At 62.6% G+C, this 53,968-nt stretch carries 66 protein-coding genes and 1 pseudogene (2 of these 67 only partly in view); 36 read left to right on the forward strand and 31 right to left on the reverse strand.

Features of this window, described 5'->3' with window-relative positions:
- The 5 genes from WA070_RS04580 to WA070_RS04600 all read left to right on the forward strand — a co-directional run.
- Positions 1-66, forward strand: the final stretch of a protein-coding gene (locus WA070_RS04580; protein ID WP_422632974.1) for a RidA family protein. It extends 315 nt beyond the left edge of the window; 66 of the gene's 381 nt are visible here — the last part of the coding sequence; the start codon falls outside the window, past its left edge; the stop codon is at positions 64-66.
- 18 nt (positions 67-84) lie between these two features.
- The gene (locus WA070_RS04585) at positions 85-441 is read left to right on the forward strand and encodes an ArsC family reductase (RefSeq protein ID WP_422632975.1); all 357 of its coding nucleotides are present in this window, start codon (positions 85-87) and stop codon (positions 439-441) included.
- Positions 442-506: 65 nt separating this feature from the next.
- Entirely contained in the window at positions 507-1,508 is a 1,002-nt protein-coding gene (locus WA070_RS04590; RefSeq protein ID WP_422632976.1) for a glycerophosphodiester phosphodiesterase, read from the forward strand.
- A 61-nt stretch (positions 1,509-1,569) separates the two neighbouring features.
- A complete protein-coding gene (locus tag WA070_RS04595; protein ID WP_422632977.1) occupies positions 1,570-1,995 on the forward strand; it encodes an RrF2 family transcriptional regulator in 426 nt (141 codons plus the stop codon).
- A 54-nt stretch (positions 1,996-2,049) separates the two neighbouring features.
- A complete protein-coding gene (locus WA070_RS04600; RefSeq protein WP_422632978.1) occupies positions 2,050-2,706 on the forward strand; it encodes an MBL fold metallo-hydrolase in 657 nt (218 codons plus the stop codon).
- 9 nt (positions 2,707-2,715) lie between these two features.
- Here WA070_RS04600 and WA070_RS04605 read toward each other — a convergent pair whose 3' ends face one another.
- Positions 2,716-3,147, reverse strand: coding sequence for an MAPEG family protein (locus WA070_RS04605; protein ID WP_422633062.1), 432 nt, complete (start codon positions 3,145-3,147; stop codon positions 2,716-2,718).
- A 204-nt stretch (positions 3,148-3,351) separates the two neighbouring features.
- On the opposite strand from WA070_RS04605, the gene rpmF reads away from it, so the two are divergent.
- The 4 genes from rpmF to WA070_RS04625 all read left to right on the forward strand — a co-directional run bounded on the left by rpmF (position 3,352) and on the right by WA070_RS04625 (position 5,986).
- Positions 3,352-3,531 (forward strand): 50S ribosomal protein L32, encoded by a 180-nt coding sequence (rpmF, locus tag WA070_RS04610; RefSeq protein WP_422632979.1) that lies wholly within the window; start codon positions 3,352-3,354, stop codon positions 3,529-3,531.
- Positions 3,532-3,600: 69 nt separating this feature from the next.
- Positions 3,601-4,626 (forward strand): phosphate acyltransferase PlsX, encoded by a 1,026-nt coding sequence (gene plsX, locus WA070_RS04615; protein WP_422633063.1) that lies wholly within the window; start codon positions 3,601-3,603, stop codon positions 4,624-4,626.
- The gene (locus tag WA070_RS04620) at positions 4,623-5,591 is read left to right on the forward strand and encodes a beta-ketoacyl-ACP synthase III (protein ID WP_422632980.1); all 969 of its coding nucleotides are present in this window, start codon (positions 4,623-4,625) and stop codon (positions 5,589-5,591) included. The genes plsX and WA070_RS04620 overlap by 4 nt, the downstream gene beginning before the upstream one ends.
- A gap of 98 nt (positions 5,592-5,689) precedes the next feature.
- Entirely contained in the window at positions 5,690-5,986 is a 297-nt protein-coding gene (locus WA070_RS04625) for an integration host factor subunit alpha (protein WP_422632981.1), read from the forward strand.
- Between the two features lie 84 nt (positions 5,987-6,070).
- Here WA070_RS04625 and WA070_RS04630 read toward each other — a convergent pair whose 3' ends face one another.
- Together WA070_RS04630 and WA070_RS04635 are read right to left on the reverse strand one after the other, a co-directional pair.
- Positions 6,071-6,535, reverse strand: coding sequence for a low molecular weight protein-tyrosine-phosphatase (locus tag WA070_RS04630; protein WP_422632982.1), 465 nt, complete (start codon positions 6,533-6,535; stop codon positions 6,071-6,073).
- A complete protein-coding gene (locus tag WA070_RS04635) occupies positions 6,535-7,983 on the reverse strand; it encodes a helicase HerA domain-containing protein (RefSeq protein WP_422632983.1) in 1,449 nt (482 codons plus the stop codon). The genes WA070_RS04630 and WA070_RS04635 overlap by 1 nt, the downstream gene beginning before the upstream one ends.
- A 111-nt stretch (positions 7,984-8,094) precedes the next feature.
- Between WA070_RS04635 and ppc the strand changes: the two genes are divergently transcribed.
- Positions 8,095-10,797 (forward strand): phosphoenolpyruvate carboxylase, encoded by a 2,703-nt coding sequence (gene ppc / locus WA070_RS04640; protein WP_422632984.1) that lies wholly within the window; start codon positions 8,095-8,097, stop codon positions 10,795-10,797.
- A 74-nt stretch (positions 10,798-10,871) separates the two neighbouring features.
- Positions 10,872-11,170: pseudogene (locus WA070_RS04645) on the forward strand (GIY-YIG nuclease family protein).
- 60 nt (positions 11,171-11,230) lie between these two features.
- On the opposite strand, the gene WA070_RS04650 reads toward WA070_RS04645, so the two are convergent.
- Together WA070_RS04650 and mgtE are read right to left on the reverse strand one after the other, a co-directional pair.
- The gene (locus tag WA070_RS04650; RefSeq protein ID WP_422633064.1) at positions 11,231-11,629 is read right to left on the reverse strand and encodes a DUF1489 family protein; all 399 of its coding nucleotides are present in this window, start codon (positions 11,627-11,629) and stop codon (positions 11,231-11,233) included.
- A 31-nt stretch (positions 11,630-11,660) separates the two neighbouring features.
- A complete protein-coding gene (mgtE, locus tag WA070_RS04655) occupies positions 11,661-13,094 on the reverse strand; it encodes a magnesium transporter (RefSeq protein WP_422632985.1) in 1,434 nt (477 codons plus the stop codon).
- A 168-nt stretch (positions 13,095-13,262) separates the two neighbouring features.
- Here mgtE and WA070_RS04660 point away from each other — a divergent pair, with 168 nt between their 5' ends.
- On the forward strand, positions 13,263-13,715 hold the full coding sequence (locus WA070_RS04660) for a peptidylprolyl isomerase (RefSeq protein ID WP_422632986.1): 453 nt from the start codon (positions 13,263-13,265) through the stop codon (positions 13,713-13,715).
- Between the two features lie 159 nt (positions 13,716-13,874).
- Here WA070_RS04660 and WA070_RS04665 read toward each other — a convergent pair whose 3' ends face one another.
- Together WA070_RS04665 and WA070_RS04670 are read right to left on the reverse strand one after the other, a co-directional pair.
- Positions 13,875-14,579 carry a hypothetical protein gene (locus WA070_RS04665; protein ID WP_422632987.1) on the reverse strand — a complete coding sequence of 235 codons (705 nt, stop codon included), beginning with the start codon at positions 14,577-14,579 and terminating at the stop codon, positions 13,875-13,877.
- On the reverse strand, positions 14,579-15,292 hold the full coding sequence (locus WA070_RS04670) for a peptidase (RefSeq protein ID WP_422632988.1): 714 nt from the start codon (positions 15,290-15,292) through the stop codon (positions 14,579-14,581). The genes WA070_RS04665 and WA070_RS04670 overlap by 1 nt, the downstream gene beginning before the upstream one ends.
- Positions 15,293-15,607: 315 nt before the next feature.
- Between WA070_RS04670 and WA070_RS04675 the strand changes: the two genes are divergently transcribed.
- Positions 15,608-16,159 (forward strand): outer membrane protein, encoded by a 552-nt coding sequence (locus WA070_RS04675; protein WP_422632989.1) that lies wholly within the window; start codon positions 15,608-15,610, stop codon positions 16,157-16,159.
- A gap of 111 nt (positions 16,160-16,270) precedes the next feature.
- On the opposite strand, the gene WA070_RS04680 is transcribed toward WA070_RS04675, so the two are convergent.
- From WA070_RS04680 to WA070_RS04700, 5 genes are all read right to left on the reverse strand, one after another.
- Positions 16,271-17,680 (reverse strand): UdgX family uracil-DNA binding protein, encoded by a 1,410-nt coding sequence (locus WA070_RS04680; protein ID WP_422632990.1) that lies wholly within the window; start codon positions 17,678-17,680, stop codon positions 16,271-16,273.
- Positions 17,681-17,689: 9 nt separating this feature from the next.
- The gene (locus WA070_RS04685) at positions 17,690-18,151 is read right to left on the reverse strand and encodes a hemerythrin domain-containing protein (protein WP_422632991.1); all 462 of its coding nucleotides are present in this window, start codon (positions 18,149-18,151) and stop codon (positions 17,690-17,692) included.
- A gap of 60 nt (positions 18,152-18,211) precedes the next feature.
- Complete coding sequence (locus tag WA070_RS04690; protein WP_422632992.1) at positions 18,212-18,565, reverse strand: hypothetical protein; 354 nt, start codon at positions 18,563-18,565, stop codon at positions 18,212-18,214.
- A gap of 86 nt (positions 18,566-18,651) precedes the next feature.
- Complete coding sequence (locus tag WA070_RS04695) at positions 18,652-19,896, reverse strand: putative DNA modification/repair radical SAM protein (RefSeq protein WP_422632993.1); 1,245 nt, start codon at positions 19,894-19,896, stop codon at positions 18,652-18,654.
- A 147-nt stretch (positions 19,897-20,043) separates the two neighbouring features.
- Complete coding sequence (locus WA070_RS04700) at positions 20,044-20,802, reverse strand: class II aldolase/adducin family protein (protein ID WP_422632994.1); 759 nt, start codon at positions 20,800-20,802, stop codon at positions 20,044-20,046.
- Positions 20,803-21,027: 225 nt separating this feature from the next.
- On the opposite strand from WA070_RS04700, the gene rpsU reads away from it, so the two are divergent.
- Entirely contained in the window at positions 21,028-21,234 is a 207-nt protein-coding gene (gene rpsU, locus WA070_RS04705; protein WP_006957190.1) for a 30S ribosomal protein S21, read from the forward strand.
- 73 nt (positions 21,235-21,307) lie between these two features.
- Entirely contained in the window at positions 21,308-21,895 is a 588-nt protein-coding gene (locus WA070_RS04710; RefSeq protein WP_422632995.1) for an FKBP-type peptidyl-prolyl cis-trans isomerase, read from the forward strand.
- Between the two features lie 55 nt (positions 21,896-21,950).
- Here the strand turns inward: WA070_RS04710 and WA070_RS04715 are convergent, their stop codons facing one another.
- The 5 genes from WA070_RS04715 to pyrE all read right to left on the reverse strand — a co-directional run bounded on the left by WA070_RS04715 (position 21,951) and on the right by pyrE (position 25,859).
- Positions 21,951-22,994 (reverse strand): AI-2E family transporter, encoded by a 1,044-nt coding sequence (locus WA070_RS04715; protein WP_422633065.1) that lies wholly within the window; start codon positions 22,992-22,994, stop codon positions 21,951-21,953.
- Positions 22,995-23,068: 74 nt separating this feature from the next.
- The gene (lepB, locus tag WA070_RS04720; RefSeq protein WP_422632996.1) at positions 23,069-23,956 is read right to left on the reverse strand and encodes a signal peptidase I; all 888 of its coding nucleotides are present in this window, start codon (positions 23,954-23,956) and stop codon (positions 23,069-23,071) included.
- A 38-nt stretch (positions 23,957-23,994) separates the two neighbouring features.
- Positions 23,995-24,396, reverse strand: coding sequence for a holo-ACP synthase (gene acpS / locus WA070_RS04725; RefSeq protein ID WP_422632997.1), 402 nt, complete (start codon positions 24,394-24,396; stop codon positions 23,995-23,997).
- Positions 24,397-24,538: 142 nt separating this feature from the next.
- Entirely contained in the window at positions 24,539-25,276 is a 738-nt protein-coding gene (locus tag WA070_RS04730; protein WP_422632998.1) for a pyridoxine 5'-phosphate synthase, read from the reverse strand.
- 4 nt (positions 25,277-25,280) lie between these two features.
- Positions 25,281-25,859, reverse strand: coding sequence for an orotate phosphoribosyltransferase (gene pyrE / locus WA070_RS04735; protein ID WP_422632999.1), 579 nt, complete (start codon positions 25,857-25,859; stop codon positions 25,281-25,283).
- 261 nt (positions 25,860-26,120) lie between these two features.
- Between pyrE and coxB the strand changes: the two genes are divergently transcribed.
- The 9 genes from coxB (at position 26,121) to WA070_RS04780 (ending at position 34,595) form a co-directional block, all read left to right on the forward strand.
- Positions 26,121-27,137, forward strand: coding sequence for a cytochrome c oxidase subunit II (gene coxB / locus WA070_RS04740; RefSeq protein WP_422633000.1), 1,017 nt, complete (start codon positions 26,121-26,123; stop codon positions 27,135-27,137).
- An 18-nt stretch (positions 27,138-27,155) separates the two neighbouring features.
- Complete coding sequence (gene ctaD / locus WA070_RS04745) at positions 27,156-28,850, forward strand: cytochrome c oxidase subunit I (RefSeq protein WP_422633001.1); 1,695 nt, start codon at positions 27,156-27,158, stop codon at positions 28,848-28,850.
- A gap of 115 nt (positions 28,851-28,965) precedes the next feature.
- Positions 28,966-29,862 carry a heme o synthase gene (locus WA070_RS04750; RefSeq protein ID WP_422633002.1) on the forward strand — a complete coding sequence of 299 codons (897 nt, stop codon included), beginning with the start codon at positions 28,966-28,968 and terminating at the stop codon, positions 29,860-29,862.
- On the forward strand, positions 29,859-29,996 hold the full coding sequence (locus WA070_RS04755) for a hypothetical protein (RefSeq protein WP_422633003.1): 138 nt from the start codon (positions 29,859-29,861) through the stop codon (positions 29,994-29,996). Before WA070_RS04750 ends, WA070_RS04755 begins: the two co-directional genes overlap by 4 nt.
- The gene (locus tag WA070_RS04760; RefSeq protein ID WP_422633004.1) at positions 29,996-30,571 is read left to right on the forward strand and encodes a cytochrome c oxidase assembly protein; all 576 of its coding nucleotides are present in this window, start codon (positions 29,996-29,998) and stop codon (positions 30,569-30,571) included. Before WA070_RS04755 ends, WA070_RS04760 begins: the two co-directional genes overlap by 1 nt.
- Before the next feature lie 36 nt (positions 30,572-30,607).
- Positions 30,608-31,435 carry a cytochrome c oxidase subunit 3 gene (locus WA070_RS04765; protein ID WP_422633005.1) on the forward strand — a complete coding sequence of 276 codons (828 nt, stop codon included), beginning with the start codon at positions 30,608-30,610 and terminating at the stop codon, positions 31,433-31,435.
- An 84-nt stretch (positions 31,436-31,519) separates the two neighbouring features.
- Positions 31,520-32,185: an SURF1 family protein gene (locus WA070_RS04770; protein WP_422633006.1), complete on the forward strand. Its 666-nt coding sequence runs from the start codon at positions 31,520-31,522 to the stop codon at positions 32,183-32,185.
- Positions 32,186-32,240: 55 nt separating this feature from the next.
- Positions 32,241-33,641 (forward strand): threonine synthase, encoded by a 1,401-nt coding sequence (gene thrC / locus WA070_RS04775; protein ID WP_422633007.1) that lies wholly within the window; start codon positions 32,241-32,243, stop codon positions 33,639-33,641.
- A gap of 84 nt (positions 33,642-33,725) precedes the next feature.
- The gene (locus WA070_RS04780; RefSeq protein ID WP_422633008.1) at positions 33,726-34,595 is read left to right on the forward strand and encodes a class I SAM-dependent methyltransferase; all 870 of its coding nucleotides are present in this window, start codon (positions 33,726-33,728) and stop codon (positions 34,593-34,595) included.
- Positions 34,596-34,614: 19 nt separating this feature from the next.
- On the opposite strand, the gene WA070_RS04785 is transcribed toward WA070_RS04780, so the two are convergent.
- Entirely contained in the window at positions 34,615-35,340 is a 726-nt protein-coding gene (locus WA070_RS04785; protein WP_422633066.1) for a glutaminyl-peptide cyclotransferase, read from the reverse strand.
- 35 nt (positions 35,341-35,375) lie between these two features.
- Positions 35,376-36,113 carry a YgfZ/GcvT domain-containing protein gene (locus WA070_RS04790; protein WP_422633009.1) on the reverse strand — a complete coding sequence of 246 codons (738 nt, stop codon included), beginning with the start codon at positions 36,111-36,113 and terminating at the stop codon, positions 35,376-35,378.
- 77 nt (positions 36,114-36,190) lie between these two features.
- On the opposite strand from WA070_RS04790, the gene WA070_RS04795 reads away from it, so the two are divergent.
- Positions 36,191-37,522: a dihydroorotase gene (locus WA070_RS04795; RefSeq protein WP_422633010.1), complete on the forward strand. Its 1,332-nt coding sequence runs from the start codon at positions 36,191-36,193 to the stop codon at positions 37,520-37,522.
- Here the strand turns inward: WA070_RS04795 and rarD are convergent.
- Entirely contained in the window at positions 37,519-38,400 is an 882-nt protein-coding gene (gene rarD, locus WA070_RS04800; protein ID WP_422633011.1) for an EamA family transporter RarD, read from the reverse strand. The two genes, WA070_RS04795 and rarD, sit on opposite strands and share 4 nt — an antisense overlap.
- Positions 38,401-38,429: 29 nt before the next feature.
- The gene (locus WA070_RS04805; protein WP_422633012.1) at positions 38,430-38,651 is read right to left on the reverse strand and encodes a hypothetical protein; all 222 of its coding nucleotides are present in this window, start codon (positions 38,649-38,651) and stop codon (positions 38,430-38,432) included.
- 158 nt (positions 38,652-38,809) lie between these two features.
- Here WA070_RS04805 and WA070_RS04810 point away from each other — a divergent pair, with 158 nt between their 5' ends.
- From WA070_RS04810 to WA070_RS04840, 7 genes are all read left to right on the forward strand, one after another.
- Complete coding sequence (locus WA070_RS04810; RefSeq protein WP_422633013.1) at positions 38,810-39,565, forward strand: hypothetical protein; 756 nt, start codon at positions 38,810-38,812, stop codon at positions 39,563-39,565.
- Positions 39,566-39,641: 76 nt separating this feature from the next.
- Positions 39,642-40,028: a fluoride efflux transporter CrcB gene (gene crcB, locus WA070_RS04815; RefSeq protein ID WP_422633014.1), complete on the forward strand. Its 387-nt coding sequence runs from the start codon at positions 39,642-39,644 to the stop codon at positions 40,026-40,028.
- On the forward strand, positions 40,025-41,473 hold the full coding sequence (locus WA070_RS04820) for an RluA family pseudouridine synthase (protein ID WP_422633015.1): 1,449 nt from the start codon (positions 40,025-40,027) through the stop codon (positions 41,471-41,473). The genes crcB and WA070_RS04820 overlap by 4 nt, the downstream gene beginning before the upstream one ends.
- A 13-nt stretch (positions 41,474-41,486) precedes the next feature.
- Positions 41,487-42,146 carry an HAD-IA family hydrolase gene (locus WA070_RS04825; protein WP_422633016.1) on the forward strand — a complete coding sequence of 220 codons (660 nt, stop codon included), beginning with the start codon at positions 41,487-41,489 and terminating at the stop codon, positions 42,144-42,146.
- Positions 42,143-42,409: a hypothetical protein gene (locus WA070_RS04830; protein ID WP_422633017.1), complete on the forward strand. Its 267-nt coding sequence runs from the start codon at positions 42,143-42,145 to the stop codon at positions 42,407-42,409. Before WA070_RS04825 ends, WA070_RS04830 begins: the two co-directional genes overlap by 4 nt.
- Positions 42,406-43,101, forward strand: coding sequence for an ATP12 family chaperone protein (locus tag WA070_RS04835; RefSeq protein ID WP_422633018.1), 696 nt, complete (start codon positions 42,406-42,408; stop codon positions 43,099-43,101). The genes WA070_RS04830 and WA070_RS04835 overlap by 4 nt, the downstream gene beginning before the upstream one ends.
- 94 nt (positions 43,102-43,195) lie before the next feature.
- Positions 43,196-43,939: a hypothetical protein gene (locus tag WA070_RS04840; RefSeq protein WP_422633067.1), complete on the forward strand. Its 744-nt coding sequence runs from the start codon at positions 43,196-43,198 to the stop codon at positions 43,937-43,939.
- Positions 43,940-43,985: 46 nt separating this feature from the next.
- On the opposite strand, the gene WA070_RS04845 is transcribed toward WA070_RS04840, so the two are convergent.
- The 3 genes from WA070_RS04845 to WA070_RS04855 are packed head-to-tail and all read right to left on the reverse strand — an operon-like array spanning position 43,986 to position 46,491.
- On the reverse strand, positions 43,986-44,660 hold the full coding sequence (locus tag WA070_RS04845) for a murein L,D-transpeptidase catalytic domain family protein (protein ID WP_422633019.1): 675 nt from the start codon (positions 44,658-44,660) through the stop codon (positions 43,986-43,988).
- Positions 44,661-44,712: 52 nt separating this feature from the next.
- Positions 44,713-45,039 carry a hypothetical protein gene (locus WA070_RS04850; protein WP_422633020.1) on the reverse strand — a complete coding sequence of 109 codons (327 nt, stop codon included), beginning with the start codon at positions 45,037-45,039 and terminating at the stop codon, positions 44,713-44,715.
- Positions 45,040-45,045: 6 nt separating this feature from the next.
- Positions 45,046-46,491, reverse strand: coding sequence for a L,D-transpeptidase family protein (locus tag WA070_RS04855; RefSeq protein ID WP_422633021.1), 1,446 nt, complete (start codon positions 46,489-46,491; stop codon positions 45,046-45,048).
- Between the two features lie 56 nt (positions 46,492-46,547).
- Here WA070_RS04855 and WA070_RS04860 point away from each other — a divergent pair, with 56 nt between their 5' ends.
- Positions 46,548-47,447 carry a histone deacetylase gene (locus WA070_RS04860; RefSeq protein ID WP_422633022.1) on the forward strand — a complete coding sequence of 300 codons (900 nt, stop codon included), beginning with the start codon at positions 46,548-46,550 and terminating at the stop codon, positions 47,445-47,447.
- A 92-nt stretch (positions 47,448-47,539) separates the two neighbouring features.
- Here WA070_RS04860 and WA070_RS04865 read toward each other — a convergent pair whose 3' ends face one another.
- The 7 genes from WA070_RS04865 to hisB all read right to left on the reverse strand — a co-directional run bounded on the left by WA070_RS04865 (position 47,540) and on the right by hisB (position 51,763).
- Entirely contained in the window at positions 47,540-47,998 is a 459-nt protein-coding gene (locus WA070_RS04865; protein WP_422633023.1) for a DUF6869 domain-containing protein, read from the reverse strand.
- A gap of 143 nt (positions 47,999-48,141) precedes the next feature.
- The gene (locus WA070_RS04870; RefSeq protein WP_422633024.1) at positions 48,142-48,462 is read right to left on the reverse strand and encodes a phosphoribosyl-ATP diphosphatase; all 321 of its coding nucleotides are present in this window, start codon (positions 48,460-48,462) and stop codon (positions 48,142-48,144) included.
- Between the two features lie 43 nt (positions 48,463-48,505).
- The gene (locus WA070_RS04875) at positions 48,506-48,772 is read right to left on the reverse strand and encodes a PEP-CTERM sorting domain-containing protein (protein WP_422633025.1); all 267 of its coding nucleotides are present in this window, start codon (positions 48,770-48,772) and stop codon (positions 48,506-48,508) included.
- A 148-nt stretch (positions 48,773-48,920) separates the two neighbouring features.
- Positions 48,921-49,697: an imidazole glycerol phosphate synthase subunit HisF gene (gene hisF / locus WA070_RS04880; protein ID WP_422633026.1), complete on the reverse strand. Its 777-nt coding sequence runs from the start codon at positions 49,695-49,697 to the stop codon at positions 48,921-48,923.
- A complete protein-coding gene (gene hisA / locus WA070_RS04885; protein ID WP_422633027.1) occupies positions 49,694-50,431 on the reverse strand; it encodes a 1-(5-phosphoribosyl)-5-[(5-phosphoribosylamino)methylideneamino]imidazole-4-carboxamide isomerase in 738 nt (245 codons plus the stop codon). Before hisA ends, hisF begins: the two co-directional genes overlap by 4 nt.
- On the reverse strand, positions 50,428-51,054 hold the full coding sequence (gene hisH, locus WA070_RS04890; protein WP_422633028.1) for an imidazole glycerol phosphate synthase subunit HisH: 627 nt from the start codon (positions 51,052-51,054) through the stop codon (positions 50,428-50,430). Before hisH ends, hisA begins: the two co-directional genes overlap by 4 nt.
- Before the next feature lie 121 nt (positions 51,055-51,175).
- Positions 51,176-51,763, reverse strand: coding sequence for an imidazoleglycerol-phosphate dehydratase HisB (hisB, locus tag WA070_RS04895; RefSeq protein ID WP_422633068.1), 588 nt, complete (start codon positions 51,761-51,763; stop codon positions 51,176-51,178).
- Between the two features lie 85 nt (positions 51,764-51,848).
- Here hisB and WA070_RS04900 point away from each other — a divergent pair, with 85 nt between their 5' ends.
- The 3 genes from WA070_RS04900 to fumC form a co-directional block, all read left to right on the forward strand.
- The gene (locus WA070_RS04900) at positions 51,849-52,325 is read left to right on the forward strand and encodes an SspB family protein (protein WP_422633029.1); all 477 of its coding nucleotides are present in this window, start codon (positions 51,849-51,851) and stop codon (positions 52,323-52,325) included.
- Positions 52,326-52,480: 155 nt separating this feature from the next.
- Entirely contained in the window at positions 52,481-53,287 is an 807-nt protein-coding gene (locus WA070_RS04905) for a DUF1206 domain-containing protein (protein WP_422633030.1), read from the forward strand.
- A 154-nt stretch (positions 53,288-53,441) separates the two neighbouring features.
- Positions 53,442-53,968: the start of a class II fumarate hydratase gene (gene fumC, locus WA070_RS04910; protein WP_422633031.1), read on the forward strand. Its footprint extends 859 nt past the window's final position; the window shows 527 of its 1,386 coding nt (coding positions 1-527); its start codon is at positions 53,442-53,444; the stop codon falls past the right edge of the window.

The following is a 53,968-nucleotide window of genomic DNA, read 5'->3' on the forward strand; positions in this document are numbered from 1 at the left end:
GTCGTCGTCGGGCTGGTCAAGCCGAATATGAAAATCGAAATCGAAGTCACCGCCTTCAAAGGCTAATACCAGGGATAAGTCGCCATGATTACCATGTTCGGCATTAAAAATTGCGATACGATCAAGAAGGCCCGCAATTGGCTGGACAATGAGCGTTTTGCCTACAATTTCCATGACTATAAAGTGTCCGGCGTGGACAAGGCCAAGCTGGAAGAATGGGTGATGGAACATGGTTGGGAAAATATTCTCAACCGGTCGGGCACCACGTTCAAGGCGCTGGATGCGGGCGATCGCGCGCACATCGATGCGGACAAGGCGATCCTGCTGATGCTGACCAACCCGTCGATGATCAAGCGACCGATCCTGGACACGGGCAAGGAAACGATCATCGGGTTCAAGGCGACGACGTACGAAAATGCACTGGCGGGCGTAAAGGCGTGAATGTCGGGAGCCTCGTCCGCTCCTGCCTGTTCCTGGCTGTCGCACTGGCCCCCATGGAAAGCGCAATGGCCCAGACTGCTCCCGCCCCCGGCTCCAACCCCATGCCCATCCTGATCGCCCATCGCGGCGCGAGCGGGGAGCGGCCCGAACATACGCTGGCCGCCTATGAACGGGCGATCGACGAGGGCGCGGACTTTATCGAACCGGATCTGGTCCTGACCAAGGATGGCGTGCTGGTCGCGCGGCATGAAAATGAGATTGGCGGCACCACCGACGTTGCCGAACATCCCGAATTTGCCGATCGCAAGACGACGAAGACGATCGACGGCGTCGCCATGACTGGCTGGTTCACCGAAGACTTCACCCTCGCTGAACTGCGCACGCTGCGCGCCCGTGAACGGCTGGCGGACCTGCGTCCGGCCAACAGCCGCTTCAATGATCTCTATCTGATCCCGACGTTCGAGGAGATATTGAAGCTGGTCCGCGCGAAGGAAGCCGAAGCGGGCAACCGCATCGGCATCTATCCCGAAACCAAGCATCCCGGCTATTTCGCTGGCATCGGCCTGCCGCATCAGGGGCCACTGCTCGATCTGCTCAGCCGCTATGGCTATCAGACCGAAGCCGATCCCATCTTCATCCAGTCCTTCGAAGTCGGCAATCTCAAGGCCATTCGTGCGGTTTCGCGCCTGCGCCTGATCCAGCTTGTCGATGCAAAGGGCGGCCCGGCCGATACGCCCGGCACCACCTATGCCGACATGCTGACGCTGCGCGGCCTGTCCAACATTGCCGAATATGCCGACGGCATCGGGCCATCGGTGGCGCAGGTGCTCGCCCCTGAAGGCCCGACCGCGCTTGTCGCCCGCGCGCACGACGCCAGGCTTGCAGTGCATGTGTGGACGCTGCGCATGGAAAACAGCTTCCTGCCCGAACAATATCAGCGTGCAGGCGACGTGCAGGGGCGGGGCGACTTTGCCAGCTATGTCCGCGCGGTCGCTGCGACCGGCGTCGATGGCCTTTTCAGCGACTTTCCAAAACAGGCAAAAGCTGCGCTGCGCGACTGGCCCTGACGCCGGGGGAAAGCGCGGGTATCACCTTGTCAAATGCATAGCTTAGGCGAATAACGGTCCCATGCTGTCCCAGAAGACCCGTTATGCCATCCGCGCGCTCCAACATCTTGCCGATCGCTACCGCCAGGGACCGGTGCCGCTGAACGAGATTGCCACGCGGCAGAATATCCCTGCCAAATTCCTGACGGTGATCCTGTCCGAATTGTCGCGCGAAGGGCTGGTCGCGACGCAGCGGGGGCGCGATGGCGGCTACTGGCTGGCGCTCGCCCCCGTCGATATCAGTTATGGCGATATCGTTCGGCTGACGCGCGGATCGCTGGCGCTCACCCCCTGCGCCAGCCGGTTCGCGCATGAAAGCTGCACCAACTGCCTGCCCGAATCGGAATGTCGCCTGCACCGCGTCATGCTGCGCGTGCGCGATGAAACCGCCCGCGTGCTCGACAGCATCAACCTGACCGAAACATTCGCCGCCGACAGTCTCGCCTGACGATCCCGGCTCCAACCCCTTGCGCCGCGCAGGCGCTTTCGCCACATCGGGGGCATGACCACGCCCCCGCTCAAAGCCACGCTGATCCCCGTCACGCCGCTCCAGCAGAATTGCACGCTGCTCTGGTGTACCCGCACGATGCGCGGCGCATTTGTCGATCCCGGCGGCGACCTGCCCGTGCTCAGGCAGGCCGCGCAGCAGCATGGTGTGACCATTGAAAAGCTGCTCGTCACGCATGGCCATATCGACCATTGCGGGCAAGCGGGTGTGCTGGCCAAGGAATTGGGCGTCCCGATCGAGGGGCCGCATGAGGATGACCGCTTCTGGATCGACCGGCTGCCCGCCGACGGCGCGCGCTGGGGTGTGCCGGGCGAAGTGTTCGAACCCGACCGCTGGCTGGTCGATGGGGATCAGGTCACGGTCGGAGATTTGACCTTCGACGTCATCCACTGTCCCGGCCATACGCCCGGCCATGTCGTGTTCCACCACGCACCCAGCAAGCTGGCGATCGTGGGCGACGTCCTGTTTCAGGGGTCGATCGGCCGCACCGACTTTCCGCGCGGCAATCATCAGGATTTGATCGATGCGATCACTGGCAAGCTATGGCCGCTGGGTGGCGACACCGCCTTTGTCCCCGGCCATGGCGCGATGAGCAATTTCGCCTATGAACGCCGCACCAACCCCTATGTCGCCGATTCGGTGCTGGGGTAGGGGCAGGGGTCAGACCTGCGCTGCCAGCGCCGGTGGCACGGGCATAGCACGCGTGGCGGTGTAAGCGATCGTCAGCGCTGCGATGCTCAACCCGGCCATGACGGCCCATGTCAGCAGCGCGCCACCCGCGCGCCATGCCGTAGGCTGGTCGGCGTCCATGCCGAACGCATGGGCGACCCGCGCCACGACATAGACCAGCGCCGCGATCCAAAGCCACAGCGACGCGCCGACCGCCATTTCAACCAGCGTAAACAGAATAAGGACGATCGGCGTATATTCGATGAAATTGGCATGCGCCCGCATCCGTCGTGCCAACAGCCTGTTGCCATCATCGCCATGCATCACCTTGTCCGAAATACGGATGCGCGCGCAGCGAGTCGCGATCCACAGGTTCAGCAATGCGCAGGCAGCGGCAAAGGTCAGCGTGATCGGCAACAGCATGAAAATCCCTTTCATTCGATCTGCCGCACCCTAGGCCGTCCGGTTCGCAGGGCAAGGAAGGACTTGCGCCCCGAACAAAAAGCGCTATAGGCGCAGGGCTTCGCGAACACCGGGCCGCATGGGTCTGCGGCGCCTGTGGCGTCTGCGTCTCCATCGGAAACCGGCGCTCGCACAACCAGATAATTTACGGAATAAGGTGCCGACATGGCTGTCCCCAAAAGGAAAACTTCTCCCTCGAAGCGCGGCATGCGTCGCAGCCACGATTCGCTGACCGTTGCAGCATTTCAGGAATGCTCCAACTGCGGCGAACTGAAGCGTCCCCACAATCTGTGCGACGCCTGCGGTCATTATAATGGCCGTGAAATCGTCGCCGTCGGGGCGTAACGATTTTCCGTTTCTCCGCGAAGGGGTAACATAAAAGTGTCCAGCCAACCGCGAATCGCAATCGACGCGATGGGCGGGGATGAAGGCGTGCGCGTGATGATGGCGGGTGTGGCGCTCGCCCGTCGCCGTCATGAAGGGCTGCTTTTCACCCTCTTCGGCGATGAAACGCGCATCAAAGCGGCGCTCGACCACCATCCGCATCTGCGGGCGGCGTCGGAAGTCGTCCATGCCGATACGGTCGTGGACGCGTCGGACAAGCCCAGCGTGGCGATCCGCAAGAAAAACAGCTCGATGAGCATGGCCATCGCGGCCGTCAAATTGGGCCAGGCGGGCGCTGCGGTGTCCGCTGGCAATACTGGTGCGCTGATGGCGATGGCAAAGGTCGCCTTGCGCACGATGCCGGGTGTCGATCGCCCCGCATTGGCGGCGATGCTGCCGACGCTCGGCGACAATGACGTCATCATGCTCGACCTGGGCGCCAACACCGAATGTGACGCCCGCAACCTCGTCCAGTTCGCGGTCATGGGCGCCGCTTATGCCCGCATCGCCTTCGACCTCGACCGGCCTCGCGTGCGGCTGCTCAACATCGGCACCGAAGAGCTGAAAGGCACCGAAGAAATTCGTGATGCCGCTGCCCTGCTGCGCGCTGCTGATACCCTGCCGCTGCGGTTCGAAGGTTTTACCGAGGGCGACAAGATCGGCAAGGGCGACACGGACGTCATCGTATGCGACGGCTTTTCCGGCAATGTCGCGCTCAAAACGGCGGAAGGCACCGCCCGCTTCGTGACCGACGTGCTGCGCAAGGCGTTTACCAGTTCGATCCGGTCCAAGATCGGCTTCCTGATCTCCAGGCCCGCGATGCACCTGCTCAAACATCATCTCGACCCCAATAATCACAATGGCGCGGTTTTCCTTGGCCTCAACGGCGTGGTCGTAAAAAGCCATGGCAGCGCGGATGAAAAGGGCGTGGCCAATGCGGTCCACGTTGCCGCGCGCCTGCTGGAGGAAGATATTACCCGCCGGATCGCCGCTGACATGGCCGGGATTGCGCAACTGTCCGCCGCCGCGTCCAGATTGGAGCAGCCCGCCAAGTGATCCGTCGTGCCATTCTTCTGGGTACAGGCTCGGCCCTGCCGGTGCGTGCCGTCAGCAATGCCGAACTCGCGCAGACCGTCGATACCAGCGACGAATGGATCGTCGAGCGGACCGGCATCCGCAACCGCTATATCGCGGGTGAAGGCGAAACCACCGCCAGCCTCGCCACCGACGCCGCACGTCGCGCGATCGAGGCGGCTGGCGTTACGGCGCAGGACATCGATCTCATCATCCTGGCTACCGCCACCCCTGACCAGACCTTCCCCGCCAGCGCCACCAAAGTGCAGGCAGCGCTCGGCATCGCCGACTGCGTCGCCTTCGACGTGGCGGCGGTCTGTTCGGGCTTCCTCTACGCCGTCACCGTCGCCGACAGCATGATCCGGTCCGGCGCAGCCAACCGCGCGCTGGTGATCGGCGCGGAAACATTCAGTCGTATCCTCGACTGGGACGATCGGGCAACCTGCGTGCTGTTCGGCGATGGCGCAGGCGCGGTTGTGCTGGGTGCGGACGAAACTACGGACGGCACGCGCGGCATATTGGCCGCCAAGCTGCATGCCGACGGTCGCCATAACCAGCTTCTCTATGTCGATGGCGGTCCTTCGACCACGCAGACCGTGGGCAAGCTGCGCATGAAGGGGCAGGAAGTGTTCCGGCACGCGGTCACCAACCTTGCCTCCGTGCTGAACGAAGTCATGGCGATGGCGGGCCTGTCTTCCGCCGACATCGACTGGCTGGTCCCGCATCAGGCCAATGCCCGCATCCTGGACGCCACAGCCCGCAAGCTGAAACTGTCGCCCGAACGCGTGGTGGTGACCGTCGATCAGCATGCCAATACGTCCGCCGCATCCGTGCCGCTGGCGTTGGACCTGGCCATGCGTGATGGCCGCATCAAGACAGGCGACCTTGTCGTGCTGGAAGCGATGGGTGGCGGCTTCACCTGGGGCGCGTGCGTTCTGCGGGTTTGATCCATATTGCGGTCAATCTTGCCAAAAGCCTGAAAATCCGACACATTCCGTCTGCATCGTCCATCGCGACGGTTTGCGGATAAAATCGGGGGCTGCTGATGACCGGAAATGACACTTTAACGCGCGCCGACCTCGCTGAAAGCGTCAACCGGCATGTCGGCCTGTCGCGGGCCGAGGCTGCTGCGCTGATCGAATCGATCCTCGATCATATGTCCGCTGCGCTTGAACGCGGTGAAAACGTCAAGATTTCCAGCTTCGGCACCTTCGTCCTGCGCGACAAGACGCAGCGTATGGGCCGCAACCCCAAGACCGGCGTCGAAGTCCCGATCGAACCCCGTCGCGTTCTCACCTTCCGCGCCAGTCAGACCATGCGCGAACGGATCGCGGGGCACTGATCGGCCGCAATTCTTCTCCCGCAAACGGGCGAAGACGGCTAGCCGAAGTTGGATGAGGGCAAGCGAGCCACAGGCTCGCGCCTGCTAAGCCAATCGCGCCACAATCTCCCGCGCTGCCTGGCTCACGTCATCCCATGTCACGGCAAACCCGGCATCATCGCCATAATAGGGATCGGCGACATCGCTGCCCTCGCGTCCTGGCACCACATCCATCAACAGCCCAAGCGTCGCCGTCGCGTTAGCAGGTCGGATGCGCCGCAAGTCGCGCAGATTGGCCGCGTCGAGCGCAAAGATATGGGTAAAGCGCGTAAAATCATCCACCGTCACCTGCCGCCCGCGATAGCCGCTAGTGTCGATCCCATGCATCAGAGCCACTGCCTGCGCGCGCGGGTCGGGCGGGCAATCGACATGCCAGTCGCCCGTCCCCGCCGAATCGACATGAAACGCCGCGCCTGCCTTCGCAGCTTCCGCCCGCAATGCAGCTTCGGCCAGCGGCGACCGGCAGATATTGCCCAGGCATATGAACAGGACCGACGGCGCGTCGCGCATCAATCCGCCGCCGCCGTCGACAGGCCGAGTCCCGGCACGCCGATGGACCGCTTGCCCGAAAAATCGGTACGCGCGACCACGACGCCCAGCTTTTCCATATAGTCTATCAACCGCCGCACCCGGCCCGGCGAACTGGTGCCATAGGCCCGTGCCAACAAAGCATCGTCGGGGCATGGCTGCCCCTGCATCGCGGCACGCGCGATCAGCAGGAAGGGGGCCAGCATATCCTCCGGCAGCGGCGCGGCCGCCTTCATCGCATCGGCCCAGCGCGGATCGTCGGCATCCGCCATCCCAGCCTGCGCCATGGCAAAGCGCTTGCGAAAAGCGGGCAGGTCGAGCGGCGGCTGCTTCAAACCCTTCATCCGGCACCGCACGCCAAAGTCCTGATACAGGTTCGCCACACTGGGGGTCGCATCGCCCAGATCGGCGACGATCTCATCCAGCACTGCGATCACCACCGGCTCGTTCTGGCCGAAGTCCAGTTCCGGCGCAGCGGGCCGGGCGGAGGGCGAATCGGCCAGCGCCCGGATGATCTCATCGACCGGGCGGGGCGGGGGATCGGCGCGTGGCGCGGCAACCGGCGCTGCATCGTCGTCAGCCCGCGCAAACAGCAGGTCCTGCAAATCCTCGCCCCGTGTCGTCGGTGGCGCCATCAGCTTGTGCGTGCCGCCGCGCGTGCTGGTCTGCACCGCGCCGATCTTCACCGCCACCGGACGGCGGCAGATCGCCGGGCCAAGCGCCAGAAAACGCCCGCGCTCCAGATCGCGAATCTGCTCCGCCTGCCGCCGCTCCATGCCCAACAGGTCAGCCGCGCGCGCCATGTCGATGTCCAGAAACGTGCGCCCCATCAGGAAGTTGGACGCTTCAGCGGCGACATTCTTGGCCAGCTTCGCCAGCCGCTGCGTCGCGATCACGCCAGCGAGGCCGCGCTTGCGGCCCCGGCACATCAGGTTGGTCATCGCGGCCAAGCTCAGCCGCCGCGCTTCGTCCGACACATCGCCTGCCGACACCGGCGCGAACATCTGCGCTTCGTCCACCACCACCAGCGCGGGATACCAATGGTCGCGGGGCGCATCGAACAGGGTGGACAGGAAGCTCGCCGCGCATTTCATCTGCGCTTCCAGCTCCAGACTTTCCAGACTGAGCACCACGGATGCGCGATGTTCGCGAATCCGCGCCGCCATCCGCACGATCTCCCGCTCGTCATAGTCGCCCGCGTCGATCACGACATGGCCATATCGATCCGCCAGCGTAACGAAGTCGCCCTCCGGGTCGATCACCACCTGCTGCACCATCGGCGCGCTTTCCTCCAGCAGTCGGCGCAGCAGATGCGATTTGCCCGACCCGCTATTGCCCTGAACAAGCAGGCGCGTGGCGAGCAGTTCCTCGACGTCGAGCAGCACGGCATTGCCGTTGCTGTCGGTTCCTATGCTGATGCTGGCGGTCACCTGCGTCCTTTGGCCTACCCGGTGGCATGGGCGCAAGCCGCTTTGGATGGCGTGAACGGTGGGGCGGTGGATTTCCTTGACCCATCCTCTGTTGCGATGCAGCATCCGCATATGGCCACGCTGACATCCTCCCCCTCCACCCCCGCGATCACGCAAAATCCAGACATCCGCTATCTGGGGCGGCTGCTGGGGGATGTCATCCGCGCCTATGGCGGGGAAAAGCTCTACAAGCAGACGGAATATATCCGCTCCGCTTCGGTCGATCGCGCGCGCGGGATTCAGGGCGCGGACGTTACCGATCCGGGCCTCGATGCGCTCAGTCTGGACGACACGCTGTCCTTCGTGCGCGGCTTCATGCTGTTTTCGATGCTCGCCAATCTGGCGGAAGATCGGCAGGGCGTCGCGGCGGAACCGGGGGCGGACGTCGCCTCCGTCCTGGCGCGCCTCGATTCGCACGGCGTCACGCGTGAGGCTGTGCTCGATATGCTGTCCCACAGCCTGATCGTACCTGTCCTGACCGCCCACCCGACCGAGGTGCGGCGCAAGAGCATGATCGATCACAAGAATCGCATCGCCGACCTGATGCTGCTCAAGGATGCGGGCAGGGTCGAAACCGACGATGGCGAAAATCTGGACGAAGCGATCTTCCGCCAGATCGCCCTGCTGTGGCAGACCCGCCCGCTGCGCCGCGAAAAACTGTTCGTCGCGGACGAGATCGACAATGTCCTCGCCTATTTCCGCGACACTTTCCTGCCTGTCCTGCCTGCTCTCTATGCGCGCTGGGAACGGGTGCTGGAGGCCCGCCCGCCCAGTTTCCTGCGCGTGGGGTCGTGGATCGGCGGGGACCGCGACGGCAATCCCTTCGTTCAGGCGCCCCAGTTGGAACATGCGCTAAAGCGCGGCTGTCAGGCAGCGCTGGCCTATTATCTCGAAGCATTGCATGCGCTGGGCGCGGAACTCTCCCTCTCGACCGAACTTGCCCATGTGCCCCAGGCCGTTCTCGATCTGGCGGAGGCCAGCGGCGACGCATCGCCCAGTCGGCAGGACGAACCCTATCGCCGCGCGATTTCCGGCATCTACGCCCGACTCGCCGCCACCTGCACCGCGCTGACCGGGGGCGAGCCTGCCCGTCCGTCGTCGCTCAAGGGCGAAGCCTATGCCACGCCGCATGATTTCCGCCGCGACCTCGTCATCGTGGCGCAGGGGCTGGCGAGCGAAGGCGATGGCGCGCTGGCGTCCGGCGGCGCGCTCGGTCGCCTGATCCGCGCGGTGGAAACGTTCGGCTTCCACCTCGCCACGCTCGACATGCGGCAAAATAGCGACGTGCATGAACGCGTCGTCGCCGAATTGCTGAAAGTCGCCGGCGTCGAAGCCGATTATGCCGCGCTGGACGAATATGCCCGCATCGCCCTGCTGCGCAAGGAACTGGCCAGCAACCGCCCGCTTGGTTCACGCTTTTCCGACTATTCCGAAGAAACAGCGTCCGAACTGGCGATTGTCCATGCCGCCGCACAGGCGCATCGCACCTACGGGCCGCAATGCATCACCCATTATATCATTTCCAAAGCCGAAAGCGTGTCCGACATGCTGGAGGTCAACATCCTGCTCAAGGAAGCGGGCCTGTGGCGCGCAGGCGAAGATGGCGGCCCACCCCAGGCCGCGATCATGTCGATCCCTTTGTTCGAAACCATCGCCGATCTGGAATCCGCCCCCGCGATCATGACCGCTTATTTCGGCCTGCCAGAAATTGCGGGCATCGTGCAGGCGCGGGGCCATCAGGAAGTGATGATCGGCTATTCGGACAGCAACAAGGATGGCGGCTACATCACTTCGACCTGGAGCCTCTACAAGGCCAGCCAGGCGCTTGCCCCCGTCTTCGCCGATGCAGGCGCGGCGATGCAGTTGTTCCATGGCCGGGGCGGCGCGGTCGGGCGAGGTGGCGGCTCCGCCTTCGCCGCCATTCAGGCGCAGCCACACGGCACGGTGCAGGGGCGCATCCGCATCACCGAACAGGGTGAAATGATCGCCGCGAAATTCGGTTCGCGCGACGTTGCGATGACCAATCTGGAGTCAATGACCAGCGCGACGCTGCTCGCCAGTCTGGAACCGGAAATTCTGTCGGAACGGGACAGCGCCCGCTTCACGACGGCGATGGACAGCCTGTCGCACAGCGCCTTCACCGCCTATCGCGACCTCGTCTATGGCACCGAAGGGTTCAAGGATTTCTTCCGCCAGCTCACCCCGATTCAGGAAATTTCCGGCCTCAAGATCGGCTCCCGCCCCGCCAGCCGCACCAAAAGCACGGCGATCGAGGATTTGCGCGCCATCCCATGGGTGTTCAGCTGGGCGCAGGCGCGCGTCATGCTGCCCGGCTGGTATGGCGTGGGCCATGCGCTGAGCGCGTTCGAGGACAAGGCGTTGCTGGCCGACATGGCGCAAAGCTGGCCTTTCCTCAAATCCGCGCTCGCCAATCTCGAAATGGTGCTGGCCAAATCCGACCTGGGCATCGCCGCCCAATATCTGCCGCTGGTGGACGATCAGGCACTGGCGCAATCCCTGTTCGGCCGTATTCGTGAAGGCTGGGGGCAGGCGCATGACGGCCTGCTGTCCGTCACCGGCCAATCCCGCCTGCTCGAACGCAGCCCGACGCTGGAAACCTCCATCCGGCTACGTCTGCCCTATATCGAACCGCTCAACCTGCTTCAGGTCGAACTCCTCAAACGCCATCGCGCAGGCGAAGACGATCCGCGCATCAAGGAAGGCATCGAACTGTCGATCAACGCCATCGCGACGGCGTTGAGGAATAGCGGATAAAGTGACTCCACGGCCACTCTAACCACGTCACCCCGGACTTGATCCGGGGTCCCGCTGGTCGTCATTCTGCTACAATGGATCAGGAGCGACAGGGCGGGTGGGTTTACATCATGGCCGATCGGTATCGTGGCACCATGTACGTCGGTGTGACCTCCCATCTCGCCTTGCGTGTTCGCCAACATCGGTCAGGGAATGGTTCGGACTTTGCCAGCGATATGGGCTGAACCGGCTTGTCTGGGCAGAACATGGCGCTGATATTTCGGCGTGCATAAGCCATGAAAAACGAGTCAAGCGCTGGCGACGACAGTGGAAATTCGACCTTATAGAAAGAGGCAATCCTGACTGGAATGACTTGTCCGCACTGCTGGTGTGAAAAATAGCGGGACCCCGGATCAAGTCCGGGGTGACAGAAGGAGGTGCTTTATGCCTCCCTTCACACCAACCCCAGCTTCGTCAATTCCCCCAGCATCGCCACCGGCATCGCGTCCATATCGTCCGCTTCGCCCGCGCCCAGATCGGGCGGCGCGTCCTTTTCGCTCAGATAGCGCCATCCCTGATGCGCGCGCTTTGGCGCCGCCCGCACCGGGATCAGGCGCGGTTCCAGCCTGATCCAGTGTCGCCCCTGTCCGGTTTCGGCAAAACCGATGATCGGACTGCGCCCCACGATCATATGCGCGTGAATCCAGTAAAGCGAGCCGCCCGCCATTTCCTCCACCCGCTTGGGCAGGTAGCGCGTCGTCAACCGTGCCTCGCCATCATGGCTTTCCAGCCAGGCGCGCAGGGTGGCCGGGCTTTCGCTTCGAAACGCGATCTTGGTCATGTGCAGCGGCATCATCGCCATGTGGGCATCGCGCCCACGCCGTTCAACGCAGGAACAGCGTCGCCAGTCCCAGAAAACTCAGGAAGCCCAGTGAGTCGGTCATCATCGTCACGAATACCGCCGACGACACAGCCGGGTCGATATCATGCCGGTCCAGCGTCACCGGCACCAGCACACCCGCCAGACCCGCGACCATATTGTTCGTCAGGATCGCCGTTCCAAATACCAGCGACAGGTCGAGCCGCCCGTAGATGATATAGGAACCGATGCCGATCAGCGTGCCAAGCGTCACGCCGTTGGTTGCAGCGATGCGGAATTCCCGGCCGATCATGCGTGCGGTGTTGGAACTGGTCAACTGGTTGGTGGCCAGCGCGCGGACCACCACGGCCAGCGTCTGCGTCCCTGCATTGCCGCCCATGCCGGACACGATGCCCATCAACGCGGCCAGCACGGCGAATTTTTCGATCGTGCCTTCAAACAGGCCCACGACCGACGCGGCGAACATTGCCGTCCCCAGATTGACGACCAGCCAGATCAGCCGCGCGCGCACCGTCATCATGATCGGTTCGTTGATGTCGCCTTCGCCTGCACCCGACAGGCGCAGGATATCTTCGCCCGCTTCCTCGGAAATGATGTGGACGACGTCATCGACGGTAATCATGCCGACCAGCCGCCCGCTCGAATCCACCACGGCGGCGGAAATCAGCGCATATTTCTGGAAACGCAGCGCGACTTCTTCTTGGTCCATGTCGACCGGGATCAGCGTCTGTTCCCGCTTCATCAGGTCGGCCATGGCAATCGCGCGCGGGCAGGTCAGTATCCAGCTCAACTGGCAATAACCGATCGGCCGGTGCAGCGCATCGACGACATAGATTTCCCAGAAATCGCGGGTCAGATCGTCATTGTCGCGCAGATAGTCGATGACCTGGCCCACGGTCATATGTTCGGGCACCGCGACCAGATCGCGCTGCATCAGACGACCGGCGGATTCTTCCGGGTAGGACAGCGCGCTTTCGATCGCGGCGCGATCTTCCGGGTCGAGCGCGTCGAGCACGGCCTGCTGGTCGGCCTGCTCCATATCCTCGATCATCGCGACGGCGTCGTCGGTGTCGAGTTCGGCGGCGAACTCCGCGACCTGCTGCGGCGCCAGATCGCCGATCAGGTCGTCGCGGACATAATCGTTGAGTTCCGAGAGCACTTCCGCGCCGACCAGATCGCCCAGCGCAGCGGCGACGGCGCCACGACGGTCGGCCGGGGTCAGTTCCAGAAGGTCGGCAATGTCGGCAGGATGCAGCGGCGATACCAACTCGCGCGCACGATCGCGGTTGCCATCTTCCACCGCGTCGAGCACGGCGGACAGGAATTCAGGTTTCAGCCGATCGTCTTCGTCCCGGCTGGCGTCAACCGGGTCGATAGGCGTTCCTTCAGTGTCGGCCCCGTGCGTCAGGGGTTCGGCAAATTCGCCGCGATCGCTCATGGCGCGCCCTACTGTCCGGTTCCTGTAACATTGCGCTGCTTTCGCTCATGCACCATGGAATTGCAATGGGGCGATGGCGCTGCCGCACCGCTTGGCCACAAGAAACTTCCATCCCGATCCCAAGCCCCTATATGGGGGCATCAACCCCTACTCCATGGAGGATGCCCTATGGCCGAAGAAACGCTTACCCTTTCCCTCGACAGCGGCGGCGATGTCGTCATCAAGCTGCGTCCCGACCTGGCACCCGGCCATGTCGAACGCATCACCAGCCTTGCCAAGGAAGGCTTTTACGACGGCGTCGTGTTCCACCGCGTCATCCCCGGCTTCATGGCGCAGGGCGGTGATCCGACCGGCACTGGCATGGGCGGGTCCAAGCAGCCCGACATCAAGGCGGAATTCAGCCGTGAAAAGCATGTGCGCGGCGTCTGCTCGATGGCCCGTTCGTCCAACCCGAACAGCGCCAACAGCCAGTTCTTCATCTGCTTTGACGATGCGACCTTCCTCGACGGTCAGTATACCGTCTGGGGCGAAGTGACGTCGGGCATGGAACATGTCGACGCCCTGCCAAAGGGCGAGCCGCCCAAGACGCCCGGCAAGATCGTCACCGCGACCGTTTCCTGACCTTCATCCTCCCCTGAAAAGGGGAGGGGGACCACGAAGTAGTGGAGGGGTGTCACCCTAGCTAAACGGTGACACCCCTCCGTCTGGCTACGCCAGCCACCTCCCCTTGCAGGGGAGGATCTAGAGGTGGATATTGTTTGGGTTAGTGCATCGACCCAATCACCGACCGCTCCTTTTCCCGCCGTCGGTGGCCATCCCATCCGTCGCGGACAGGGTGCCAATCGTTTCATTGCTGCCTACCGTACTGGTTTCCACAGGCACCACATAGGGTCCGATCGATTCGATATGCCACCGCCGCGCTTCCGCGCTGGACCCCGGCACATCATTGACCCGGCGCAACGTCACCTGACGCAGCGCATACCATGGCCTGTTGTTGGCTGCGATGCGGCCGTAAATCTGCACCGGCACCGTGACATAGAGCGATCCTGCCGCGCCCTCAGCTTCGGAAGGCGCGCCCACATTGGCGTGGATTTCGCTAAAACCCCGGAACCGCGCAACGAAATGCGCGTCGTCCTGCGATCCGATCGCGCTGCTCTGGTTCCACAAATCCTGCGCTTCGACAAAGCGCTTCTCTTCCAGCAGGCCATAATAGCCCTGCACGATCTGTGCCGCGCCCTGCGCACTATCCGGCTGGATCGCGCCTTCGACAAGCGGCGTACGGTCATCCGGCAGGCCGCCGGGCGTGCCGGGGGCAGGGGGCTTGAGCGGCTCCATCACCGCCATCGCTTCGGCCCGCACGTTATTTTCCACCTGCACGGCGTTGGCGCCGTTGGCGATATTGTCGATGGCGCTCTCCTCCCGCCCGTCGCACGCGGCGATGAGCAGGAGGGGGACGAAGGCAAGTGCCTGGAAATTACCCCGCATCAGTTCGGACGTTCCTGACGGTTTGCGCCGGGAGTCCGCGACCGGACGGGCCGCTCTGCCCGCGAACCAGGGTTCGATCGCGCGCCCCAGTCCCGTTGCGGCCGTTGCTGGTTCATGCCGGGTTGCCCTTGCCCCTGCGGCTGACGCAGACCCGGTTGCGGCGTGGGGCGCACGCCATCATTGCCACGCCAGTTTCCACGTCCGCGATTGCCTTCCACGCCCTGCTGAGGGCGGGGACGGTTGGTCCAGTTGCCATTGCCAGGCTGCCCGTCGCGGTCACGACCACGCCATTGCTGCCCATTGCCCTGACCGTCCGGTCGCTGCCCACGCTGCCCGTCCCAGCGCTGCTGGCCATCGCGCCGTCCGTCCCGCTGGCCATTCCAGCGGCGGCCATCATCGCGCCGTTCCGCCCGGCGGCCTTCCCAATAGCGACGCTGGCCATCGTTCCAGCGCTGACGCCGTCCGCCCCGATCGTAGACATAATATCCGCTGCCGGGATAATAATAATTGTCGTACCAGCCATTATAGACGCCCGACGGATAGTAGCCGCCGCCGCCATAATAGGCGTCGTCATAATAGCCACCGCCGCCATAATAGCCGGTGCCCACGCTCACGCCGCCATAACCATAGCCATCGTCATAGGCGCAACCACCCAATGCAAGGGCGCTTGCCAGGCCGATTGCGGCCAACATTCTGTTCCGGATGCCCGTCATCGCACATCTCCTTTTTATCCGTCTGATGTCAGGCGTAACGCGCGATGGTTGAATTGGTTGTGAATGGATTATCGTCCGCCCGCCAGCGTTTATCGCAGGTTCAGCTTCGCATAGTTTCGTTCATCCCACTGACAGAAACCGTGCTTTTCCCGTCACATAACTGGCTGTTTGCCGATTTTGACGATCCAGCGGCGCAACCTTACGCACGGTCCGGTCATTGTCATAGCGTCGATACGAGGCGCTTTGAGCGCTCGCTTCGATCCGGCGGTTTCCAAACCGCTCATTTTATATCAACGAAGAATAAGGGTCTTATCCATGAAGACACTGCTTTTCACGGCGGCCGTTGCCGCGTCCCTGTTGCCTGCAGCCGTTCTGGCGCAGGACACGGGCGCCACGAGCCGTATCGAGCCTTATGTCGGCGTCATGGGCGGCGTACATAATTTCGACAGCGAAACCGGCAAGGAGGGCATCCCACCCGTCGGCTACAAGGGCCGCATGGTCGAAGGCGTCGCGGGCGTGAACTATAATGTCGCCGGTCCTTTGATCGTCGGCGTTGAAGGCTCTGCGTCCAAGGGTGTGTCTGGCGACATCGATTGGGAATATGGCGCGGCTGGCCGCGTCGGGGTCAAGGCCGGCAAGGACAGCATGATCTTTGGCAAGGTCGGCTATAAATGGGTTAATTTCGACGCGCTTGGTCCCGACAGCCGCGATTATCACGGCACGACCTATGGCGCAGGCGTCGAGCTTTCGCCTGCTGACATGGGTGGTTCGGCCCAGAGCAGCAACATCCGTCTGCGGGTGCAGGCCGACACGATGGGCAATTTCCGTTCGATCCGCCCAATGGCCGGTGTCGTCGCAAAATTCTAACGCATTAGGGGCGGGTGGGTCTACGCGATCTGCCCATCCCAACTCGGTCATCCCGCATCAGCGGGTTGGGGTATGGAACGGCGAGGACTGCCGTCGTTCCATATTCGCCTATTATACCAATGCCGCCAGTCGCTCCTCCACCATATGCAACTCCGCAACAAAGCGTGCCCGCTCTTCTGCCTGTCTGGTTTCGTCGGGCAGGCGCAGCAGATAGCTGGGATGCACCGTCACCCAACCCTCCGCGCCATTGTCCAGGGGTATCGCGGCGCCACGCGTCTTGCCGATCGCCACCGCCTTGCCCAGCATCGCCCGCGCCGCCGTCGCGCCCAGCGCCACGACAATGCGGGGGCGGATGATGTCCAGCTCCTGTGCCAGCCACCACCGGCACGCCTGAACCTCGCCCGCTTGCGGAGTCTGGTGAATGCGGCGCTTGCCGCGTTGCTCGAACTTGAAATGCTTGACCGCATTGGTGACATAGGCCTGGCGCCGATCGACCCCGGCCTCCGCCAATGCCGCATCGAACAATTGCCCCGCTGGTCCCACAAACGGCCGCCCGGCCAGATCCTCCTGATCGCCCGGCTGTTCGCCGATGAACAATAGCGGCGCGTTCAGCGGTCCTTCGCCAAACACCGTCTGCGTCGCATTTTCGTGCAGGGCGCAGCGTGTGCAGCCCATCGCGTCCCCCCGCAACGCGGCCCAGACAGTCTCCGCATTGCCCTGCCGCCCAGTGGGCTTTTCCGCCAGAGGAGCCGTTGCGATCATCGCTGCCTCGCGCTGCTGCGCGCCTGCGATCAGGTCGGGGATCAGTGCTGCTTCGGGCAGGTTGCGCCAATATTTCCGGGGCATTTCCGACAGCATCGCCCCGGTCTTCAGCCGCGCGGGATTGAAGATCGCGGCATAATAGCCTTTCCACAATGCCTCGACCGGGTCGTCGCCGGGCGCATCGGCACGGGTGGCACCCGGCCCTTCGCGCACGATCTCGCCGTCCCAGTGAATGCTGACGTCCGGCGTCAGGATTGACCAGCACATCGTGGTAAAGCGCCGCGCAAAGAAACCGGCATTGGCGCGCACGATATGATGGTCCGGCTCGAACCAGGCGACGAAGCGCGCGCCGCCTTCTTCCGCCACTTCGCGAAAGCGCACGAAGGCGCGCATCTTGTGAATGTCGCGGCGCACCGTCTTGGCCAGCGCCTCGACACGCCGCAGCAGCGGATCGGCCTTATCCTCCATCGTGCCGGGCCGTGCGCGCACCCGGCACAACAGGGCGTAAAGCAGTGCAAAACGCTCATTGTCCCGATGCAGGATCGCGCTCTGCGCCAGATCGACAAAGGCGCGCGGCACGGTAAAAACCGCTCCACGCGCTTCGATGACGGGTAAAGCATCGGACGCAAACAGATCGCCCGGCGCATCGCCCACCTGCCATGTCACATCGGCCGGATGCACATCTGCCAGCACCAGCCGCCGCGCCACATCGCGCCAGCCCTCGAAATCGTCCGGGGCGTCGAGCGCGATGTGGTGCATTACCGTGGCTTAGTCCTCGGCTTTCGCCCGTTCCAGTTCGTCGGGCTTGCGCTCGGCAAAGCGTTTGCCCAGCGCCTTTTCTTCCTCGGCGGTCAGTTCCTCGGCCGCGTCGGGGAACATCTCTTCCTCCTCCTCGTCGATGTGGTGGAGGTAGCGCTTCTTCATCTCGGCGAATTTCTTCCGCCACGCTTCGCCGTTGAACTTCAGTTCATCCAGTTCTTCGAAATAATCGTCGATTTCCTTATGTTCGGACACGCTATGCTGCGCATCTTCCCGCAGGTCGGGCTTCGCCAGCATGGTGGCGTAGAGCGTTTCTTCCTCGGCGGCAGCATGGGCCGTCACTTCGATCTTGAATTGCGTGACGAGCTTTTCCAGCTGATCGTCATCCTTGGCCGCGTCGATCTTTTTGAACAGCTCGCGGTGGGTGTCGTGGTCCTGTTTCAGGCGGTCGAAAATGCTGGCGTCGGCCATGGTCGTGTCTCCTCGTGCGAGCGGGGATAACGACAGGCGGAGCGATTGGCTCCCTGGGGTTTAGCCGAACAACGTGCGAAAAATGATCGCGACGGGAATCCAAAGTAAAGCGCCCAGGATGCTCGCGCCCCACAATTGCAGCAAGTCGCGACGGAACCGCACGCGCAGGCCCGATTGTGACAGGCCGCCGCGTTCCAGCATCTGCCAGCGCCGTTCCAGCCCGCGCGCGGCGATGGCGAAACCGGCGATCGCCACGATAATGCCCAGATGCAGGACCAGCGATCCGCCCATCTTGGCCACGATGAAAATCTGAAGCAGGCAGAACACGACCAGCGCCGCCGCCAGATGGCTGCTCACCCGCTTGGCAAAGCCAGTGTTGCGGCCCATCGCCCGATCGTCGAACATCGTCGCCAAGATCCGAATATCCCTTGCATGACTGGAAATGCCACGTTTTCACGAACGCGCCGGGCAATCAACCGCAAAATCTGAATAAACAGGGTTTATGTGAACAATTCCAGCTGATCGCGCGGTTGTGCGACTCGCGCGCGTAAATCGATGCGGTCGATCAGCCCCGACGGTCGCCAATCCGCCGCGATCAGGAATGGGCGCAGCTTTTTGATCGACGTCGTCATCCGCGCGACATCGTCCAGCCGCAACCGGCGATGGCGACGGCTGGTCAGGATGCGCTCCACCGCCTTCACCCCCAGTCCCGGCACGCGCAGCAGCATCTCACGCGGCGCGCGATTGACGTCCACGGGGAATGTTCCCCGGTGGCTGAGCGCCCATGCCAGCTTGGGGTCGATGTCGAGCGGCAGGCATCCCGTCGCCGGATCGGTCGCCGCGGCGATCTCACCCGCTTCATAGCCATAAAAGCGCATCATCCAGTCGGATTGGTACAGTCGATGCTCCCGCATCAGCGGCGGACGTTGCAGCGGCAGCACCGCGCTGGGCGAAGGGATCGGCGAAAAGGCGCTGTAATAAACGCGCCGCAGCCGGTGCCGGTCATACAGGCTGCTTGCCCGTGTGATGATCGCCCGGTCGTCCGCTGCGTCCGCGCCCACGATCATCTGCGTCGACTGGCCTGCCGGGGCAAAGCGCGGCGCATGGCGATATTTCTTCCGCGCGTCGCCATGATCGTCCATCTCCGCTTTCATCTGCCCCATCGCGCCCTCGATCCGTACGCCATCCTTTTCGGGGGCCAGCTTTTTCAGTCCGCCCTCGGTCGGCAATTCGACATTGATCGACAGTCGATCGGCGTGCAGTCCGGCCTGCCGCATCAGGTCCGGGTCGGCATCGGGTATGGTTTTCAGGTGGATGTAACCGCGAAAATCATGATCCTCGCGCAGCGTCCGGGCCACCGACACCATCTGCTCCATCGTATAGTCGGACGACCGGATGATGCCCGACGACAGAAACAGCCCCTCGATATAATTGCGCCGATAGAAATTAAGCGTCAGGTCCACGACTTCCTGCACCGTGAAGCGCGCCCGCTTCACATCGCTCGACCGGCGGTTGATGCAGTAATGGCAATCGAAAATGCAACTGTTGGTCAGCAAAATCTTGAGCAGCGAGATACAGCGTCCGTCGGGGGCATAGGCATGGCAAATGCCCATGCCCTCCGTCGATCCCACGCCCTTGCCGCCGCGCGAATCCCGCTTGGCCGTGCCCGACGACGCGCAGGACGCATCATATTTGGCCGCGTCCGCCAATATTTCCAATTTCGTCCGGGTCGTCATCTGGGTCATGTCGTTCTATTTATGTTCTTTTTGGCCCCGCGTCTATGATATCGATCAGGCGCACATCGAAAATTAATACGAATCCGTAACGATATGGGTTTTGCTGCTGTCCTTACAGGTGGGAATGCGCAACTACCCTATGTCTCACTCTGGAAATCAGGTGCGCCAACTTGTGTCCTTGCGGTCGATCATCCGCACCATCGCCTGAAAATCCGGCACGCCCGGACCAACCGGCAACTGCATCCCCGCCAGATCGCGCTGATGCACCGCGATCACCTCGGCCGGAATATCCACCGGCGTTCCCGCCGCGCCTGCCGCCACCTGAATCTCGCACGCCCGTTGCAGCGACCAGTGTTTCAGGAACGCCTCGGGCAGGCTCTCCCCCATCACCAGCGTCCCATGATTGCGCAGCATCATCACCCGCCTGTCGCCCAGATTGGCGATCAGTCGTTCGCCTTCCTCTGGCCGAAGTGTCACCCCTTCAAACCCGTGATAGGCGATTCGCCCACTGAACGCCGCAGCGTAGAAGCTGATCGGCCTCAGCCCTTCGCGCGTCGCGCTGACCGCCATGCCCGCGGTGGTATGGGTATGAATGATGCAATGGGCGTCGGGCAGGTGGCGGTGGAAAACGCTATGCTGGGTAAAGCCTGCCCGGTTGACCGGATAGGGACTGCCGTCAAGCACCTGTCCGTCGATGTCGATCTTGACAAGGTTCGACGCCGTTACCTCGTCATAGCCAAGCCCGAACGGGTTGATAAGAAACGCATGCTCCTCGCCCGGCACGCGCAGCGTGATATGGTTGTAGATCAGTTCCGACCAGCCCATATGGTCGAAGATGCGATAACAGGCGGCAAGCTGCTGGCGCGCCTCCCATTCGGCGGGGGACGGGTCGGGCTTTTTCGCGGCGCTGGCCATGGCGGATCCTCTCTTTTATTGTGGATGCGACTATCGTTCACACGAGCGCGCCTGTCGAGTATGCAGGCTTTAGGGTTGAACTGGTGCGACTCTGCTGGTAGGGCGCGCCCCACACGGCGTAGGGCGACCTGCGACGACTCACTGGCTTTGCTATTCGGTCGGCCCGTCGGGACGGATGTATAATCCCGGCGCACCGCTCGTTTTCGATTGGAGATTGACGGACTTATGCAGATCATCGTTCGCGACAATAATGTCGACCAGGCCCTCCGCGCGCTCAAGAAGAAGTTGCAGCGTGAAGGCGTGTATCGCGAAATGAAGCTGCGTCGCCACTACGAAAAGCCGTCGGAAAAGCGCGCCCGTGAAAAGGCTGCCGCTGTCCGTCGCGCCCGCAAGATGGACCGCAAGCGCGCCGAGCGCGACGGCGCGAAGTAAGCGCCGTCGGGGCGGTTCGCGCCGCCCCGCTTCCCTGCTGCTATCCCGCCCTACAATTGCGAGACTTGTCGCCATGTCCACGACGGCTGTACCCCTTCGTTCCATCGCCAAGGGATCTTTGACGCGCCTCTGGATCGGCGTCGCTGCCGTTGCGCTGGCGGCTGGCGGTCTTGCCTGGGCGGGGCAACAGGGCGTAACGCCTTCGCCAGCCGCTTTCCTGACGCGCAACGCCGGAGCCAAGGGCGTTGTCACCACAGCGTCAGGGCTTCAGATCAAGACGCTGAAGGAAGGCGCTGGTCCCAGCCCGACCACCACCGACGTGGCGCTGGTGGGTTATAAGGGCACGCTGCTCGACGGCACCGTGTTCGACCAGAACCCACAGGCAGCGATGCCTGTCGATGGCGTAGTGCCCGGCTTCTCCGAAGGCTTGCAGCAGATGCGCAAGGGCGGTTCCTATCGCCTGTGGATTCCGTCACAGCTTGGCTATGGCGATCAGGCCGCTGGCCCGATCCCGGCCGGTTCGGTGCTGGTGTTCGACGTGGAACTGCACGACTTCAAGTCGCGCGCGGAAATCATGCAGATGCAGCAGATGATGCAGCAACAGCAGGGCGGTTCGGGCGGCGCGCCCGAAGCGCAGCCCTTGCCTGTGCCGGGTAACTGATCGCTGCTATATCGCTGAATCAGAAGGGGCCGCTCGTCGGCCCCTTTTTCTTGAGCTATGCGCCGCCAATCATCCGCTCGGCGATGCGCGCTTTATTCTGGGTCTCCAGCCCCTTGGACCGCTCCTCCAGATAGACTTTGATCATCGCGACGATCGGGTCAGCCAAAGCCAGTCCCAATATGCCGAAGAGCGCGCCGAGCAGTATCTGCGCGCCCAGCACCAGCGCCGGGGCAAGGTCGGTCGCCTTTTTCGCGACCATCGGCACGATCAGATAGCCATCGATGATCTGCACCACCATATAAACGCCAAAGGCATAGAAGCCGGTATGGGTTCCGCCTGAAAAGCCGACGAGGATGATGAGAACGCCTGATATGATCGCGCCAATATTGGGCAGGAAAGCGAACAGTGCGGTCAATATGCCCAGCAGTCCCGCCATCGGCACGCCGCCAATCCACAGGAACAGCCAAACGCCCACGCCCTCCACCGTCATGCCGATCAACCGTCCGGCCATCAACCGGCGCAGCGTCCAGCCCATCTTGTCAGCGATGGCATAAAAATGCGCCCGCTTGTCGATCGGCAGCATCCACGCGACGCCACGTTCATATAGCTTGGGTTCGACCGCCAGGAAAATCGCCAGCACCACCATCATCACCAGGCTGGTAATCACGCCCACCGCCGTGCCGACCGCTGCGGTGACCCGGCCCATCGAACTCATCGCCTGCGACGCCAGGCTCTTGAAATCATCGGGGGTCGTGGTGATGCCCAGATGCTGCATCCATCCGCCGATGCGTGCGACCTGCGCTTCAACGATCGTGCGCATCGCCTGAGCCTGCGCTGCCAGGCTCGATCCAGTCAGATAAAATGTGTAGGCAATGAAAGCGACTATGCCCAGCAACACAATGGTCAGTCGCCAACCCCGCCCGATCGGCAAGACACGGCCAAGCAGGCGCGTGCCGCCATCCATCATCGTGGCCAGCACCAGAGCGCCAAGAATAAGGAGGATCGGCTGTGCCAGCAGCACGATCAGCCCCAACGCCACGGCGAGTGCGAACCACACGCCCGCGCGCTTCAATTCCTGCTGAACCAGCGGGCTGCGCATCTCGCTGGGACCAGGTTCCTCGACGTGGCTTTGCGTCGCTTCGCTCAAAACCCTGGCCCCTTATGTTGCCGATCTTATTGCGGCGCTGAAACGCTCGCTGGACGCAGGCTGTTCCCCGCCCGCCCGCTGCGCAGCGCATGGAACCAGCTCAGCGGATTCCATGTCGCGTCCCCATCCAGGCTGAAAGTGATGAATTCGGCCCGTCCGCCGATCGCTTCCCATGGCACCGGGCCGCCCAGCCCGTTTTCATCGAGTGGCGCGCGGCTGTCCGCGCTGTTGTCGCGATTGTCGCCCATCAGGAAAACATGATGTTCGGGTACGCGCACCGGACCATACCAATCCAGCGCGCTCGGCCCCATGTCGATCACGACATAGGTCTTGCCGTTGGGCAGGACTTCCTGCCGCACCGGCAGTTCGCAATAGTCCCGGCCATCCCTGCCGCTAACCAGCGCGCCGGGAAATTGCAGCGGCGAACAGGGTGCGTTGCCATCGATCGGGATGCGCAGGGGCTTCAACATCTTCTGCGGCACCGCCACGCCATTCAGGACGACCTGACCGCCACGTACTTCGATAATGTCGCCGGGCAGGCCTATCACCCGCTTGATATAATCCTCCCGCCGATTCTGGGGGCTGACGATGACGATGTCGCCTCGTTCCGGCAGTCGCCCCAGCACGCGCCCTTTCAGAAATGGCAGCGGGTGGAAACTGGGCGAGACATAGGACCAGCCATAGGGGAATTTGCTCACCACCAGCCGATCGCCGGTCAGCAACACCGGCATCATCGATTCTGACGGGATGTAGAAAGGCTTGGCGACAAAACTATGGAAGGCCAGCACCGCCAGGATCAGTAGCGCGATGCTTTTCAGCTCATGCCACCAATTGACCCAGGATTGCGGCTCGGCCGTTTCGGGCACTGTTGGCTGCGTGTCATCTTGGTCCGGGGTCAGGTCGACTGCCGTCATGGGCGGATGCTCGCTCGAAGAAGGGGGGATGGGCGCGGTCATAGCGGTAGCGCCTCAATGATGACAAAGGCCTGCGCCCATGGATGATCGTCGGTGAGCGTCAGATGAATGACCGGTCTGTGCCCGGCTGGCACCATCGATTCCAGCCGGGCCAGCGCGCCGCCGGAAAGGTCCAACGTGGGTGCGCCAGACGCGGCATTGACGACGCCGATGTCCTTCATGAACACGCCCGCTTTGAAGCCGGTGCCGACGGCCTTGGAAAAGGCTTCCTTGGCGGCGAACCGCTTGGCCAGCGTGCCTGCCTTGGTAAAGGGGCGGCGATTGGCCTTGGCCTGCTCGATGTCGGTGAACACCCGCACTTCAAAGCGCGCGCCGAAGCGATCGAGCGAGTTCTGAATCCGCTCGATATTGCAAAGGTCGGAGCCAAGGCCGATGATCAAAGGAAAATCCTCCCCCGCAAGGGGAGGGGGACCGTTCGCGAAGCGAATGGTGGAGGGGTATCACCCCATCGATAGGGCGATACCCCTCCGTCAGGGCTGCGCCCTGCCACCTCCCCTGTCAGGGGAGGATGACATTTGGCACTCACCGCGCCAGATCCATCTGCCGCCGCATTTCGCGGATGCTGCCCTCCAGCCCGCCGAATATCGCCTCGCCGATCAGGAAATGCCCGATATTGAGTTCGGCGACCTGCGGGATCGCGGCGATCGGCCCGACATTGTCGAAGGTCAGCCCATGGCCTGCATGGGGTTCGATCCCGTTCTTGGCGGCCAGCGCTACGGCATCGGCGATCTTGCGCAGTTCGGTGGCGCGCGCCTCCCCGGTCAGGTGGGCATAAGCGCCGGTGTGAAATTCCACCACCGGCGCGCCCAGCCGGATCGCCGCGTCGATCTGTACCGCATCCGCTTCGATGAACAGACTCACGCGAATCCCTGCCTCGCCCAGCGCCGCAACGACCGGACGCAGCATTTCAAATTGTCCGGCCGCGTCCAGCCCGCCTTCGGTCGTGCGTTCCTCGCGCTTTTCCGGCACGATGCAGGCGGCATGGGGTTTATAACGCAGCGCGATGTCCAGCATTTCGGTCGTCGCCGCCATCTCCAGATTGAGCGGCACGTCGAGCGACGCCATCAGCATGGCGATATCCTCATCGCGGATATGCCGTCGGTCCTCACGCAGATGCGCAGTGATGCCGTCCGCCCCCGCCTTGGCAGCCAGCAGCGCTGCCTTCACCGGGTCGGGATGCTCGCCGCCCCGTGCGTTGCGGATGGTGGCTACATGGTCGATATTGACGCCCAGGCGCAACGGGGTGGCTGCATGGTTCATAGGGCTACTTCCGGCTGCCCGGCTTGATCGCCGGAATCGCCGCCAGCTCGGGCGGTAAGGCATCGGCTTCATAGACCGGGAAATTGATCGAGACGAGCGGGTAGAAGGGAACGCCCAGATCTACCTCGCCCGCTGATCGGTCCACCAAAGCCGCTTCGGCGATGACGATGCCGCCTTCCGCTTCGACTGCCGCGATCGCTTGCCGCGAAGACAGGCCGGTGGTCACGACGTCTTCGACCATCAGCACTTTCTGACCCGGCGTAATGGCGAACCCACGACGCAGTTCGAACGTGCCTTCGGGGCGCTCCAGAAAAACGGCGTCCTTGTCGAGCGCACGGCCGACCTCATGGCCGATGATCAGGCCACCCATGGCGGGCGACACGACCAGATCGATCTCCTGCCGCAACTCGCGGGGCAATTTCTGCACTATGGCGCGAGCCAGCTTGCCGGCGCGATCCGCGTTCATCAAAACCCGTGCGCATTGCAGATAGTTGGCGCTGCGACGGCCCGACGACAGAATGAAATGTCCTTCGAGCAGCGCCCCTGCCGCCCGGAATTCCGCCAATACTTCCTCGTCGTTCATGCCGTTTCACATATCCTGTAGCGGGTGTTGGCGCACCTTTCGACACGCCGCACCCTGTCATCTTCGCGCCCCTGCGCGCGTAGCTGCGAAATAGGCGGGGGACGGGATCGTTGCAACAGCGAAGAAAATCTGCTCCTGAGCGCTTGAGGCAGGCAAAAACCATGCCTATAAGCCGCGGCAGAACCGACCGGGCGAGGATGGCGTGCATACGCGCGTCTTCGTTGCAGCGGCGCCAAGGGGTTACGGGGTAAGAAGACGCTTATGAAACAGGTGAAATCGCTCGTTCTCGCTGGGTTGCTGGCTTTCGCGCCAGCCATTGCGATGAACGGTCAGGCGCTGGCGCAGGACAATGTCGCCGCCGCCGCGCCGGTTGCGGAGAATGCTGCCGTGCCAGCTGATTCGGCTGCCAACGCTGCTGTGCCAGCCGCACAGGCAGCGCCGGTCGCCACGGTCGCCGCGCCGCCACGCATGAAGCCGACCGAAGGTATCGGCATGCCAAAGCCGGGCGAATATACCCTGCAGGAGCAGTTCACATCGACCGGTCACACGGCGCGCTGGTTGCATGACAAGATGCTGATTCCGCTGATCTTCGCAATTTCCATCCTCGTGCTGGCGCTGATGCTCTACGCGATGTGGAAATTCCGCGCGTCGGCCAACCCCGTGCCGTCTAAGACATCGCACAACACCCTGATCGAAGTGATCTGGACTGTCGCGCCAGTCATCATCCTGCTGATCGTCGCGGTGCCATCCATCGGCTTGCTCGCCGACCAGTATAAGCCAGCGCCCAAGGATGCGCTGACCGTCAAGGTCACAGGCTATCAATGGTACTGGGGCTATGAATATCCCGATGCGGGCATCCCCGAATTCGTGTCCAACATGCTGACCGAAGACAAGGCGAAGGCCAATGGCGAGCCTTATCTGCTCGCGCCGGACAACCGTCTGGTCCTGCCTGTCGGTCGTCCGATCAAGCTGATCATCACTGGCGCCGACGTGATCCACAGCTTTGCCGTGCCGTCGCTCTGGGTGAAGATGGATGCAGTGCCGGGCCGCCTCAATGAAAAGAGCTTCACGATCGAAAAGCCGGGCGTCTATTACGGCCAGTGTTCGGAATTGTGTGGCGCGCGCCACGGCTTCATGCCGATCGCGATCGAGGCGTTGCCGCCTGCGCAGTTTAATCAGTGGGTGCTGTCACAGGGCGGCAAGCTTCCCGGCGCAGCCGCGCCTGTGACGGCTCAGGCGGCTGTGCCCGCTACGCCCGCCGCCGACGCCAAGCTTTGATGTAGGGGCAGATACGCCATGACCACCATTACCGCAGATCAATACGGCGATCATGCTCACGAGCATCATGACGCCGACCATAAGCCAGCCTTCTTCCAGCGCTGGTTCATGTCCACCAATCATAAGGACATCGGCACCCTCTACCTGATTTTCGCGATCTTCGCGGGTGTCGTGGGTGGCGCGATTTCCGGCCTGATGCGCGCCGAACTCGCGCATCCGGGCATTCAGTATCTGCAAGGCTGGGCGAATATCCAGCATTCGCTGCTGGGTGCTGAACCCGCTTCGCTGGACCAGGCCTATCATCTGTGGAACGCGCTGATTACGGCACACGGCCTCATCATGGTGTTCTTCATGGTGATGCCTGCAATCATCGGCGGCTTTGGCAACTGGTTCGTGCCGATCATGATCGGTGCGCCGGACATGGCCTTCCCCCGGATGAACAACGTCAGCTTCTGGCTGCTCATCCCCGCTTTCCTGCTGCTGCTTGGCTCGGCCTTCGTGCCGGGCGGCACCGGCTATGGCGCGGGCACCGGCTGGACCGTCTATGCTCCGCTGTCGACCAGCGGTTCGGCTGGTCCTGCGGTCGATATGGCGATCCTGTCGCTGCATATCGCGGGTGCTGGATCGATCCTGGGTGCGGTCAACTTCATCACCACCATTCTCAACATGCGTGCGCCGGGCATGACCCTGCACAAAATGCCGCTGTTCGTCTGGTCGGTGCTGGTCACTGCCTTCCTTCTGCTGCTTGCACTGCCGGTTCTGGCTGCTGCGATCACCATGCTGCTGACCGATCGTAATTTCGGCACGACCTTCTACGATGCGGCCGGTGGCGGCGATCCCGAACTCTACCAGCATCTTTTCTGGTTTTTCGGCCACCCCGAAGTCTACATCATGATCCTGCCCGGTTTCGGTATCGTCAGCCAGATCATCTCGACCTTCTCGAAAAAGCCCGTGTTCGGCTATCTGGGCATGGCTTATGCCATGGTCGCGATAGGCGTGGTCGGCTTCGTCGTGTGGGCGCACCACATGTTCACCACCGGCATGTCGGTGAATGTGAAGATGTACTTCACCGCCGCGACGATGGTCATCGCCGTGCCCACGGGCATCAAGATCTTCTCATGGATCGCGACGATCTGGGGTGGTTCGATCAGTTTCAAGACCCCGATGGTCTGGGCGCTGGGCTTCATCTTCCTGTTCACCGTGGGCGGCGTCACCGGCGTCGTGCTGGCGAACGGCGGCGTCGATGACGTGCTGCACGACACCTATTATGTGGTCGCGCATTTCCACTACGTTCTCTCGTTGGGTGCAGTCTTCTCGCTCTTCGCTGGCTTCTACTACTGGTTCCCGAAAATGTCGGGCCGGATGTACAATGAGTTTCTCGGCCAGCTTCACTTCTGGGTATTCTTCATCGGCGTGAACCTATTGTTCTTCCCGATGCATTTCCTGGGCCTGTCGGGCATGCCACGTCGTTATCCCGACTATCCGGCTGCGTTTGAAAAGTGGAACAGCGTGGCTACACATGGTTATGAAATCATGGCCGTCGGCATGGTGATCTTCTTCATCAACATCATCTGGTCGCTTGCGGCTGGCAAGAAGGCTGCGGGTAACCCCTGGGGTGAAGGCGCAACGACGCTGGAATGGACGCTGTCCAGCCCGCCGCCCTTCCACCAGTTCGAAACCCTGCCAGTTATCGACGATGCGGCGCATCATTGATCCAGTGACGGACTGACATGATCGGGGGGCGGGTGACATGCGCCCGCCCCCCTCATGCTATAGGCTCCAGCGACAGCTCTCGCTAAATAGAGCCAGGACAGATATGACGACCGCGATGATGACATCCGCCCCTATTACGGCCCATTGGCGCGACTTCCTCGCGCTGACGAAGCCGCGCGTGATGACGCTGGTCGTGTTCACTGGCCTGTGCGGGCTGCTGGCAGCACCGGGCCACATCCATCCGGTACTCGCCTTCACCGCCATCCTGTGCATCGCACTGGGTGCGGGGGCTGCGGCCAGCCTCAACCAATGGTATGAGGCGGACATTGATGCCAAGATGAAGCGCACCGCCAACCGGCCGCTGCCTGCGGGTCGGATGGATCGGCAATCGGCGCTCCATTTCGGCGTAGGACTTTCCTTCTTCTCGGTCATCCTGATCGGCATGGCGACCAACTGGCTCGCCGCTGTCGTTCTGGCCGTATCGATCCTGTTCTACGTTTTTGTCTATACAATCTGGCTGAAGCCGCGCACGGCGCAGAATATTGTCATCGGTGGCGCGGCGGGCGCTTTCCCCCCGGTCATCGGCTGGGTGGCGGTGACAGGGGACATCACGGCCTTGCCGATCGCGCTGTTCATGCTGATCTTCTTTTGGACGCCGCCGCATTTCTGGGCGCTCGCTTTGTTCGTGAAAACCGATTACGCGGCGGCTGGCATTCCGATGCTGCCAGTGGTGTCGGGCGAAGTCGTCACGCGCCGCCAGATCTGGCTCTATACCGCCATTATGGCCGTCGCGGCCATGGCGCCTGTGCTGCTCGGCCTGACCGGGCTGGTGTATGGCACGGTCGCGTTGCTGGGTACTGCGTTGTTCGCCTTCTTCTCCTTTCAGGTCTATCGTCGCCGCGAAGCCGATCCTGCGCGGATGGCACCGGAGCGGCGGCTGTTCAAATATTCGATCTTCTATCTGTTTCTCCTCTTTGGTGCGGTCGTCGTCGATCGCTGGATTTTGGCATGACCCCGGAAGAAGAACAGCAGATTCGCGCGCGGCAAAAATCGCGCTCGCTCATCACCGGGCTGTTGCTCGGTTTTCTGGTCATCCTGTTTTTTGCCATCGCCATGGCGAAAATCGGTGGGAGCCATGCAATCTGATGGCCGCGCTGCCGCCATCCCCGTTCGACCGGGACCGGCGTAACCGCCGTACGCTCGTCGCGATGTCGGGCGTTGGCCTGTCGATGCTCGCGCTCGGCTTCGCATCAGTCCCGCTTTACCGCATATTCTGCGAACAGACCGGCTTTGGCGGCACGACCAAGCGCGCCGCCGCCGACGTGCAGGTGCGCGAAGCCACAGGCCATACACTTTCGATCCGTTTCGATTCGAACGTGCAGCCGGGCATGCCATGGCAATTCTACCCCGAACATCGCACTGACACGGTGACGATCGGGCGTAAGGACATGGCGATCTTCATTGCAAAGAACATGTCCGACAAGCCTGTGACCGGGACGGCCAGTTTCAACGTCACGCCGACGCAGGCGGGCGCTTATTTCACCAAGATCCAGTGTTTCTGCTTCACGCAGCAAACCTTGCAACCGGGACAGGAGGTGCGGATGCCCGTCCTCTATTTTGTCGATCCAAAAATCCTCGACGATCCCGATAACAAGGACACGCAACAGATAACCCTCAGCTATACATTCTACCCGGTTGAGCCGGACAAGAAGGCAAGCTAAGGCAACCAACGATAACGCGAACAGGGAAGAGCAGGCATGGCAGGCGCCAAGAACCACGATTATCATATTCTCCCGCCCAGCATCTGGCCGTTGTTCGGCGCGATGTCCGTGCTGATCATGGCGTTCGGCGGGATCATGTGGATGCACCCCGACGCATTGCCTGCGGGCGGCGGCTGGGTATTCCTGCTCGGTCTCGCTGGCGTGCTGTTCACCTTCTACAGCTGGTGGGCCCATGTCGTCGCCGAAGCGCATGCGGGCGATCATACGCCAGTGGTGCAGTTGCATCTGCGCTACGGCATGATCCTGTTCATCGCGTCGGAAGTGATGTTCTTCGTCGGCTGGTTCTGGGCCTTCTTTGACTTCTCGCTGTTCCCCAGCGCGCTGCCGCCCATCGATGGTCTGTTCCCGTCCAAGGACATCCATGTGATGAACGCGTTCGAGCTGCCGCTGCTCAATACGCTGATCCTGCTATGCTCGGGCACCACCATCACCTGGTCGCACCATGCGCTGATCCACGGCGATCGTGATGGCATGATCAAGGGGTTGTGGTGTACCATCATTCTGGGCGCGATCTTCTCGTGCGTACAGGCCTATGAATATGCCCACGCGCCGTTCCCGTTCGGCGGCACGCCTTACAGCTCGGCCTTTTACATGGCGACTGGCTTTCACGGCTTCCACGTTCTGGTCGGCACGATCTTCCTGACCGTGAACCTGATCCGCGCCTATAAGGGGCACTTTACCCCGCGCCAGCATTTCGGCTTCGAAGCCGCTGCCTGGTACTGGCATTTCGTCGATGTGGTGTGGCTGTTCCTGTTCGTTGCCATCTATGTTTGGGGTGGCTGGGGCGCGCCAGTCCACGGCTGATCCCGCTTCATGGAAAAAGATCGACGGCCGGGGCATCGCTCCGGCCGTGTTCTTTTGTACCGTCCCCCGCTATGGAGACTGGCGATGACCTTACCCCCCGATCCCGTCGCAGCTCCGGCTTCCAGGCGCATCCCCATATTGCCGACATTGCTGGTCGCGGTCGCTGCGATCGTCATGATGGCCCTTGGCGTCTGGCAGTTGCAGCGCCGGACGGAGAAGGCGCATGCGCTTGAATTGGCCGCCAGCAATCCAGGCAAGCCCGCCGTAGCCTTCCCTAAACTCCCGCCCGTCGCGCCCGACCTGTTGTTCCGCCCGTCCTCGCTGCACTGCCTGCGCGTCGTTGGCTGGCAGGTGGAAGCAGGCCGCGCCGCCGACGGCAGCACTGGCTATCGCCATATCGCCCAATGTGCGACCGGTGCGGAAGGACCGGGCGCGCTGGTTGCGATTGGTGTGACGGATCGGCCTGATGCCAGGCCCAATTGGACCGGCGGCCAGATCGCCGGGTGGATTAGCGAAGAACCGGACCACCGCGCGCTCATCATGCGAATCGGTGGGAAGGCCCCGCCGCTGCGGCCGATGTTGATCGCCCGCAGCGCGCCTGCTGGCCTGAAACCCAGCGCTCCGCCCAGCGCCGCCGACGTGCCCAACAATCATCTCGCCTACGCGGTGCAATGGTTCTTCTTCGCCGGGATCGCCATCATCATCTATATCCTGGCGTTACGCCGCAGGAACCAGCCTCCCTCGCCCTGACATCCCGGTAAACGCTTGCCCCATGACGCATGGGTCGCTACCGCGCATTCCCATTATGCAATATCAAAGCACCAGGGGGAGCGCGCCGTCGCTCGGTTTTGAGGATGTGACGCTGGCAGGGCTGGCATCCGATGGCGGGTTGTACGTGCCGACCAGTTGGCCGGCCTTTTCGACCGAACAGATCCGCAACCTTGCCGGTCTATCCTATGTCGAAACGGCGGTTCAGGTCATGACGCCGTTTGTCGCCGGTTCGCTGACACAGGAAGAATTGCGGGAGCTTTGCACCGCCGCCTATGGCCGTTTCAGCCATCAGGCCGTGACACCGCTGGTGCAACTGGATCATCAGCACTGGTTGCTTGAACTGTTCCACGGCCCGACCCTGGCGTTCAAGGATGTCGCGCTCCAACTGCTCGGCCAGTTGTTTGAGCGTTTCCTGTCGCGCCGTGATGATCATCTCACCATCGTCGGTGCAACCTCGGGTGATACCGGATCAGCGGCGATCGACGCGGTCGCAGGGCGTGAGAAGATCGACATCTTCATGCTCCACCCCGAAGGACGGGTGTCGGATGTCCAACGGCGGCAGATGACGACGGTGCTGGCCCCCAACGTCCATAATATCGCCATCGACGGCAGCTTCGACGACGCGCAGGCGATGGTGAAGCGTATGTTCAAAGACGCGGATTTTTCCCGTCGGTTTAACCTGTCTGCCGTCAACTCGATCAACTGGGCGCGGCTGATGGCGCAGGTGGTCTATTATTTCTACGCGGCCGTCCGTCTGGGTGCGCCGGAACGCCCCGTCGCCTTCTCCGTCCCCACCGGCAATTTCGGCGATGTCTTCGCGGGCTATGTCGCTGCGAAGATGGGCCTGCCGGTCGCCAAGCTGATCGTCGCGACCAACGTCAATGACATATTGCATCGCGCGCTGTCCGATGGCGATTACAGCCAGGGTCAGGTGGTGCCGACCGCGACGCCCAGCATGGACATTCAGGTCAGTTCCAATTTCGAACGGCTGCTGTTCGATGCCGGTGGCCGCGACGGCATGGCGCTCAATACCCAGATGCACGGGTTCGAATCCGCGCGCTCCATGCGCCTGACCAATGCTCAGCGGGAAGGCGCGGCGCATCTCTTCACCTCCGCTCGGATCGACCCCGATGGCATGACCATGGCAATGCGTTGGGCCTATGATGGCGCGGGGCAGATCATCGATCCGCATAGCGCCATCGGCCTGGCGGCGGCGCGGGAGGTCGATCTCGATCCGTCGATCCCGGTCGTCACGCTGGCGACCGCCCATGCGGCCAAGTTCCGCGACGCTGTGGAACGAGCGACCGGCACCCGGCCGCCGCTACCCGCGCGCGTGGGCGACCTGTTTTCGCGCGAAGAAAATTACGTCAAACTGCCCGGCACATTTGAGGCAGTGACGGCCTATGTCGCGGAGCGCGCGACGCCGCGCGCCTGAACTTTCCATCCGTTCGGTTCGAGCAAAGTCGAGAACCGGATGCGCAGCGTTCCTCGACACGCTCGAAACGAACGGAGGCCTGTTGTGAACCTGAAAACCCTCATTGGTGAACCCTGGGCCGATTATGGCCTGATCGATTCAGGCCATGGCCGTAAGCTGGAACGCTATGGCCGCTACCGCTTCATTCGCCCCGAACCACAAGCGATGTGGGCGCCCGCGACCGACGACTGGAAAGCGGACGGCGAATTTGTGCCCGGTTCGGACGAAGAGGGCGGCGGCCGCTGGTTCTACGACAAGCCGGTTCCTGCCGATGGCTGGCCGCTTGCATGGAATGAAGTAACGTTTCAGTCCAGTTGCACGCCCTTTCGCCATCTGGGCTTCTTCCCCGACATGGCCCCCGTGTGGGACTGGATGCGGGAACGCACAGCGGACAAGGCCGAGGCCGAAGTCATGAACCTGTTTGGCTACACCGGCGTCGGTACGCTTGCCATGTCGGCCAGCGGCGCACGCATGGTGCATGTCGATGCGTCAAAGAAATCTGTGGCCCAAGCCCGCGCCAACGCCGCACTGTCCGGCATGGGGGACAACCCAGTTCGCTGGATCGTGGAAGACGCGGCCAAGTTCGTCGCGCGCGAAGTGCGGCGTGGTCGGCGCTATGATGGCATATTGCTCGACCCGCCCAAATATGGCCGTGGACCCGATGGCGAAGTGTGGCGGCTGGAGGAAGACCTGCCCGCCCTGATCGCCGATTGCCGCCAGTTGCTTGATGCCGAAAGCCGTTTTCTGTTCCTGACCGTCTATGCTGTACGCATGTCGGCGCTGGCGATCGGTGAACTGCTGCGCCAGGCCTTCGCCGACCTGCCCGGCGAAGTGGAAGTCGGTGAACTGACGGTGCGGGAGGAAGCGAGAGGGCTCCTGCTGCCCACCGCCATTTGGGCGCGGTGGAAGCGGTAAAGCTCCAGCGGTCCCTGTCTTATTTCCCTACCCGTATTTCGAACAATTTCGGCCAGTTCTTGCCCGTTACGAACACTCTGTCCTTCGCTGCATCATAGGCGATGCCGTTCGCTACCGCTTCGGTGTCGGTCACACCAGCCGCCTTGCGCAACGCAGCGACATCGATCCAGTCGATCACTGCTCCTGTGCGAGGATCGATCCGCGCTATCCGGGTATCATACCAGATGTTTGCCCAGATTTCGCCGCGCACCCATTCCAGTTCGTTGAGCCGCTCCACCGCGCGCCCGTTCCAGGTCACGGTAATGCGCCGCTGCTCGGTGAGTTCGACCGGGTCCAGAAAGCGCAGTTGCGCAGTGCCGTCGCTCATGATGAGCGACCGGCCATCCTGAGTCATGCCCCAACCTTCGCCTTCGTAACGAAAAGCGCCGACTGGCTTGAAATCCTTCAGGTTCCACAGGAATCCCTGCCGATGACGCCAAGTCAGGCTGATGATCCGGTCGCCCCAATTGACGATGCCCTCACCGAAATAGCGCGGTTCCAGCACGCGGCGCTCGATCACCTTGCCGGTCTTGAGCGAGACCTTGCGAATGTCCGACTGTCCCTCAAGCCCGGTACTTTCGTACATAACGCCGCCGTGGAAGAAGAGACCTTCGGTAAAGGCGGCTGGGTCATGGGGGTAGGTGGCAACCAGCGTCCAGGGCGTGTCGGCATGGGCGGTGGTGGAGACCGAGGCCAGAACGGCCATGAACAGCGACAACAGCCGCCGTTGAAGCGTCGCGCTCATTCCGCGGCCTGCTCCGCAATCGCCGCAGCCAGCCAGCCGGGCAAGGTGGTCGGGTCCAGCGCCTCCACCCGCCGCAATTCGATCGACAGGTCCATGTCCGGCAAAGCCGCGCGCTGGCGCTTTTCGTCCGCCTGGTTCAGCGGCACGGCAACCAGCCGCCGGTTTACCTTGGCCCGGTAATGCATCCGTGCGGTATTTTCCTGTCCGACATAGCAGCCCTTGTCATAATCCACGCCGCCCAGTTCCTGTGCATTGGTTTCCAGCCACAGCGTCTGGTCCTGCCCCAGTTCCTCCGCCCCCTCGAACACGCCCAACGCCAGACGATGCGCACGGAACGCCGCAGAAGCGCCGCCTTCGTCCGGCGGCGCAATCCAGCGATGGCCAAGAGCGGGCAGGCGGGGATCGGGCGGTGCTTCCGTTGCATCAAGCGACCAATGCACCGCCAACGTCTCCTCACGCGCAATCACGACCTTGCGACGCAGGCGATAGAGCGTCAGCCGCCGCGCCAATGCATCGGCCTGCGCATCCTCGCAATCTATCAGCACATCGTCGCCATCGGCCCACAATATCATGTCGAACAGCGCTTTGCCCTGCGCCGTGAGCAGCCCGCCCCAGCGCGGCTCACCCTGTTTAAGGGTCAGGACATCGCGCGTCAGCAGCCCTTGCAGGAAGGGTTTGGCCTCTTCGCCGGAAATTCTCAGGATGGCGCGATCGCGCAGGGTGGTGCCGGTCATTGGCTTTAGGTAGGACAGGACGCGAACATATCCAACCCGTCGTTCCAGACGAACGGACCATAAAGCGGAACAACGCCATGACCCAGACCTATGACCTGATCCTCAAGAACGGCACCGTCCATACGCCCGGTGGCGTAGAGCAGGTGGATGTGGGCGTGCGCGGGGGAAAGATCGTGGCGATCGGATCGGCGCTGGGCGATGCGGGCGAAGTCATCGACTGCACTGGTCTGGACGTCCTGCCGGGCTGCATCGACAGTCAGGTGCATTTCCGGGAACCGGGACTGGAGCATAAGGAAGATCTGGAGTCGGGCAGCCGCGCCGCCGTGCTGGGCGGCATCACCGCCGTGTTCGAAATGCCCAACACCAACCCCAACACGGATACGGCGGAACGGGTGCATGACAAACTGGCGCGCGCGCATCATCGTATGTGGTGCGATCATGCTTTTTACGTTGGAGCGACGGCGGACAATGCCGAACAGCTCAAGGAACTGGAGCGGATTCCCGGCACGGCGGGGGTGAAGATCTTCATGGGCGCATCGACCGGCAGCCTGTTGGTGGACGATGATAACGCTCTGTCGCGCGTGTTGGCCAGCGGCACCCGCCGCGTCGCCATCCATGCCGAGGACGAGACGCGGATGAATGCGCGCAAGGCCCATGCGCTGGCGGGCGACCCATCCTCCCACCCCATATGGCGCGACGACGAAAGCGCTATGATCGCCACCAGGCGCATCATTGGCCTCGCCCGTCAGGCACGCCGCCGCATCCACATCCTGCACATCACGACGCCAGCCGAACTGGGCTATATCGGCCAGAACAAGGACATCGCGACGTGCGAGGTCACGCCCCAGCATCTGACGCTGGCGGGGGAAGACGCTTATCCGCGCCTTGGCACCTATGCGCAGATGAACCCGCCGATCCGGTCTGGCGCGCATCGCGATGGCCTGTGGTTCTGGCTGAACCAGGGCGTGCCCGACGTGTTGGGTAGCGACCATGCCCCCCACACGATCGAGGAAAAGGCCAAGCCCTATCCAACCAGCCCCAGCGGCATGCCGGGCGTGCAGACGCTGGTGCCGCTGCTGCTCAACCATGTGGCGGAGGGGCGGCTGTCGCTGCGTCGCTTCATCGAACTGACCTCATCGGGTCCGCAGCGCGTGTTCGGGCTGGTGGGCAAGGGGCGCATCGCGACCGGCTATGATGCCGACTTCACCATCGTGGATCTGAAAAAGCGCTGGACGGTGGACAGCGCGTGGCTCGCATCGCGCTGCAACTGGTCGCCGTTCGAGGGCATGGACCTGACCGGCAAGGCGGTCGGCACTATCGTTCGCGGCCACCGCGTGATGTGGGAGGATGCTCTGATTGATGCCGCGATCGGGGAGCCGGTTCGCTTCGAAGCGACGCAGTTCGCTTAAACGGCGGCGATGCGGTTGCGGCGGGCAGTGGCCAGACTGTCCGCCACGAACAGGATGAGGCCGGTCCAGATCAGGCCGAAACTGGCCATCTGGCCAGTCGTCAGCCTCTCGCCGAACAAGAGTATGCCGCATAGAAATTGCAGCGTCGGGGCCAGATATTGCATCAACCCCAGCATCGACATCGGCAAACGCTGCGCGGCCGTAGCGAACAGAACCAGCGGGATGGTGGTGACGACACCGCAAATGACGAGCAGCGCCGTCGTCGCGCCATCCTGCCCGAAGCTGACGCCGCCCTGCATGGACAGCCACGCCAGATAGGCGATTGCGAAAGGCGCAAGCAGCAGCGTTTCCACGCCCAGTCCGACCATAGGCGCGACCGGCGTGACTTTGCGTAACAGGCCATAAAAGGCGAAGGTGAAGGCCAGCGTCAGGCTGATCCATAATGTCGTCAGCGCCGATATGGCCAGGATGACGACGCCAATCGCCGCGATGCCGATCGCCGCTATCTGCCCCCGGCGCAGCTTTTCCTTCAACACAACTACGCCCAAAGCCACCACGACCAGCGGGTTCAGGAAATAGCCCAGACTCGCGGCCACCACATGACCGTCATTGACTGCCCAGACATAGGTCAGCCAGTTGAGCGCGATCAGGGCCGCCGACCCGGCGAGCGGCAGGACTAGGCGCTTGTCGCGCACGGCCGTCCATAAGGGCGTCAGGCTCCGGCGCACCGCCAGCAGCATCAGGATGAGCAGCAACGACCAGATGATACGCTGGGTCACGATCTCAGCCGGATCGACATGATGCAGCAGCCGAAAGAATATCGGCAGCAGCCCCCACAGGCCATAAGCGGCGCACCCGGCCAGCAGGCCGTTGCGCACTGTCCTGTCCTTTTCGCTTGGCAAAGGCGTCAGAAAATGCCCCCACCAAGGAACAGCCGCAGCGCGCCGAAGGCGGCGACCAGCAGGCAGAAATTGCGTCCGCCATTGCGCGAAGACATCATGCCGACCAGCGCGCCGAACAGCGCCATCGGCACCAGCAGCCAGTTCAGTGCGCCCAGAAGAGGAAAAACGGCCGGGATCATCAGGATGAGGGTGACGATGCCAATGAAAGCGGAAAATATGTTAAGCATGGTTCTACAAATGGCGCTTTGTCCGCTCGCCCACAAGCCTGCCCGTCATGCCAATGACCACAAATTGGCTTGTGCGCGTAAAAACGGCGTGATTCACCAAAAGTCCTAACGAAAAATTAACCCGCACTCTTCATGCCTTGTTTACGAAGGAGTGAAGAATGGCGCTGATCCGGTCTGTTTCCCGCAACCCTATGGTACTGCCGCTCCTGCTGGGGCTGGCCGCCTGTGGCAAGGGCGACAAGGACGCCAATCTCGCCGCGCTCGACGCGCAGCTCACCAATAATGCGGTCGATCCTGCGCTTAAGGGCGCGCTGGCCGATCCGATCGTGGTCGATCCGCAACTGGTCGGTCAATCCAACCGCAACGCCGTGCGTTCCGCCGACAAGCCAGCGACTGGCGCAGTGCCGATGCTGGCGGGCGATGCGCGCAAGGCGCAGGCCGAAGCCGCGCGGCAGGCGGGTGGGAAATTACTCTCCGCTCCCGCCGCCAGCGAAGGCGCGGCAATGGCCTCTGCAGTCACACTGGGCGCAGTCGCGCGCGAACAGGCGCAACGCAACGGCGGCAATGCAGGCTGCGCCAGGAAACTGGCCTATGGCATGGAATGGGCGCAACGCCTGCCCGAACCTTTCGCCCTCTATCCCGGCGCGCAACTGACCGAAGCGGCCGGGGCGCAGAAGGATGGCTGCACCCTGCGCGCCGTCAGTTTCGTGACGCCCGCCCCTAAACAGGGGGTGATGGACTATTATTACACCTTGGCACGTCGCGCGGGCTATGACGGCGAACATAAGCTGCTGGGCGGCGACCATGTGCTGGGCGGCACGCGCAAGGGAGACGGCAGCGCCTATTTCATCGTGCTGACCGATGCGCCGGGAGGCAAGACCGGCGTTGACATCATCGCCGACAATGGTCGCTAGTCCCCGGACGGATTGCCGGAAATAAGCGGGAAGGCCGCCATTTCCCTTCGCGTCATTTGCCTGTAGGGCGGACGGCATGACCAATATGTTTCTAGTAATGGGTGGCGGCGCTTTGGGGGCGGCGCTGCGTTACCAATTGGGGCGTTTCGCGACCCATATGACACCCGGCGCGACCTGGCCCTGGGGTACGTTAGCCGCCAACCTTATCGGCGGGTTCGCCATGGGCCTGCTCGCCGGATGGCTGGCGCGCGGCAGTGCAGTATCGGGCGAACCCATTCGTCTATTGCTGGGCGTCGGCGTTCTGGGCGGCTTCACAACCTTTTCCGCCTTCAGCCTTGAAAGTTTCCTCATGATCGAACGCGGCCAGCCTATGATGGCGATGGGCTATATATTGGCATCCGTCGTTGGTGCGATTGCGGCGTTGGGCATAGGTTTGATGACGATGCGGAGTGTCGTGGCATGAAGGGGCGTCCTCCTGGCAAGAGCGACGGTCCGTCGTCCGGCACTGGTCCGCGCAGCGGAAAGCCTGCATCCCCCGGTAAGCCCGCTGGCGGTAAGCCGGGCGCAGGCAAATCCTTTGGCGGCAAATCTGCGGCGGGCAAGCCATCGGGACCACCCGGCCGCGCACGTGGCGGAGCAAAGGCCGCAACCGCGCGCAAAGGCGACGGTGGCAAATCATCCTATAAGCCACCAATTCGTGGCGCGGCGAAATCCGGCGCAAAGCCAGCGGCCAAGACCAAGTCGGCCATGCAACCTGCTGTTCAGGCCGCCATCGAAAAGATCGTGTCGGCCAAGCCTGCCGCCGCCAAGGGCGTCTCGCTCGATGTCCGGCAATATCGGGTACAGCCTGACGATGACGGCATCCGGCTCGATCGCTGGTTCCAGCGGCATCTGCCCGATGTCGGTTTCAACATCGTGTCGCGCTGGTCGCGCACGGGCCAGTTGCGCATTGACGGTGCGCGCGCTGCGCCGGGCGACCGGGTCAGCGATGGGCAGACGATCCGCGTGCCGCCCGCTGAAGCGAAGGCACCCGCCGCCGAACGGCCCAAGCGTGAGCGCATTATTGACCTGACCGATGACGAAATCGCCTTCGCACAGGAAATGGTGATCCATCGCGATGCGCAGGCGATCGTCATCAACAAGCCGCCGGGTCTGGCGACGCAGGGCGGCACCAAGACGGATGAGCATGTCGACCGGCTGCTCGACGGCCTGATGTTCAACTCCGAACAACGGCCCAAGCTGGTCCACCGGCTGGACAAGGACACGTCCGGCGCATTGCTGCTTGCCCGGACCAGCCGCGCCGCCGCGCATTTTGCCAAGGCTTTTTCCAGTCGCACTGCGCGCAAGGTCTATTGGGCGCTGGTGATCGGCGTGCCATCCATTTCCGATGGCATGATCGAACTGCCGCTCGCCAAGCAGCCGGGAACGGGCGGCGAGAAAATGCATGTGGACGAAGCGGACGGCATGCCCGCCCGCACCCGGTATCGCGTCATCGAACGCGCGGGCAATCGTGCCGCCTGGGTCGAGCTGCAACCCCACACAGGGCGCACGCATCAGTTGCGCGTGCATATGGCGGCGATCGGTCATCCGATCGTCGGCGACGGCAAATATGGCGGCAAGGATTCCTTCCTGTCGGGCAGCATCAGTCGCAAGATGCATCTGCATGCCCGCCGCATCCGGGTCGATCATCCCGATGGCGGTCGGGTCGATGTGATGGCGGAACTACCGACGCATTTCGCCGCCAGCCTGTCGGAAATGGGCTTCGATCTGGCGCTGGGCGACCTGTTGCTGGACGATGAAATCGACCGGACGCCAACGCGTGAGGATGAAAAGAAATTCGCGCGGCAACATGCCAAGCAGGTGCGCAAGGATCGCAAGGGCGAGCGGCGGTCGCGCGGGGGCCAGTGATGAGCATGTCGGCATGAGCAACCGGCTGGTCGTGTTCGATTGCGACGGTACGCTGGTCGATAGCCAGCATAGCATCTGCACCGCGATGACCCGCGCGTTCGAAGAGGCGAAGCTGACGCCGCCCGAACGCCCGGCCATATTGTCGGTCGTCGGCCTGTCGTTGCCCAACGCCATCGCCCGTCTGCTGCCGGATGCCCAAGCGCATTTTCACGATCATCTGTCCGAACGCTACAAGCTGGCGTTTCAGGCGATGCGGCGGGAAGAAGGCGTATGCGAACCACTCTATCCCGGCATCGCCGATCTGGTGGCGCAGTTGCATGCGGACGGCTGGATGCTGGGCGTTGCGACGGGCAAGTCGGATCGCGGCCTGAACCTCTGTCTTACCCATCATGGCATCATCGACCGCTTCGTCACGCTCCAGACAGCCGATCGCCATCCGTCGAAACCGCATCCGTCCATGTTGCTGACCGCGATGACCGACGCCGGGGCGCTTCCTGAAACCACTGTCATGATTGGCGATACCAGTTTCGACATCGACATGGGTCTGGCGGCGGGCGTGCGCAGCCTTGGCGTCGTATGGGGCTATCATGCGCCGGACCTGCTCATCGCATCGGGCGCGCAGGCCGTGGCAGTGGACACAGCGGACCTGCGCCGCCATATCGACGCGCCATGACCCAATCGCCCCTTCCGCACACGCAGCCGCCCGGCGACCCGGACAAGGTCGCGCGCCAACGTCATTTCGCCATTGGCCTGTTTCGCCTGTCGGGCGCGTTCATCGTCATGTTCGGCTTCCTCGCCATCATGCAGCGCTTTACCTGGGTGCAGGGCGACAGGGCGAAGGCGTTCGGCGCGATCATGGTCGTCACTGGCTTGATTCAGTTCATCCTCGTGCCGCGTCTGCTGCTGGCGCTGTTTCGGACGAAACCGCCCCAATGAAGCGCTTCTACACCGATGTGGCTATCGTCCCGGCGGGCGATGCTTTTGCGATCCAGCTGGACGGCCGCCCGGTCCGCACGCCGGCTCGCGCCTTGCTTGCCCTGCCGACGGAGGCGCTGGCGGAAGCCGTGGCGCAGGAATGGAGCGCGCAGGGCCAAACGGTCGAACCCGGAACGATGCCCGTCACGGGGCTGGCCAACGCAGCCATCGACCATATCGCCATTCATCATGTGGCCTTTGGGGAGGAGGTCGCTCGCTATGCGCAAAGCGACCTGCTTTGTTACCGGGCAGAGGCACCTGCGACGCTGGTCGCACGGCAGGCGTTCGCATGGGATCCGCTCCTCGACTGGGCGCAGGCGCACTATGACGTTCTATTCGTCGTGACGCAGGGCATATTGCCGGTGCCGCAGCCAGAAGAGATGCTGCTTCGTTTGCGTAACGCAGTCCTTGCGCAGGATCCGTTCACCCTGGCCGGGCTGTCCACCCTCGTAACAATCAGTGGATCGCTGGTCTGCGGACTCGCTATCGTTGAGGGCGGCCACGATCCTGACGCGATCTGGCATGCGGCGGACATCGACGATGCCTGGCAGGTCGAACGATGGGGCGAAGACGCCGAAGCTGCCGCCCGAACAGCGCGCCGCCGGGCCGACTTTGCCATGGCTGGAGACTTTTGCAGGATGAGCCGCCCCTGATTGGGCTGGGAACCGGGGCGTCCTTTCGTTCATTATATCTGGTGAAGGCGCATTTGCGTCTGTGACTGGTACAACGACCAAGGAGACCCTGACGTTGGCGAAAACCGCTTTGATCGCCCTTTTGACCCTGTCCGCGCCACTGGCCTTGGCCGCGCCAGCGCTGGCCCAGACCGCCGCACCTGCCGCGCCCGCTGCTGAGGCGGCCCCTGCCGCAGGACAGATGACGCCTGAACAGATCGCTGCTTTTAATAAGGCAGTGACGGACTTCACCGCTGGACAGACGGCGCAGCAGGCGAATGACAATGCCGGTGCAACTGCGAAATATGATGCGGCGCTGCCAGCGATCCGGACGGCGGTGCAGGCCGATCCATCCAAAATCGATAATGTGAATTTCCTTGCTAATGCCCTGTACGCGGACGCTGCCGCTTATGGCGCGCAGGGCCAGATGGACAAGGTGATCGCGCTCTACGGCGAATCGCTGCCTCACTGGCGTAAGGTGGTGGAAGCCAAGCCTGCCGACATGGCTAGTCGCAATATTCTGGCCGGCATCCTGATCCAGTTGGGCAACCAGAAGCTGGGTGCGCAGGACAAGGCGGGGGCCGATCCGCTCTATCAGGAGGCGTTGGGCCTTGCTCGCAAGTCTGTAGCGGAAAAAGCGGCAGACCCTATCAACAAGAATATCCTGCTGTCCGCGCTGATCGGGGCGAGTCAGACCGGCACTGACGCCGCAGTCAAGACCGAGGCGGTCACGATGAGCAAGGCGATGCTGGCGGATGGTTCTGCTGACGCAGCCAACAAGCCCGCCGCGCAGGCTTTGGCCGGCGCACCGGCTGCATAATATAGGCTAATCCCCTCTCCCCATCGGTGGGGGAGGGGATGTTCCCTTATACTGCGTTGATCTTGTCGGCAAACAGCATGCGGCCCTGACCTAGCAGGCCTAGCAACTGCGGCAACATATGGGGCGCAACGGCAAAACAGCCTTCGCTACGACCGCATTTTCCCCAGGCCGCAACATGCTCTTCGTTCACATAAGCTGCGCCATGGATGACGATGGCACGCGGCTCCGCATTATTATTCTGCGGGTCGAGGCCCAGTAACCGCATCGCGCGACCATGCTGCCCAATATATTGTTCGCCCGTCTTGAATGCGCCCGAACTGCTGGCGAGCGAATTGGGTTCGTTGGAAAAACTCTGCAGCCAGCCCGAATGGGCCGGGTCAGACCCCCGCCCATGGGCGACAAGATAGCTGCTCGCCTGCCCGCCGATCAAATCGACGACATGCATCCGCAATTCCTTGGACGGCGCATTGAAATCGACCAAGCCAACCCGATCGCGCAGGGTAAACGAATCGGCGTGATGGTCGAGTGCAGCCTTCGCTCGTTCGAGTAGCGCGGCATAGGGAACTGCCGGAGCGGGTGGCACGGCGCGGGGTACTACTGGAACCGGAGCAGGCGCTGAGGGTTGAGCGGCCATCGGCAACGCGGCGCGACCCATGCTGTCCGACAGAAACGAAAAGGCGAGTCCGCTCAGGGCGAACTTCGTAAAATTGCGGCGATTCATGCGCCTCATATAGCAAAGCTGTTGCCCCGGTCCAAGACCGGGGCGAAGCGGCTCATTCCCCCGTACCGCTCGCTTCACCGGCTGACTGGCTGCCATTATCGCCGTCGGGCAGGCGCGACGTCATGCCGGTCGCTTCAGCATCGTCGAGAATCTGCTGCTGTTCCGACACCGATGGGGGCGCTGCTGGCTCGGGCGCTACCGCATTGTTCGATGGTTCGGGCAGCGTCGCGTCGGGTTCGTCGATAACGACATTCTCGACAGGCGGCTCGATCATATTATTGGTCGTAGGCCCGGTATCCTCGTCTTTCCTGCCACAGGCGGACAGAGCAAGCGCTCCGGCCAGCGTCAGGAGGGCGATAGTGCGGTTGATGCGGCGCATGGGCGTTTAGTCCTTGGATGCGAGAGATGGGGAGGGGGCAGCGGTCGGATCGACGCGGCGACTCGATGCCTCGATCTTTTGAGCCAGCAATTTGTCCCAGCCATAGGGATCGGCGCGGAAACTGACCGTGCCATTATTGCTGGCAAAGGCGGTCCAGTAGAGCAGATAGACGGCGACCTCGCTGGGCAGTGACACGCGCTGCGTTTTTCCCTCGTCGATCAGCGTCTGGATTTGGCCGTTCAGGTCAGGGTTCGCCGCGACCATCAATTCCGCCAATGCCACCGGCTTTTCCAGCCGGATGCAGCCATGGCTGGCCAATCGGTCATAGCTGGAGAATTTTCCGCGCGACGGCGTGTCGTGCAGATAGACGGCAAAGGGGTTAGCGAAGTCGAACTTCAACCGCCCCAGCGCGCTGTTCGGCCCGGCGGGCTGCACAATGCGCTCGCCGCCCTCAGGTGTCTTGACGATCTTGTAACCCTGCTTGATCAGCGTCGCGCGTCCCTTGGGAAACAACTCGCGCCTGGCAATCGACATCGGCACATTCCAGGGCGGGTTGACGACGATCGAATGGATGCTGGACGTCAGCATCGGCGTCGCATTGTCCGGGCTGCCCGTAACCGCGCGCATCGATGTGACTGGCTGGTCGCCCTGGAAGACGGTCAGCACGGCGGCGGCAATGTTCACCTGCACCCGGTTGACGGGCAGGGTGCGGGGCATCCAGCGCCACCGCTCCATATTCGCCATGATCGCGGCGACCCGTTCTTCCACCGGCACGTTGAGCGCCGCCAGAGTGCGTGTGTCGAGCAGGCCGGTGGGGTTGAGGCCATAGCGCCGCTGCGACCGTTGCAGCACATCGGTCAGCTTCTCGTCGGGCGTGACGGCGGCATCTTCCAGTGCGACGCGCTTGCGCACCACATCGGCGGGCGACGCGGCGGTCAAGACAGGCCAGCCGCCCTTGTCGCGAATCCCCTCATATTTCGCCAATCCCTTGCGCAGCGTGTCATAGCCCGAATAGGGTGGCGTCAGCGCGCCAGCCCATTGGGGCAGGCGATTTTCCGCCACAGCACGCGAGAGTGCTGGACGCGGATCGACCATGGCAGGACGTAAGGCCCAGATGTCCAGGAAATCGGCGGTATCGACCCGACCTGTCGCCAGCGCCTTCGCCCGGTCGAGCAATGCGCTCACCAACGCGTCTCCGCTCAGCGCCGCTGTCGCCTTCTGCCGCGCCATCAGCCCTTGCGCTGCGCCGGTTTTCAGCCAGTCATTGGCCCAGGCTTCCTGCGCCGCCGATAATGGCGGGATCGGCGCGGGCAGCGGAACGGGTGGGATCGGCTGCACCTGCGCAGGCGGCGCCAGCGTGGGCACGACCGCCGGGGGTTGGGCCAGGGCCGGGACAGCGGCGACGCTTAAAAGCGCGGCCAGCGGGAAACGGATCATGTCGGGACGGTTCATGCTGGACCAGATAGCGCAAAGCGGTCATCGTTCAAATCACGATAGCGGAAAAGATTATGCTGCACGTCGTTCACCATCCGGCCTATGTCTCCCCCGCAACACCCGGCAGCGCCTTTCGTTTCGACAAATATGGGCTGGTAATGAATGCGCTACGCGAAAGCGGCGCGCCTTTTACGGTGCATCAGCCCGATCCAATGCCCCGCGCGTGGATAGAGGCGGTACATGACCCGGCCTATGTAGATCAGGTAATGACGCTGACGGTCCCGCCCGAAAAAGAAAGGCGGATCGGCTTTGCCGTAACGGATCGCGTCCGCCTCCGCTCGCTGCTGTCGCCCGGCGGCACATGGGCGGCGGCGCGGTTGGCGATGATCCATGGCTATGCCGCCAATGCAGCGGGAGGCAGCCATCATGCGCTGGCCGACACGGGCGCGGGCTATTGTGTGTTCAACGATCTCGCCATCGCCGCCAATCGCCTGATCGCGGAGGGCGACGCCGCGCGCATCCTGATCCTGGACCTCGACGTGCATCAGGGTGATGGTACGGCTTCGCTATTGGCCGGACGCAGCGACATCTTCACCCTGTCGATCCACGCCGAAAAGAATTTCCCCGTGCGTAAGGCCAGATCGACGTTGGACATCGGATTGCCCGACGGGGTGGAGGACGCGGAATATCTGGCGCTGCTGGCCGATACGCTGCCCCCAGTGTTGGCAGACTTCGCGCCCGACCTCATCCTCTATCAGGCAGGCATCGATGCCCATGGCGCGGATCGGCTGGGGCGTCTGGCGCTAACCGACGCAGGCCTGGGCGCGCGCGACCACTATGTCATGCGCCAAGCGCGGGCAGCAGGCGTGCCGGTCGCCAGCACCATGGGCGGCGGCTACGGCGAGGACCGCATGGCCGTGGCCAGCCGCCACGCGGATTGCATGATCCGTATGGCCGAGGGGGCGGCGGGGTAGGGTGGAACGTCGGATATGGGTGGGAAGTGGGCTGTCGGTTAATAGGCCGAGGTTTCAGAATTCAGACATCCAGAGCCACCTATCTCTATGAACTATAGAGATGGAGGGGGCGGCAGCGGGTCGTCCGAGGTCATGCCAACAATGAGTGGCTCTATTCTTTCCCAAGCGCCACTCGCCATGGCATGTGAATATACTCCCGCTAACATCCAGCGAAGCCGAGCGGTTTTCCTAGCCTCGTTCACAACCCGGTCCAACACGTCCAAAGATGGATCGCGAAGCAAGTCTTCCAGTATACCAGCCGCAACCATGCCAAGGAAACTCGGCTCACTATATTGCGCTGCTGCCATCATAACCGTGGCCAAAGCCCGATCAGGATCAGAGGATCCCAAATCCATCCAAGCGTCTAAATGGACTGAATGGGTATCATAATATTGTTGCGGTTCTTCGGCAAAGCACCATTCAAAATATAAATGGGCAAGCTGCTCCAGTTCTAAGCGGTCTGGCCTCTGCATAGCCTGACCCAGTTCACTGGTAAAATTTGACTGCGACATGACCATCCTAGCGCGCCCAGAGCTTATCCCGGTGCATAGCGAACGACTTTTGAATTGATGTCCGCTATCTGTTTGGTTGCCATCCAGTTTAAGCGGCAACAAATGGTCGATGGAAGACCGTCCTGCATTTCAAGAAGGTCAACTTAGTCTGCGGGCCGCGACGCCTTCTCGGTAATCCCCGAAACGCCTTCGCGGCGGTCCAGTTCGTCCAGCACGTCGTCCAGCGCGATGTCCATGTCGGCCAGCAGCACGGCCAGATGGAACAGCAGATCCGCACTTTCCCCGACAACGCTCGCCCGGTCGCCTTCCATCGCGGCGATGACTGTCTCGACGGCTTCCTCGCCGACCTTCTGGGCGATCTTGGCCCGGCCGCGTGCGGTCAGCTTGGCGACATAGGATGTCGATGGGTCCGCCGCCCGCCGTTGGCGGATGGTATGTTCCAGGGTGTGAAGGGTCGCGCGCATGGACACTCTAGAAGCGTCCCGCGCGCGACCCGTCAAACGATATTTACTTGCGCTTGCGACGCGCCAGCACAATCCGCCCAGCCAGAACCGCAACGCCCATGCCAAACAGCGCCATCTGTTCGGGTTCTGGCACCGGGGTTGGCGCGCCGCCGGACGACGATCCGCCCGGATTGCCGCTGCTCGTGCCGCCCGAACTGGACCCGCCGCCGCACTTCTTGCTGAACCAGCACCCCCATGTGGCGTTGGCGGGCGCAGCCGCTGCCATCATGGTCGCTGCGCCTAGTGCCAGAAACATTTTGTTGATCTTCATGGTCATTCCCCTGTGCTTGCTCATTTCAGACAGCATCAATGGTGCAGGAGATATGCCAGAAGGCGCGATTGGCGGGTTTTTCCGGCGCGAATGGGTTAATGCTGCGGAGCGTAAAATGGTTACTGTCAATTTACCCGACAGTCTGGCGCTATTTTGGGCTTTTGGCCTGCCGAACCGCGATCCCCGCTGCTGCCAGCGCTTGATGCGCTTCAGCAACAGTGTGTTGACCGAAATGAAATATAGATGCCGCCAGCACCGCGCTGGCATGGCCTTTCGTCACGCCATCGACCAGATGATCGAGCGTCCCCACGCCGCCACTGGCGATCACCGGGACCGACACGGCGTCGGCGATCGCGCGGGTCAGCGCCAGGTCATAGCCAGCCTTCGTGCCGTCCCCGTCCATCGACGTGACCAGCAATTCGCCCGCACCCAGTTCCGCCAGCCGCAGTGCATGGTCCAGTGCATCAATGCCGGTCGGCTTGCGCCCGCCATGGGTGAATATCTCCCACCGACCTTCTGCAACCCGGCGCGCATCGACTGAACCGACGATGCACTGGCTGCCGAAGCGATCGGCGATGTCGGCGACCAGCTCGGGCCGGACCACCGCCGCGCTGTTGACCGCGACCTTGTCAGCGCCCGCCAGCAGCAGCGCGCGCGCATCCTCAGCGCTGCGCACGCCGCCGCCCACGGTTACGGGCATGAAGCAGACTTCCGCCGTGCGCCGCACCACGTCCAATATCGTCCCGCGTGCTTCATGCGTTGCCGTGATGTCCAGAAAACAGAGTTCGTCCGCGCCCGCCGCGTCATACAGCTTCGCCTGCTCTACCGGATCGCCAGCATCGCGCAGATCGACGAAGTTCACGCCCTTGACCACGCGGCCATTGGCGACGTCCAGGCAGGGGATGACGCGGGTGCGGACGGTCACGCCGCTGCCTTCGCCACCGCCATCGCGGCTTTTAGGTCCAACCGGCCATCATACAGGGCGCGCCCGGTGATGACGCCCTCGATGCCCTCGTCGGCGTGGAGGCTCAGGATACGAATGTCGGAAATGCCCGCCACTCCGCCACTGGCGATGACCGGAATGTCCGTGGCGCGGGCCAGATCGACGGTTGCTTCGACATTGCAGCCCTTGAGCATCCCGTCGCGGCCCACATCCGTGAACAACAGGCTGGCGACGCCCGCATCTTCGAACCGGCGGGCGAGGTCGATGACAGGCATGTCGGATTTTTCGGCCCAGCCATCGGTGGCGACGAAACCGTCGCGCGCATCGACCGCAACCACAATACCACCGGGGAAATCGCGCGCCGCCAGCTTGACGAAGGCGGGGTCTTTCAGCGCCGCCGTGCCAATGACGATGCGCGATACGCCAAGGTCGAACCAGCGCTCCACCGACTCCCGATTACGGATACCGCCGCCCAGCTGGACATGGCCGGGGAAGGTATCGACGATCCGCTCCACCGCCTGCGCATTGACGGCATGGCCAGCAAAGCTGCCGTCCAGATCGACCACATGCAGATATTCCGCGCCAGCCTGGGCGAACAGCATAGCCTGCGCGGCGGGATCATCGCCATAGACGGTGGCGCGGTCCATATCGCCCTCGGCCAGGCGGACGACCTGTCCGTTTTTCAGGTCGATGGCGGGGAAAACGATCAAACTCACGGCCGCCACTCCAGAAAACGCGAAAGGAAGGAAAGGCCATAGCTCTGGCTCTTTTCCGGGTGAAACTGACAACCGATGATCGTGTCGCGCGCGACCGCGGCGACCAGCGGGCCGCCATGATCGGTGACAGCGGCGATATGATCGGGATCGTCGGCATCGAAATGATAGCTGTGCAGGAAATAGGCCTCGCCCGGTTCCAGCAGCGCCGCGATACCCGTATCCCCGCTGGTCAACGTCACGTCGTTCCAGCCCATATGCGGCACCTTGATCGCGGGATCGGCCGGTTCCATCAGCCGCACAGTGCCCGGAATCCAGTCCAGCCCCTCATGCCGTCCGAACTCTTCGCCCGCGCTCGCCAGCAACTGCATTCCCACGCATACGCCCAGAAACGGCACCGCGCGCTGATCGACCGCTTCGGTCATCGCCTCCACCATGCCGGGGATAGCCACCAGCGCATCGCGGCACGCCCGAAACGCGCCTACGCCCGGCAATATGATCCTGTCCGCCCGCGCCACGACATCGGCGTCGGCAGTGATGATGACATCGCGCCCGCCCGCCTGACGCAGCGCATTATGCACCGAATGAAGATTGCCCGCGCCATAGTCGATCAGGGCGATGGTCATGCCGGTAATCCGTTCGCCCTGAGCGAAGTCGAAGGGTTCGACTGAGCCGCAGGCGAAGTCACTTCGCTCCGCTCAGCGGAGGGCTTCGACAGGCTCAGCCCGAACGGGAAGAGGTTGGCCCTCACAACATCCCCTTGGTCGACGGAATCGCATCGGATTTGCGCGGGTCGATCTCCACCGCCTGCCGCAGCGCGCGGGCCAGCCCCTTGAACGCGCTCTCGACGATATGGTGGTTGTTGCTGCCATAGAGATTTTCGATGTGCAGCGTTATGCCGGCTGCCAGCGAGAAGCTGTGGAAGAAATGCTCGATCATTTCCGTGTCCCACTCGCCGATCTTCGCTACGGTGAAGGGCAGCTTGCACACCAGCCAGGGGCGCCCCGAAATGTCGAGCGCCACGCGGGTCAGCGTCTCGTCCATCGGCGAATAGACCGACCCGTACCGGCTGATCCCACGCTTGTCGCCCAGCGCCTTGGCCACCGCTTCGCCGATTGCGATCGCCGTGTCCTCGGTCGTGTGATGCTGGTCCACATGCAGGTCGCCGACCGTGCGAACAGTCATGTCGATCAGCGAATGACGCGACAATTGTTCGATCATATGGTCAAGGAAACCGATGCCCGTAGACACCGTATAGAGACCTGTACCGTCAAGGTTGACGGTCACGTCGATCTGGGTTTCCGCTGTGTTGCGGTGAATCTCGGCCGTGCGCATGGCCGCGCTATAGCGCGTGGCTCCCATCTTGCAATCTTCCTGCGTGGGGTTGACCCCCTGTTTCGCGCCGTTAGGACATTGGCCCATGAGCGATGACCTGCCCGACAGCCTGATTCCCTATGACGAAATCGTGCAGGAGGCCCTGCGCGCAGTCGTCGGCCGCGTACTGGGCGAAGTGCAGCAGACCGGCGGACTGCCCGGCGCGCACCATTTCTACATCACGTTCAAGACGCATGCGCCCGGCGTGGACATCCCAAAGCATCTGACCGAGCGCTTCCCGGACGAAATGACCATCGTACTCCAGAATAAATATTGGGATCTGAAGGTGCATGACGATCTGTTCCAGGTCAGCCTGACCTTCAACCAGATCGCGGCGCAACTGACGATCCCCTATGCCGCCATCACTGCCTTCGTCGATCCGGCCGTCAACTTCGCCCTGCAATTCCAGGTGGCGGGTGACGAACTGCCCCAACCCCATGACGAAGCCGAAAACGACGCCCCGCAGGTCGTGAGCGAAGATGGCTCCAACGTCGTAACCGTGGACTTCGGCAAGAAGAAATAACGAGCGGAGATGGGTCGGGAATACCGCGCCTCATCTATTCCCCACCCCACGCTGTGCCACTCGCTCTACCTCCAGCCGTCAATTAAACGAGGGAAGAGTTTCGGTAAAAGGAACGTAGGGAGCCACCGCGCATTTGCCACCTCACAGGAGGCGGCATGACATATAACGATCGAATGACATTGTTGGCGCGGATCGGCTTTGCGGCACGGGGGCTTGTCTATGTTTTGATCGGATGGTTTGCCCTTGATGTTGCGATAAACGGCGGACAGATCAAAGATAACCAAGGTGCTCTAGGAACGTTGGTCAATGCGCCACTGGGGCATATTTTGCTCGCGATTTGTGCGTTGGGCTTCATCGGTTACGCGGTCTGGCGGCTTACCGAAGCGATAACCGATCCGGAAAATCGCGGCCGGGATGTGAAAGGCAATTTTGAACGTGCGGGATACGCGGTAAGCGGAATCACGCATATCATGCTGGCCGTTGCTGCGGCGCGGCTGGCTTTTAAACAGGCTGCGAGCCAGGGCGGCAGCCCAGGGGACCAAAGTGCGGAAAGCTGGTCGGCTTGGCTGCTGAGCCAGCCCGGTGGCGTCGTCCTACTGATTATTGTGGGATTGCTTTTCATCCTCGTCGCCGTTGCGCAAGGTCACAAGGCCTACAAAGCGCGTTTCGACGAACTGGATAATGACGTTCCTGCGCCTGACTATGTGCGGTGGATCGGACGGCTGGGATATGCCTCTCGCGGTCTCATCTTTGCGGTTGTCGGATGGTTTCTGATTTCTGCGGCGCTCAATAACGACGCTGACCGTGCTGGCGGTCTGGGCGAAGCTTTACGGCAATTGCGAGTGCAGGAGGGTGGCGCTACGATTCTTGCTGTGGTCGCCCTTGGGCTGGGGCTTTTTGGCTTATTCAGTATGATCGAAGCGCGATACCGTCGCATTAGAGTTGCAAAGCCGGGATTTTAAAGTCGGCCCGGCGATAGGTTTTCATGGCACCGACTGTCCAGATTTATGCGGGCTTGCGACGCCATCCCTGACAGACTCGGCGCTGTCCTACATCGTTGTGCGGCGCTAAATACATGCATCACACTTCTCCCAATTTTTGACTCAGGAGCGCCCGATGCCCGACACCCGCACCGAAACCGACAGCATCGGCGCGATCGAAGTCCCCGCCGCCGCTTATTGGGGTGCGCAGACGCAGCGGAGCATCGAGAATTTCCCCTTTGGCGACACGGAACGCATGCCGATGGGCATCGTCCATGCGCTTGCCATCGTGAAACAGGCGGCGGCGCGGGTGAACCGCCAGCATGGGCTTGACGCCAACATCGCCGACGCGATCGAAACCGCCGCTGCCGCCGTTGTGCGGGGCGATCATGACGACCAGTTCCCGCTCGTCATCTGGCAAACGGGCAGCGGCACTCAGTCCAACATGAACGTCAACGAAGTGATCGCCGGGATCGCCAACGAAGCGCTCACCGGCACGCGCGGCGGCAAGGCGCCGGTGCATCCCAACGACAGTGTGAACTTCGGTCAATCGTCCAACGACAGCTTCCCCACGGCGCTCCATATCGCGGCGGCGCTGGCGGTCGCGAACGCACTGTTTCCCGCGCTAGATCGTCTGCACGCCGCGCTCGACGCAAAGGCCAA

The organism is Sphingobium sp. (assembly GCF_049304695.1).
In the GTDB taxonomy this organism is placed as follows: Bacteria; Pseudomonadota; Alphaproteobacteria; order Sphingomonadales; family Sphingomonadaceae; genus Sphingobium.

Coding starts and splice junctions, on each gene's coding strand:
- WA070_RS04810 (WP_422633013.1), top strand. CDS start 38,810: ATGGCGCTGATCCGGTCTGTTTCCCGCAACCCTATGGTACTGCCGCTC.
- WA070_RS04765 (WP_422633005.1), top strand. CDS start 30,608: ATGGCAGGCGCCAAGAACCACGATTATCATATTCTCCCGCCCAGCATC.
- WA070_RS04625 (WP_422632981.1), top strand. CDS start 5,690: ATGACCGGAAATGACACTTTAACGCGCGCCGACCTCGCTGAAAGCGTC.
- WA070_RS04665 (WP_422632987.1), bottom strand. CDS start 14,579: ATGCGGGGTAATTTCCAGGCACTTGCCTTCGTCCCCCTCCTGCTCATC.
- ctaD (WP_422633001.1), top strand. CDS start 27,156: ATGACCACCATTACCGCAGATCAATACGGCGATCATGCTCACGAGCAT.
- pyrE (WP_422632999.1), bottom strand. CDS start 25,859: ATGAACGACGAGGAAGTATTGGCGGAATTCCGGGCGGCAGGGGCGCTG.
- WA070_RS04835 (WP_422633018.1), top strand. CDS start 42,406: ATGAAGCGCTTCTACACCGATGTGGCTATCGTCCCGGCGGGCGATGCT.
- WA070_RS04680 (WP_422632990.1), bottom strand. CDS start 17,680: ATGCACCACATCGCGCTCGACGCCCCGGACGATTTCGAGGGCTGGCGC.
- WA070_RS04855 (WP_422633021.1), bottom strand. CDS start 46,491: ATGAACCGTCCCGACATGATCCGTTTCCCGCTGGCCGCGCTTTTAAGC.
- WA070_RS04845 (WP_422633019.1), bottom strand. CDS start 44,660: ATGAATCGCCGCAATTTTACGAAGTTCGCCCTGAGCGGACTCGCCTTT.
- WA070_RS04760 (WP_422633004.1), top strand. CDS start 29,996: ATGGCCGCGCTGCCGCCATCCCCGTTCGACCGGGACCGGCGTAACCGC.
- WA070_RS04675 (WP_422632989.1), top strand. CDS start 15,608: ATGAAGACACTGCTTTTCACGGCGGCCGTTGCCGCGTCCCTGTTGCCT.
- coxB (WP_422633000.1), top strand. CDS start 26,121: ATGAAACAGGTGAAATCGCTCGTTCTCGCTGGGTTGCTGGCTTTCGCG.
- WA070_RS04870 (WP_422633024.1), bottom strand. CDS start 48,462: ATGCGCGCGACCCTTCACACCCTGGAACATACCATCCGCCAACGGCGG.
- WA070_RS04850 (WP_422633020.1), bottom strand. CDS start 45,039: ATGCGCCGCATCAACCGCACTATCGCCCTCCTGACGCTGGCCGGAGCG.
- WA070_RS04730 (WP_422632998.1), bottom strand. CDS start 25,276: ATGAACCATGCAGCCACCCCGTTGCGCCTGGGCGTCAATATCGACCAT.
- WA070_RS04715 (WP_422633065.1), bottom strand. CDS start 22,994: ATGCGCAGCCCGCTGGTTCAGCAGGAATTGAAGCGCGCGGGCGTGTGG.
- hisB (WP_422633068.1), bottom strand. CDS start 51,763: ATGCGCACGGCCGAGATTCACCGCAACACAGCGGAAACCCAGATCGAC.
- WA070_RS04820 (WP_422633015.1), top strand. CDS start 40,025: ATGAAGGGGCGTCCTCCTGGCAAGAGCGACGGTCCGTCGTCCGGCACT.
- WA070_RS04785 (WP_422633066.1), bottom strand. CDS start 35,340: ATGGCCGTTCTGGCCTCGGTCTCCACCACCGCCCATGCCGACACGCCC.
- WA070_RS04825 (WP_422633016.1), top strand. CDS start 41,487: ATGAGCAACCGGCTGGTCGTGTTCGATTGCGACGGTACGCTGGTCGAT.
- WA070_RS04600 (WP_422632978.1), top strand. CDS start 2,050: ATGACCACGCCCCCGCTCAAAGCCACGCTGATCCCCGTCACGCCGCTC.
- WA070_RS04770 (WP_422633006.1), top strand. CDS start 31,520: ATGACCTTACCCCCCGATCCCGTCGCAGCTCCGGCTTCCAGGCGCATC.
- WA070_RS04670 (WP_422632988.1), bottom strand. CDS start 15,292: ATGACGGGCATCCGGAACAGAATGTTGGCCGCAATCGGCCTGGCAAGC.
- thrC (WP_422633007.1), top strand. CDS start 32,241: ATGCAATATCAAAGCACCAGGGGGAGCGCGCCGTCGCTCGGTTTTGAG.
- WA070_RS04875 (WP_422633025.1), bottom strand. CDS start 48,772: ATGAAGATCAACAAAATGTTTCTGGCACTAGGCGCAGCGACCATGATG.
- WA070_RS04710 (WP_422632995.1), top strand. CDS start 21,308: ATGTCCACGACGGCTGTACCCCTTCGTTCCATCGCCAAGGGATCTTTG.
- WA070_RS04595 (WP_422632977.1), top strand. CDS start 1,570: ATGCTGTCCCAGAAGACCCGTTATGCCATCCGCGCGCTCCAACATCTT.
- ppc (WP_422632984.1), top strand. CDS start 8,095: ATGGCCACGCTGACATCCTCCCCCTCCACCCCCGCGATCACGCAAAAT.
- WA070_RS04865 (WP_422633023.1), bottom strand. CDS start 47,998: ATGTCGCAGTCAAATTTTACCAGTGAACTGGGTCAGGCTATGCAGAGG.
- plsX (WP_422633063.1), top strand. CDS start 3,601: ATGGGCGGGGATGAAGGCGTGCGCGTGATGATGGCGGGTGTGGCGCTC.
- WA070_RS04660 (WP_422632986.1), top strand. CDS start 13,263: ATGGCCGAAGAAACGCTTACCCTTTCCCTCGACAGCGGCGGCGATGTC.
- crcB (WP_422633014.1), top strand. CDS start 39,642: ATGACCAATATGTTTCTAGTAATGGGTGGCGGCGCTTTGGGGGCGGCG.
- rpsU (WP_006957190.1), top strand. CDS start 21,028: ATGCAGATCATCGTTCGCGACAATAATGTCGACCAGGCCCTCCGCGCG.
- mgtE (WP_422632985.1), bottom strand. CDS start 13,094: ATGAGCGATCGCGGCGAATTTGCCGAACCCCTGACGCACGGGGCCGAC.
- WA070_RS04795 (WP_422633010.1), top strand. CDS start 36,191: ATGACCCAGACCTATGACCTGATCCTCAAGAACGGCACCGTCCATACG.
- WA070_RS04700 (WP_422632994.1), bottom strand. CDS start 20,802: ATGGCCAGCGCCGCGAAAAAGCCCGACCCGTCCCCCGCCGAATGGGAG.
- WA070_RS04605 (WP_422633062.1), bottom strand. CDS start 3,147: ATGCTGTTGCCGATCACGCTGACCTTTGCCGCTGCCTGCGCATTGCTG.
- lepB (WP_422632996.1), bottom strand. CDS start 23,956: ATGACGGCAGTCGACCTGACCCCGGACCAAGATGACACGCAGCCAACA.
- WA070_RS04905 (WP_422633030.1), top strand. CDS start 52,481: ATGACATATAACGATCGAATGACATTGTTGGCGCGGATCGGCTTTGCG.
- hisH (WP_422633028.1), bottom strand. CDS start 51,054: ATGACCATCGCCCTGATCGACTATGGCGCGGGCAATCTTCATTCGGTG.
- WA070_RS04585 (WP_422632975.1), top strand. CDS start 85: ATGATTACCATGTTCGGCATTAAAAATTGCGATACGATCAAGAAGGCC.
- WA070_RS04755 (WP_422633003.1), top strand. CDS start 29,859: ATGACCCCGGAAGAAGAACAGCAGATTCGCGCGCGGCAAAAATCGCGC.
- WA070_RS04805 (WP_422633012.1), bottom strand. CDS start 38,651: ATGCTTAACATATTTTCCGCTTTCATTGGCATCGTCACCCTCATCCTG.
- WA070_RS04860 (WP_422633022.1), top strand. CDS start 46,548: ATGCTGCACGTCGTTCACCATCCGGCCTATGTCTCCCCCGCAACACCC.
- WA070_RS04900 (WP_422633029.1), top strand. CDS start 51,849: ATGAGCGATGACCTGCCCGACAGCCTGATTCCCTATGACGAAATCGTG.
- WA070_RS04685 (WP_422632991.1), bottom strand. CDS start 18,151: ATGGCCGACGCCAGCATTTTCGACCGCCTGAAACAGGACCACGACACC.
- WA070_RS04695 (WP_422632993.1), bottom strand. CDS start 19,896: ATGACCCAGATGACGACCCGGACGAAATTGGAAATATTGGCGGACGCG.
- WA070_RS04630 (WP_422632982.1), bottom strand. CDS start 6,535: ATGCGCGACGCGCCGTCGGTCCTGTTCATATGCCTGGGCAATATCTGC.
- WA070_RS04750 (WP_422633002.1), top strand. CDS start 28,966: ATGATGACATCCGCCCCTATTACGGCCCATTGGCGCGACTTCCTCGCG.
- WA070_RS04650 (WP_422633064.1), bottom strand. CDS start 11,629: ATGCCGCTGCACATGACCAAGATCGCGTTTCGAAGCGAAAGCCCGGCC.
- WA070_RS04830 (WP_422633017.1), top strand. CDS start 42,143: ATGACCCAATCGCCCCTTCCGCACACGCAGCCGCCCGGCGACCCGGAC.
- WA070_RS04590 (WP_422632976.1), top strand. CDS start 507: ATGGCCCAGACTGCTCCCGCCCCCGGCTCCAACCCCATGCCCATCCTG.
- WA070_RS04790 (WP_422633009.1), bottom strand. CDS start 36,113: ATGACCGGCACCACCCTGCGCGATCGCGCCATCCTGAGAATTTCCGGC.
- rpmF (WP_422632979.1), top strand. CDS start 3,352: ATGGCTGTCCCCAAAAGGAAAACTTCTCCCTCGAAGCGCGGCATGCGT.